Source organism: Catellatospora sp. NPDC049111 (assembly GCF_040648615.1).
GTDB classification, from domain to species: domain Bacteria; phylum Actinomycetota; class Actinomycetes; order Mycobacteriales; family Micromonosporaceae; genus Catellatospora; species Catellatospora aurea.
Window position 1 is genome coordinate 399,559 of sequence record NZ_JBEZEB010000002.1, and the last position, 45,702, is coordinate 445,260.

The 45,702-nt window shown below is 72.1% G+C and carries 37 protein-coding genes, 4 pseudogenes and 1 riboswitch (1 of these 42 only partly in view); of the genes and pseudogenes, 26 read left to right on the forward strand and 15 right to left on the reverse strand.

The features are described 5' to 3' along the window. The 10 genes and pseudogenes from cobM to AB0B66_RS04405 form a co-directional block, all read left to right on the forward strand. On the forward strand, positions 1-307 hold the 3' portion of the coding sequence (gene cobM, locus AB0B66_RS04360) for a precorrin-4 C(11)-methyltransferase (protein WP_360522686.1). It extends 491 nt beyond the left edge of the window; the window shows 307 of its 798 coding nt (coding positions 492-798); the start codon falls outside the window, past its left edge; it ends in the stop codon at positions 305-307. 64 nt (positions 308-371) lie between these two features. Next, on the forward strand, positions 372-1,523 hold the full coding sequence (locus tag AB0B66_RS04365; RefSeq protein ID WP_360522689.1) for a cobalt-precorrin-5B (C(1))-methyltransferase: 1,152 nt from the start codon (positions 372-374) through the stop codon (positions 1,521-1,523). Between the two features lie 88 nt (positions 1,524-1,611). Next, the gene (cbiE, locus tag AB0B66_RS04370) at positions 1,612-2,904 is read left to right on the forward strand and encodes a precorrin-6y C5,15-methyltransferase (decarboxylating) subunit CbiE (RefSeq protein WP_360522692.1); all 1,293 of its coding nucleotides are present in this window, start codon (positions 1,612-1,614) and stop codon (positions 2,902-2,904) included. Beyond that, a complete protein-coding gene (cobJ, locus tag AB0B66_RS04375; RefSeq protein WP_360522695.1) occupies positions 2,901-4,625 on the forward strand; it encodes a precorrin-3B C(17)-methyltransferase in 1,725 nt (574 codons plus the stop codon). Before cbiE ends, cobJ begins: the two co-directional genes overlap by 4 nt. Further along, the gene (locus AB0B66_RS04380) at positions 4,610-4,819 is read left to right on the forward strand and encodes a 4Fe-4S binding protein (protein WP_360522698.1); all 210 of its coding nucleotides are present in this window, start codon (positions 4,610-4,612) and stop codon (positions 4,817-4,819) included. The genes cobJ and AB0B66_RS04380 overlap by 16 nt, the downstream gene beginning before the upstream one ends. Positions 4,820-4,824: 5 nt before the next feature. Then, positions 4,825-5,409, forward strand: a pseudogene (locus AB0B66_RS04385) (precorrin-8X methylmutase); the annotation flags it as partial. A 92-nt stretch (positions 5,410-5,501) separates the two neighbouring features. Then, positions 5,502-6,398, forward strand: a pseudogene (locus AB0B66_RS04390) (sirohydrochlorin chelatase); the annotation flags it as partial. A 67-nt stretch (positions 6,399-6,465) separates the two neighbouring features. Next, a riboswitch (cobalamin riboswitch) is annotated at positions 6,466-6,662 on the forward strand. Positions 6,663-6,692: 30 nt separating this feature from the next. Further along, complete coding sequence (locus AB0B66_RS04395; RefSeq protein WP_144125036.1) at positions 6,693-6,932, forward strand: CbtB-domain containing protein; 240 nt, start codon at positions 6,693-6,695, stop codon at positions 6,930-6,932. 11 nt (positions 6,933-6,943) lie between these two features. Next, positions 6,944-7,669, forward strand: coding sequence for a CbtA family protein (locus AB0B66_RS04400; protein ID WP_360522702.1), 726 nt, complete (start codon positions 6,944-6,946; stop codon positions 7,667-7,669). Then, entirely contained in the window at positions 7,666-8,001 is a 336-nt protein-coding gene (locus AB0B66_RS04405; protein ID WP_360522705.1) for a (2Fe-2S) ferredoxin domain-containing protein, read from the forward strand. Before AB0B66_RS04400 ends, AB0B66_RS04405 begins: the two co-directional genes overlap by 4 nt. 210 nt (positions 8,002-8,211) lie before the next feature. Here the strand turns inward: AB0B66_RS04405 and AB0B66_RS04410 are convergent, their stop codons facing one another. The 4 genes from AB0B66_RS04410 to AB0B66_RS04425 form a co-directional block, all read right to left on the reverse strand. Continuing rightward, positions 8,212-8,742, reverse strand: coding sequence for a DUF6790 family protein (locus tag AB0B66_RS04410; protein ID WP_360522708.1), 531 nt, complete (start codon positions 8,740-8,742; stop codon positions 8,212-8,214). 78 nt (positions 8,743-8,820) lie between these two features. Further along, positions 8,821-9,795 (reverse strand): TAXI family TRAP transporter solute-binding subunit, encoded by a 975-nt coding sequence (locus tag AB0B66_RS04415; RefSeq protein ID WP_360522711.1) that lies wholly within the window; start codon positions 9,793-9,795, stop codon positions 8,821-8,823. Then, a complete protein-coding gene (locus tag AB0B66_RS04420) occupies positions 9,789-10,217 on the reverse strand; it encodes a roadblock/LC7 domain-containing protein (RefSeq protein ID WP_166382903.1) in 429 nt (142 codons plus the stop codon). The genes AB0B66_RS04415 and AB0B66_RS04420 overlap by 7 nt, the downstream gene beginning before the upstream one ends. Then, on the reverse strand, positions 10,214-12,682 hold the full coding sequence (locus AB0B66_RS04425) for a nitrate- and nitrite sensing domain-containing protein (protein WP_360522714.1): 2,469 nt from the start codon (positions 12,680-12,682) through the stop codon (positions 10,214-10,216). The genes AB0B66_RS04420 and AB0B66_RS04425 overlap by 4 nt, the downstream gene beginning before the upstream one ends. A gap of 350 nt (positions 12,683-13,032) precedes the next feature. Here AB0B66_RS04425 and AB0B66_RS04430 point away from each other — a divergent pair, with 350 nt between their 5' ends. Together AB0B66_RS04430 and AB0B66_RS04435 are read left to right on the forward strand one after the other, a co-directional pair. Continuing rightward, positions 13,033-13,521, forward strand: coding sequence for a hypothetical protein (locus tag AB0B66_RS04430; RefSeq protein ID WP_360522717.1), 489 nt, complete (start codon positions 13,033-13,035; stop codon positions 13,519-13,521). 125 nt (positions 13,522-13,646) lie between these two features. Next, complete coding sequence (locus tag AB0B66_RS04435) at positions 13,647-15,314, forward strand: PQQ-dependent sugar dehydrogenase (RefSeq protein ID WP_360522720.1); 1,668 nt, start codon at positions 13,647-13,649, stop codon at positions 15,312-15,314. A 72-nt stretch (positions 15,315-15,386) separates the two neighbouring features. On the opposite strand, the gene AB0B66_RS04440 is transcribed toward AB0B66_RS04435, so the two are convergent. Next, positions 15,387-16,418: an OmpA family protein gene (locus AB0B66_RS04440; RefSeq protein ID WP_360522723.1), complete on the reverse strand. Its 1,032-nt coding sequence runs from the start codon at positions 16,416-16,418 to the stop codon at positions 15,387-15,389. Positions 16,419-16,420: 2 nt separating this feature from the next. Continuing rightward, positions 16,421-17,194: a helix-hairpin-helix domain-containing protein gene (locus AB0B66_RS04445; RefSeq protein WP_360522726.1), complete on the reverse strand. Its 774-nt coding sequence runs from the start codon at positions 17,192-17,194 to the stop codon at positions 16,421-16,423. A gap of 187 nt (positions 17,195-17,381) precedes the next feature. Between AB0B66_RS04445 and AB0B66_RS04450 the strand changes: the two genes are divergently transcribed. Further along, positions 17,382-17,864, forward strand: a complete 483-nt coding sequence (locus tag AB0B66_RS04450; protein ID WP_360522729.1) for a MaoC family dehydratase — start codon at positions 17,382-17,384, stop codon at positions 17,862-17,864. An 8-nt stretch (positions 17,865-17,872) separates the two neighbouring features. Here AB0B66_RS04450 and AB0B66_RS04455 read toward each other — a convergent pair whose 3' ends face one another. Both AB0B66_RS04455 and AB0B66_RS04460 read right to left on the reverse strand, forming a co-directional pair. Then, the gene (locus AB0B66_RS04455; protein ID WP_360522732.1) at positions 17,873-18,076 is read right to left on the reverse strand and encodes a hypothetical protein; all 204 of its coding nucleotides are present in this window, start codon (positions 18,074-18,076) and stop codon (positions 17,873-17,875) included. Positions 18,077-18,184: 108 nt separating this feature from the next. Continuing rightward, positions 18,185-19,231, reverse strand: a complete 1,047-nt coding sequence (locus tag AB0B66_RS04460; RefSeq protein WP_360522735.1) for a hypothetical protein — start codon at positions 19,229-19,231, stop codon at positions 18,185-18,187. Positions 19,232-19,559: 328 nt separating this feature from the next. Between AB0B66_RS04460 and AB0B66_RS04465 the strand changes: the two genes are divergently transcribed. Continuing rightward, positions 19,560-22,568: an EAL domain-containing protein gene (locus AB0B66_RS04465; protein ID WP_360522738.1), complete on the forward strand. Its 3,009-nt coding sequence runs from the start codon at positions 19,560-19,562 to the stop codon at positions 22,566-22,568. A 9-nt stretch (positions 22,569-22,577) separates the two neighbouring features. Beyond that, the gene (locus tag AB0B66_RS04470; protein ID WP_360522741.1) at positions 22,578-23,297 is read left to right on the forward strand and encodes a helical backbone metal receptor; all 720 of its coding nucleotides are present in this window, start codon (positions 22,578-22,580) and stop codon (positions 23,295-23,297) included. Here AB0B66_RS04470 and AB0B66_RS04475 read toward each other — a convergent pair. Both AB0B66_RS04475 and AB0B66_RS04480 read right to left on the reverse strand, forming a co-directional pair. Beyond that, positions 23,294-24,718: a carboxylesterase family protein gene (locus tag AB0B66_RS04475; RefSeq protein ID WP_360522744.1), complete on the reverse strand. Its 1,425-nt coding sequence runs from the start codon at positions 24,716-24,718 to the stop codon at positions 23,294-23,296. The two genes, AB0B66_RS04470 and AB0B66_RS04475, sit on opposite strands and share 4 nt — an antisense overlap. A 228-nt stretch (positions 24,719-24,946) precedes the next feature. Continuing rightward, positions 24,947-26,593, reverse strand: coding sequence for an FAD-binding dehydrogenase (locus AB0B66_RS04480; RefSeq protein ID WP_360522747.1), 1,647 nt, complete (start codon positions 26,591-26,593; stop codon positions 24,947-24,949). Between the two features lie 151 nt (positions 26,594-26,744). Here AB0B66_RS04480 and AB0B66_RS04485 point away from each other — a divergent pair. The 4 genes and pseudogenes from AB0B66_RS04485 to AB0B66_RS04500 form a co-directional block, all read left to right on the forward strand. Then, positions 26,745-27,203, forward strand: a pseudogene (locus AB0B66_RS04485) (SigE family RNA polymerase sigma factor); the annotation flags it as partial. A gap of 1,177 nt (positions 27,204-28,380) precedes the next feature. Next, positions 28,381-28,839: pseudogene (locus AB0B66_RS04490) on the forward strand (SigE family RNA polymerase sigma factor); the annotation flags it as partial. 1,182 nt (positions 28,840-30,021) lie between these two features. Next, positions 30,022-30,987 carry a 2-oxoglutarate and iron-dependent oxygenase domain-containing protein gene (locus AB0B66_RS04495; RefSeq protein ID WP_360522750.1) on the forward strand — a complete coding sequence of 322 codons (966 nt, stop codon included), beginning with the start codon at positions 30,022-30,024 and terminating at the stop codon, positions 30,985-30,987. A 107-nt stretch (positions 30,988-31,094) separates the two neighbouring features. Continuing rightward, entirely contained in the window at positions 31,095-31,442 is a 348-nt protein-coding gene (locus AB0B66_RS04500; RefSeq protein WP_360522753.1) for a hypothetical protein, read from the forward strand. Between the two features lie 2 nt (positions 31,443-31,444). On the opposite strand, the gene arfB is transcribed toward AB0B66_RS04500, so the two are convergent. Next, positions 31,445-31,870: an alternative ribosome rescue aminoacyl-tRNA hydrolase ArfB gene (gene arfB / locus AB0B66_RS04505; RefSeq protein WP_360522756.1), complete on the reverse strand. Its 426-nt coding sequence runs from the start codon at positions 31,868-31,870 to the stop codon at positions 31,445-31,447. A gap of 274 nt (positions 31,871-32,144) precedes the next feature. Here arfB and AB0B66_RS04510 point away from each other — a divergent pair, with 274 nt between their 5' ends. From AB0B66_RS04510 to AB0B66_RS04530, 5 genes are all read left to right on the forward strand, one after another. Continuing rightward, positions 32,145-33,425 carry an extracellular solute-binding protein gene (locus AB0B66_RS04510; RefSeq protein WP_360522758.1) on the forward strand — a complete coding sequence of 427 codons (1,281 nt, stop codon included), beginning with the start codon at positions 32,145-32,147 and terminating at the stop codon, positions 33,423-33,425. A gap of 189 nt (positions 33,426-33,614) precedes the next feature. Then, positions 33,615-34,493: a sugar ABC transporter permease gene (locus AB0B66_RS04515; RefSeq protein ID WP_360522964.1), complete on the forward strand. Its 879-nt coding sequence runs from the start codon at positions 33,615-33,617 to the stop codon at positions 34,491-34,493. 68 nt (positions 34,494-34,561) lie between these two features. Beyond that, on the forward strand, positions 34,562-35,431 hold the full coding sequence (locus tag AB0B66_RS04520; protein WP_360522967.1) for a carbohydrate ABC transporter permease: 870 nt from the start codon (positions 34,562-34,564) through the stop codon (positions 35,429-35,431). Positions 35,432-35,454: 23 nt separating this feature from the next. After that, positions 35,455-37,875 carry a glycoside hydrolase family 2 protein gene (locus AB0B66_RS04525; RefSeq protein WP_360522761.1) on the forward strand — a complete coding sequence of 807 codons (2,421 nt, stop codon included), beginning with the start codon at positions 35,455-35,457 and terminating at the stop codon, positions 37,873-37,875. A 190-nt stretch (positions 37,876-38,065) separates the two neighbouring features. After that, positions 38,066-40,048, forward strand: coding sequence for a cellulase family glycosylhydrolase (locus AB0B66_RS04530; RefSeq protein WP_360522764.1), 1,983 nt, complete (start codon positions 38,066-38,068; stop codon positions 40,046-40,048). Between the two features lie 85 nt (positions 40,049-40,133). Here AB0B66_RS04530 and ribA read toward each other — a convergent pair whose 3' ends face one another. Next, on the reverse strand, positions 40,134-40,754 hold the full coding sequence (ribA, locus tag AB0B66_RS04535) for a GTP cyclohydrolase II (protein WP_360522767.1): 621 nt from the start codon (positions 40,752-40,754) through the stop codon (positions 40,134-40,136). Positions 40,755-40,895: 141 nt separating this feature from the next. Between ribA and AB0B66_RS04540 the strand changes: the two genes are divergently transcribed. Together AB0B66_RS04540 and AB0B66_RS04545 are read left to right on the forward strand one after the other, a co-directional pair. Beyond that, positions 40,896-42,305, forward strand: coding sequence for an MFS transporter (locus AB0B66_RS04540; RefSeq protein ID WP_360522770.1), 1,410 nt, complete (start codon positions 40,896-40,898; stop codon positions 42,303-42,305). Next, positions 42,302-43,768 carry an aminotransferase class V-fold PLP-dependent enzyme gene (locus AB0B66_RS04545; protein ID WP_360522773.1) on the forward strand — a complete coding sequence of 489 codons (1,467 nt, stop codon included), beginning with the start codon at positions 42,302-42,304 and terminating at the stop codon, positions 43,766-43,768. Before AB0B66_RS04540 ends, AB0B66_RS04545 begins: the two co-directional genes overlap by 4 nt. 196 nt (positions 43,769-43,964) lie before the next feature. Here the strand turns inward: AB0B66_RS04545 and AB0B66_RS04550 are convergent, their stop codons facing one another. The 3 genes from AB0B66_RS04550 to AB0B66_RS04560 form a co-directional block, all read right to left on the reverse strand. Then, positions 43,965-44,354 (reverse strand): hotdog fold thioesterase, encoded by a 390-nt coding sequence (locus AB0B66_RS04550; protein WP_360522970.1) that lies wholly within the window; start codon positions 44,352-44,354, stop codon positions 43,965-43,967. A 237-nt stretch (positions 44,355-44,591) separates the two neighbouring features. After that, positions 44,592-45,089 carry a hypothetical protein gene (locus AB0B66_RS04555; RefSeq protein ID WP_360522776.1) on the reverse strand — a complete coding sequence of 166 codons (498 nt, stop codon included), beginning with the start codon at positions 45,087-45,089 and terminating at the stop codon, positions 44,592-44,594. Between the two features lie 109 nt (positions 45,090-45,198). Then, positions 45,199-45,489, reverse strand: coding sequence for a GlsB/YeaQ/YmgE family stress response membrane protein (locus AB0B66_RS04560; protein WP_360522779.1), 291 nt, complete (start codon positions 45,487-45,489; stop codon positions 45,199-45,201). Positions 45,490-45,702: the final 213 nt, after the last annotated feature.

Consider the following 45,702-nt stretch of genomic DNA (forward strand, 5'->3'; position numbering starts at 1 on the left):
CCTGTCCGCGGCCCGGTCCGGGCAGCTCGCGGATGAGCTGCTGGCGGGCGGGTACGCCGCGGAAACGCCCGTGGTGGTGGCCTACCGGGTGACCTGGCCGGAGGAGCTGATCGTGCGTTGCACGGTCGGCACCCTGGAGACGGCGGTCAAGGAGCACAAGCTCTGGAAGCACACGCTGTTCCTGGTCGGGCCGGCGCTCGGCGAGGCGGGCGGCACGCGCAGCCACCTCTACCACCCCGGCCACTTTCACGGCTTCCGCCGGGCCGACCCGGCCGCCCGCGCCGCCCTGCGAGCAAGCCGTGACTGAGACGCCCGCTCCGGGCGAGCCCGACGTTCCGGCCTCCCGTGGCCGGATCCGCCGCGTGGCTGCCGTGACGGGAACGGATGTGCCGGAGCTGCGGGAACCCGATCTCCCACGGACCGCGAAGGATCGCCCGAAGGCGCTGCGGACCGGGTGGACGACGGGGACCTGCGCGTCCGCGGCGGCGAAGGCGGCCACGGAGTTGCTGGTCGGCGGCGTTTCCCCGCGGTGGGTCGAGGTGGCGCTGCCGTCGGGCCGGCGGGTCACTTTCGCCGTCGCGGAGTCGGTGCTGGACGGTGACGCGGCTCGCGCGGTCGTGGTGAAGGACGCCGGTGACGACCCGGACGTGACGCACGGCGCGCGGCTGACGGCGACCGTGCGGTGGCAGGACGGCGCGGGTGTGGCGCTGCGCGGCGGGGACGGCGTCGGCACGGTGACCAGGCCGGGTCTGGGGCTGGACGTGGGCGGGCCGGCGATCAACCCGGTGCCGCGTCAGATGATCACCCAGGCGGTGGCGGAGGCCGCCGGGGGACGCGGGATCGAGGTCGTGATCTCCGTGCCGGACGGCGAGCGCATGGCCCGCAAGACGACCAACCGACGGCTGGGCATCCTCGGCGGCATCTCGATCCTGGGCACGACCGGCATCGTGCGGCCGTTCTCCACCGCCTCGTGGCGGGCCAGCGTGATGCAGGCCGTGCAGGTCGCCGCCGCGCAGGGCGAGCAGACGATCGTGCTGTGCACCGGCGGGCGCACTGAGGCGGGTGCGATGGCGCTGCTGCCGGGCCTGCCCGAGGTGTGCTTCGTCGAGGTCGGCGACTTCACCGGGGCCGCGCTGCGGACGGCGGCGGAACGAGGCATGACCGGGGTGGTCTTCGTCGGCATGGCCGGCAAGCTGACCAAACTCGCCGCCGGGGTGCTGATGACGCACTACACCCGGTCGGCGGTGGACACCGTGCTGCTGGGGCAGGTCACGACGGCGGTGGGCGGGTCGGCGGAGCTGGCCGAACAGGTCGACGGGGCGAACACGGCGCGGCACGCGTACGAGCTGTGGGAGGCGGCGGGGCTGCTGCGCGCGGCGGGCGACGTGCTGTGCGGGCGGGTGCGTGACGTGCTGGTGCGGTTCGGCAAGGGCGCGCTGCGGGCCGACGTCGCGATGGTGGACTTCACGGGCAAGACGGTCGTGGCGGCGACCAGGCCGGAGTGGGTCGCATGCGCTGGATGACGGGTGGGCGGCGTTCGGCCGGGCACGCCGCTCGGGTGGGCGGTGTTCGCCGGCCGGCGGCCGCCGAGCAGATCCCGAGGTCGGCGACATGCGGCGGGTGACGGTCGTGGGTCACGACGGCGGTGGGCTGAGCGCGGCCGCCGGTGCGGCGCTGGCGCGGGCGACGCTGGTCGCCGGGGGCGCGCGGCATCTGTCCGGGCTGGACGTGGCCGCGGAGTGCCTGGTCATGGGACCGGTCGCGCCGGTGGTGGCGCGGGTGGCGGCGCATGACGGCGAGGCGGTGGTGCTGGCCAGTGGCGATCCGGGGTTCTTCGGCATCGTCGCGGCGCTGCGCCGGGCCGGGGTCGAGCCGGTGGTGATCCCGGCGGTGTCCAGCGTCGCGGCCGCGTTCGCCCGTGCGGGCCTGCCCTGGGACGACGCGCTCGTCGTGTCGGCGCATGGCCGCGACGGCGCCGCTGCCGCCTCCGCGCTGCGCGATGATCCGTTTTCGTGGACGCTGGACGCCCCGATAGGGGCAGCGGGCGTCCGCAAAAACGGATCATCATCCGCCGGCGGGCTGCGGCGGGCGGTCAACGTCTGCCGGGCGTACCCGAAGGTGGCGGTGCTGACCGCGCCCGGCAGCGGCCCGGCCGAGCTGGGCGCGGCCCTGGCCGGGTGGCCGCGCACGCTGGTGGTCGCGGAGCGGCTGGGTACGGCGCAGGAGCGGCTGGTCACCGTCGAGGCGGCGGACGCGGCAGCGGGGACCTGGGCCGACCCCAACGTCGTGCTCGTGCTGGACCCGGACCGGCCGCGGCTCGATCCACGGCCCGGTTGGATCGCCGGGGCAGGCCCCGGGCCCGCCGGGTGGGCGCTGCCCGAAGCCGCCTACGCCCACCGCGACTCGATGATCACCAAGGCGGAGGTGCGCGCGTACGTGCTCGCCCGGCTCGGCCCGCGCCTCGGTGACCTGGTCTGGGACGTGGGAGCCGGGTCCGGCTCGGTCGCCGTGGAGTGCGCCCGGTTCGGCGCGGCGGTGCTCGCCGTCGAACGCGACCCGGCGGCCCTGCCCCTGATCGCCGCCAACACGGCCGGTCTCGGCGTACGCCTCGTCGCGGGCGACGCGCCGAACTGCCTGGCCGGGCTGCCCGAGCCCGACGCGGTCTTCGTCGGCGGCGGCGGCCCGCCCGTGCTCGCGGCGTGCGTCGCGCGGCGGCCGGCCCGGATCGTGACCGCGCTGGCCGGGCTCGAACGCGTCGGCCCGGTGCTGGGCGTGCTGGGCGACGCCGGTTACCGGACGGAGGGCGTGCAACTGCAGGCCTCGCGTCTGAGCCCGCTGCCCGGCGGCAGTCACCGGCTCGCCGCGACCAATCCCGTCTTCGTCGTCTCCGGGGAGTTGCCATGACCATCGGCCTGATCTGGGCCACCGCCGCCGGTCGCGAAGCCGCCACGCGGCTGGCCGCCGCGTGGCCGGGCGAGTGCACCGTCCACGCGGGAAGCGTCCGCGACCAGCTCACCCAAGCCTGGTCCGGCTCCGACGCGATCGTCGCCTTCCTCGCCACCGGCGCCACCGTGCGCCTGCTCGCCCCCCTGCTCACCACCGACTCGGCCGGTAAGCACACGCAGCCCGGTGTGGTGTGCGTGGACGAGGCGGGCCGGTGGGCTGTGGCGCTGCTCGGCGGCCACGCCGGTGGGGCGAACGCGCTGGCCGCGCGGGTGTCCGACGTGCTCGGCGCGGCACCGGTGGTGACCACTGGAACGGACGCGGCCGGGCTGCCCGGCCTGGACACACTCGGCTTCGCGGTGGCGAACCCGGCGGCCGTCGCCCCGGTGTCGCGGGCACTGCTGGACGGCGCGCCGGTGCACCTGCGCTCCGACCAGGTATGGCCGCTGCCCGCCCTGCCCGCCAACCTCGGCGACCACCCCGGCGCGGCCCACACCGTGCTGGTCACCGACCGCGTGTCACCCCGCCCGGTGGGAGAGCGGTCGGTGCTGGTGCTGCGTCCGCCGTCGCTGGTACTCGGGATCGGGGCGAGTCGCGGCGTGTCCGCCGACGAGATCGCCGAGCTGGTCGCGCGGGTGCTCGCGGACGCGGGTCTGGCGGCGGAGTCCGTCTGCGCGGTGGCGACCGCGGACGTGAAGGCCGACGAGGCCGGGCTGCTCGCCTACGCTGCGGCGCGTGGCCTGCCGGTGGTGACGTTCCCCGCGGAGCGGCTGGCGCAGGTGACCGTGCCGAACCCGTCCGAGGTGGTCCGGGCCGCTGTGGGCACGCCGAGCGTGGCCGAGGCGGCGGCGCTGCTGGCCGCCGGTGCCCGGGGCCGCGGGGCGGAGCTGGTGGCGGGCAAGACGGCGTCGGCGATGGCGACCGTGGCTGTGGCCCGGCTGGTGCCGATGGGCCGGCTCGCGGTGATCGGCCTCGGTCCCGGCGCGGCGGACCTGCGCACTCCCCGCGCGACGGAGCGGCTGCGCGCGTCCTCGATCGTCGTCGGCCTCGACCAGTACGTGGACCAGGTCCGGCACCTGCTGCGACCCGGCACCCGGATCGTCGACTCGGGACTCGGTGCGGAGGAGGAGCGCGCCCGTTCGGCGGTCGAGCTGGCGCGGCAGGGGCACGCGGTGGCGCTGATCGGTTCCGGCGACGCGGGCGTGTACGCGATGGCGTCTCCGGCGCTGGAGTTCGCCGGGGACGACATCGAGGTGACCGCGGTGCCGGGAGTGACGGCGGCGCTGGCCGCGTCGTCGCTGCTGGGCGCGCCGCTGGGGCATGACCACGTCTACCTGTCGCTGTCGGATCTGCACACCCCCTGGGAGATGATCGAGCGGCGGCTGGAGGCGGCGGCCCATGCGGACCTCGTGGTCTGCCTGTACAACCCGCGCAGCGCGCGGCGTACCCGGCAGCTCCCGGCGGCGCTGGCGATCCTGGGCGCACACCGGCCGCCGGACACGCCGATCGGGCTGGTCCGCGACGCGTCCCGGGCCGGCGAGCGGATCGCGCTGACCACCCTCGACGCGATCGATCCGGCCGAGGTGGACATGAACACGGTGGTGATCGTCGGGGCCAGCACGACCCGTACGGTCGCCGGGCGCATGGTCACCCCGCGGGGGTACGCGTGGATGGCGCGGTGAGCCCGGTGCGCTTCGACGGCTGCCAGGGGTGCGGCGCGTGCCTGCTGACCTGCCCGACGCACGCGATCCGGCCGATCGGCGGGACGGGCCCGGCCCGGCTGTACGCCCGGCCCGACCTGTGCACCGGCTGCGGCGAGTGCGTCGAGGTGTGCCCGGTCGACGCGGTGACCCTGGTCGAGCGGGAGGCGCGATGACGAACGTGGCCAGGACGGTGCATCCGATCGAGGCGGAGTCCTACCGCATCCTGCGGGCGGCCGTGGACACCTCCGGGCTGCCCAGGCACAGCCGGGACGTGGCCGAGCGCATCGTGCACACCACCGCCGACCCAGGTTGGGTCGGCGATCTGGTGCTGGACGAGCCGGCGCTGGCCGCCGGGGCGGCGGCGCTGGCGGCGGGAGCGCCGCTGGTCGTGGACGTGACCATGGTCGGCGCGGGCATCACCCGCTACCCGTCACGCTGCCTGGTCGGCTCGGCACGGGCGGCGGAGCTGGCCGCGGCCGAGGGCGTCACCCGCTCGGCGGCGGCGGTGCGGCTGGCCGCGGCCGAACACCCCACGGGCGCGGTCTGGGCCGTCGGCAACGCCCCGACCGCGCTGTTCGAGCTGCTGCGGCTGGCCGCGGCCGGGCAGGTCGTCCCGGCGCTGGTGGTCGGCCTGCCCGTGGGCTACGTGGGCGCGGCCGAGTCGAAGGCCGCGCTGCGCGCGTCCGGGCTGCCGCAACTGTCCAACGTCAGCGCGCGCGGCGGATCGGCGGTCGCCGCCGCGGCCGTCAACGCCCTGCTCTACGGCGATCCCTTGCCCGCGCGGGAGCACCCCGAGTCCCGCCGGGAGCCGGTCCCGGCATCCGGAGCACCCCGAACATCCTTGGAGGAGAGACTGTGACCACCACCCCGCCCGCGCTGCTCATCGCCGGGCATGGCACGTCCGACGCGGACGGAGCCGAGCAGTTCCGCGCGTTCACCGAACGGGTCGGCAAACACCTCGCCCCGCGCGGCGTGACCGTCGGCGGCGGCTTCATCGAGCTGTCCCCGCCCCCGCTGGGCGAGGCGGTGGCAGAGCTCGTCGCGGGCGGGCACCGCCGGCTGGCCGCCGTACCGCTGATGCTGGTCGCGGCGGGGCACGCGAAGGGCGACATCCCCGCGGCACTGGCCCGCGAGCAGCTGCGGCATCCCGGCCTGGCGGTGGCGTACGGCCGCCCGCTCGGCGCGCACCCCACGGTGCTCGCCCTGCTGCGGGAGCGCTTGAACCAGGCGGGAGCCGATCAGGACAGCACGGTGCTGCTGGTCGGCCGGGGCTCGACGGACCCCGACGCGAACGCCGAGGTCGCGCGGGCGGCCCGGCTGCTGGCCGAGACGACCGGGGTGGCCGGGGTGGAGTACGCCTTCATCTCGCTCGCGGCCCCCGGCGTGCCCACGGGCCTGGACCGCTGCGCGGCGCTGGGCGCGCGCCGGATCGTGGTGCTGCCGTACTTCCTCTTCACCGGGGTGCTGCCGCGCCGGGTGGCGGAGCAGGCCACGGCGTGGGCGATGGGCCGCCCCGACGTGCAGGTGCGGAGCGCGGACGTGCTCGGCGACACCGACGCCCTGGCCGACCTGGTGATCGAACGCTACGGCGAGGCGCTGGCCGGCGACATCCGGATGAACTGCGACTCCTGTGTGTACCGGATCAGCCTGCCGGGCTTCGAGGACCGGGTCGGGCTGCCGCAGACCCCGCACCACCACCCGGGTGACCCGGGGCACAGTCACGGTCACGATCACCCGCACGGCCACGATCACGCACCGCTTCATGCGGATATTCACCGACGTCACCCCTGAGGAGGTTTGACGGCCGGCGAGCGTTGCTGGCATGGTGAGGGCAACAAGTTCACATCAGACGACGGTGCGCAGGAACCCGGTGAGAATCCGGGACGGTCCCGCCACTGTGACCGGGGAGCGCCCCGCACGAGCCACGGCCGCCGCAGCGGCTGGAAGGCGCGGCAAGCGCGACGAAGTTCCATCCACCCGGGAGTCAGGACACTGACCCGTCGTTGTCCAGTTCGGGGCGGTGAACCCCGAGGAGGAGGTTTTGTCATGGGTGCGTTGTCGACGCCCGCGGTGCCGTCGCAGGAGACGGCCGGAATCGCGGGGCGGCTGCGGGATCAGGTCATCGCCGGAGTGCTCGTCGCGGTGGCGCTGTTCATCCTCTACGCGGTGTTCCTGGACCAGGGCGCGCTGCTGTCCCCGGTGTACGGGGAACTCTCCCGTAGCGCCAACTACCTGCACGAGCTGTCCCACGACGGGCGGCACCTGTTCGCCGCCAACTGCCACTGAGCGGGGCGGACATGTCCCTGCTCTCGCTGATGGGGCGGGGCGGGCTGGCCGGTGCGTGCGCCGGGGCCCTCTCCGCCGTGGTGTCCCTGGTGCTCGCCGAGCCGGTCATCGACCGGGCGATCGCCCTCGAACACGCCAACGCCGGTGAAGGCCACGGCGCGGAGCTGTTCAGCCGCGACACGCAGCACATCGGCATGCTGGTCTCGGTGATCCTGGCCGGGATGGCGATCGGTCTGCTGTTCGGCCTGGTGTACGCGGTGCTGCACCGCCGTGACCCGGGGGCCGACCCGTGGGGACGGGCACTGCGCCTGGCCGGGGCCGGCTTCCTGGGCGTGGCGTTCCTGCCGTTCCTGCGCTACCCGACCAACCCGCCAGGGGTGGGCAGCGAGGCGACGCAGCAGGCGCGAACGGTGACCTGGCTGGCCGCGATCGCGATCGGGCTGGCCACGGTCAGCGCGGCAGGTCTGCTGGCGGGCCGGCTCGCCGAGCGCGGGGCGGCGCTGCCGCTGCGCCAGTCGGCTCCGGTGGGGGTGGTGCTGGTGGGGCTCGCCCTGCTGTTCGCGCTGCCGTCGTCGGGTGATCCGATCAGCACGCCGGCCGATCTGCTGTGGTCGTTCCGGTTGCTGTCGCTGCTGGCCTCGGTGGTGCTGTGGGCCGGGATCGGCGTCGGATTCGGGCTGGCCGGGCTGCGGGCCGGTGCGGTCGCGAACACCGCCGCCGTGCGGGCGGCCGCGTGAAGGCCAGGGTGACGGTGTGCCGTGACTGCTGTTGCGGCACCGCCAAGCACCCCGACACCGATCACGATGGTCAGCTGCGGCAACTGGAGAAGGCGGGCGTACGGGTGCGCATCGCGCAGTGCCTGGACGTCTGCGAGCACTCGAACGTGATGGTCGTGCACCCGCGCCCGTCCGGTCGCCGCGACGGCGGCCGTCCGGTGTGGCTGGGCGGCATCCTCGACGAGGCGACGGTGGAGTACGTCGCCTCCTGGGCCGCCGCCGGTGGCCCGGGAGCCGCCGACCTGCCTGTCGCCCTGATCCCGTACGTCATCGAGGCCCCCGGCCAGACCTGACGGCCGTGCGGCGTCCGTTGATCGTCCGACTTGCCAGGCACCTGTGCGTATCTTGAGGCCGCATTCGCCCATGTGCCTGGCAAGTCGAATGACCTTGGTGTGGACCGCGCCCGGCTTGAGCCGCGCGCCGCGCGGGCGGGCGTGCTCGGCGAGCGGCAGGGACGGGCCGTGCTCGGCGGGGTCAGGGACGGGCCGTGATGAGCCGAGCGGTCAGGGGCGGACGGGTCGGGCGGCGGCCTGCTCGAAGGACTGGGCGGGGGCGCCGCGGCGGTACATGACCAGCAGGATGATCGCGAACAGGGGCATCAGGATGTCCGACGGCAGCGCCCAGACGTTGGCGGGCGCGTGGTTGTCGTGGAAGACCCACTGGTTGAAGTGACCCCAGGCGTCGCCCCAGAAGGAGATGGCCAGCGCGGTCACCGCGGCGGTCAGCCAGGTGCCGCGCAGCCGCCGCCAGGCGCAGCCGATCGCCAGTACGGCCACCGCGATGTCGCCCCAGCCGACCTCCCACTGGAACATCGACTGCGTGTAGCCGATCTGCTCGGCGGTGTCGCCGGACGTCGGGCCGATGTGGCTGAGCCCGCCGAGCAGGCCCCAGATCCCGGCGCCGACCACCATGATCCAGAGCAGGGCGAGTTCGACGACCCGGTGTTTGCTGCGGCGGTCGGGATGTTTGTCCACGGCGACGTGGATCAGCCAGCCGACGACGACGGTGAACCAGATGGCAGCGAAGAACGGCATCACACACCTCCGGACGGCTCCGACGTTACGCCGGGGCCGTCCGGAGGTGGTGCGGTCCTGTGAATCCGTCCCGGCGGCTCAGGACACTCCGTAGAATCGCCGCGCGCCGGGGTGCAGCTCCAACGGCGACACCAGCGGTGCGATGTCCCGGCTGAAGTTGCCGCCCTCCGGGTGCACCGCGGCCAGCTCCGACTGGTGGTCGAAGAGCAGCTGGGTGAGCCGGTAGGCGACGTCGTCGGGCATGTCGACCGGCACCACGATCAGGTTCGGCACCGCGATCGTGTCCACCTCGGCGGCCAGGCCGTACATGCCTTTCGGGATGCTGCCGGGGGCGTAGATGTCGGGATGCGCCTTGCTGATGGCCTGGCCCAGCTTGTCGAGCGGGACCAGGGTGAACACGCCCGGGGACTGGTCGAACAGGCCCTGGATGCCGGTGGTGGGCAGGCCCGCCGAGTAGAACATGGCGTCCAGGTCGCCGGACCGCATCGAGGACGTCATCTGCGACAGCGACGCCGACACCTGGGTGATGTCGCGCTTGAGGTCCAGCCCGGCGACGGTCAGCAGCCGGACGGCGACCTCCTCGCTGCCGGAGTTCTGCGGGCCGGTGCCGACCTTCTTGCCGCGCAGGTCGGTGATCGACTTGATGCCCGCGTTGCGGCGCACGACGAGGTGGGTCTGGCCGTTGAAGATCCGGGCCAGCGCCCGGAACTGCACCGGCTTGCCCTCGAACAGGCCTTTGCCCGCGGCGGCGTCCGCGGCCACGTCGGCGAAGGTGAACGCGATCTGCACGTCGTCGATGGCCAGCCGCTGCAGGTTGTCGCCCGCGCCGTTGGTCGGCGGGGCGAGCGCCTCGTAGCCGGGCAGGTGGCGGTTGATCAGATCGGCGTAACCGCCACCCACCTGGTTGAACACCCCGTTGGTGGGGCCGGTGCCGATGGTCAGGGTGCCGCCGTGCCAGGCCGGTGCGGCCTCTTCGGCGTCCGCCGAGCAGGCGGCGAGCGCCGGCCCGAGCAGCACGCAGAGCAGCAGGGCCAGCCGGCGGCGCCTCACCACTGGCCGTCCACCCGCGCCTCCGGCTCCAGGGCGTACGCGACCCGGTGCGCCAGCAGCGCCGTCTCGTAGCCGATCTGGCCGAGGTCGCAGCCGGGCGCGGCCACCACGGCGAGGAACGCGCGGTCGCGGACCGCCATGATCAGGAGCACGCCCTCGTCCATGTCCACCACGGTCTGGCGCACCTGGCCGCTGCTCAGGCAGCGTGCCGCACCGATGGTGAGGCTGGCCATCCCGCTCGTGATGGCAGAGAGCTGGTCCGACAGGTCCTGACGAAGCCCGTCCGAGTGGGCGATCGTCAGGCCGTCCACAGAGACGGCCAGCACGTAGGTGACGTCGGCAATTCGTTGGGCGAAGGAGGTCAGCAGCCAGTCGAGGCCGCCGACCTCGTCGGCGCCGGCGAGCTGCGCGGGGTTCTGAGTCATCGAGTGCTTTCCTTCGTTGCTGGCGGGGCTGACAGGCGCTGCTCACGAGCCAGTTCGCGGTGAGCGGCCGCGATACCGCCGGCCAGACCGGACAGCCGGGCGCGGACCGCTTCGGGGTCCAGCAGTCCGGAGCTGTCGGTCCGGGAGGGGGTGGTGGCTGCGTCGCCTGGCGTCGAGAGGTTGCCGGGGCGGCGCTGGGGCAGGCCGGAGGGCAGGAGTTGGGGACGGTCGGGTGCCTGCCGGACCTCAGGGATCACCTGGGTCGGCGCGTCGGCGGCCACCGCGAAGCCGGCGGGCGCGACGGACGTGGACGGGGTGGGGGACGGGACAGCGGGGGACGGGACGACAGGGGGTTGGACGGTGGACGGCTGGGGGGTGGACGGCTGGACGGGCACCGACGGTGGTGCGGGGATGGGCGGTAGTGCGGACGCCGGTGCGCCGGCCGGGCGGGTGCCGGGCCGCCGGGTGCGCAGGGTCTCGCCGTCGGGCAGGGAGCCGTTGGACGGGACCGTCAGCCTGCTCACCGCGCTGTGCGACGGGGCGAGCAGAGCGGTCGGCAGCAGCACCAGCGCCACGGTACCTCCACCGGGACTGCTGCGCAGTTGCACCGTGATCCCGCGGCGGGCGGCGATCCGGGCTACCACCAGCAGGCCCATGGTGCGGGCCAGCTCGCTGGTCAGCATGGACGGCCGGATCAGCCGCTCGTTGATCTCCTGGAGCTGCCCGGGCGGCATGCCGATGCCGGCGTCGAAGATGTTGATGGTGAGACCGTCCACACCGCGCCGGGTGGTGACCAGCACGCGGCTGTTCGGCGGGGAGAAGTCGGTCGCGTTCTCCAGCAGCTCGGCCAGCAGGTGCACGACGTCGCCGACGGCGTGCGCCACGACGCACAGGTCCGCGATCGAGTTGGTCTCCACCCGGGCGTACTGGTCGATCTCCGCGGCGGCCGCGTGCACGACGTCGACCAGCAGCTCAGCGTTGACGAAGCGGCGGCCAGGCTCGCCACCGGCCAGCACCAGCAGGTTCTCCTCGTTGCGGCGCATGCGGGCGGCGAGGTGGTCCAGCGCGAACAGCTTGGCCAGCGACTGCGGGTCGGTCTCGCTGCGCTCGAACTCGTCGATCAGGTGCAGCTGGCGCTGCACCAGGGTCTGGCCGCGGCGGGACAGGTTCACGAACATCTGCGAGATGTCGTGGCGCAGCATGGCCTGGTCGGCGGCCAGGCGCAGCGCCTGCTGGTGCAGGTTGGCCAGTGCCGCGCCGACCTCGCCGATCTCGTCGTTGGGGCCGGCCAGCGCCTTCTCCGCCTGCTCGTTGGAGGCACGCACCAGGCGGCGCACCGTGTCGACGCCGGGCGCGGAGGAGACCTCGGCGATCGCGGCGGGCAGCTCGCCGCTGGCGATGTCCATCGCGGACCGGCTCAACCGGCGCAGGCCACGGCTGGTGCGTACGGACAGCAGCACCGCCACACCCAGTGAGACCAGGATAACCAGGGCCGACGCGCCGCCGCTGGCCAGTGCGTCCTGCTCGGCCGCGGCGTGCTGCCGGGCTGCCTCGGCCTCCAGCGAGTCGATGACCTCCAGCTCGAACAGGTAGAGCCGGCGTAGTGCGTTGGACTTGGCGATGAACCACGCGTCCGGGTCGACGTCCAGGCCGACGGGAGTGCTGTCGGCGGTGAGCGCTCCCGCGAGCAGCGCGCGGGCTTTGTCCACGTCGGCACCGCGGACGACCTCGCGGTAGCGGGCCGCCAGCTGTGAACCTGCCACCCGCTCGAACTGCGCGATCCGTTCGGTCTCGGCGCCGTGCAGCTCGCCGAGCTCGGCCAGCTCGCCGTGCTCGAACCGGCCCCGGGCGAAGACGGTGCGCAGCAGACCGCGCTGCTCGGCGGAGTGGTGCTCGACCGCGTTCAGCGCCGCGACCGTCTCGGTCAGCGCGCTGAGCCGGGCGTCGGCGGGCGCGGCGGCCAGCGCCTCGCCGACCGCGAACATGCTGTGGGTCAGCTCGTCGTAGACGGCCTCCGGGGAGGTCTTCACCGCCGGCTGGCCCTCGGGCGGGAACTGGGCCAGCTCACGCAGCCGGGGCAGTTCGGCCAGCGCGGCGTCGGCCTGGTCGACCAGCTCGCGGATCTCCGGCGCGACCTGCGTGGCGACGGGCACCGTGGCCCGGTAGCGGGCCACCGCCTCGTCGGTGCGCCGCCGCTGCGCGGTGAGCAGCAGCTCGCCGGCCTTGCCGCCGCGCTGCAGCAGCGCCTCGGTCTCCGACAACTCCTGTTCGAGCTGGTGGTTCAGCTTGACCGTGGCGGTCAGCGCCTGGGCCACCGCGCCGGAGGACTCGGCCTCACGCGCGGCGTCCAGGGCCGACGACGTCTGCACCCAGCCCAGCACGCCGATGCCGATCGTGGCCACGGCGATGGGCAGCAGCAGGCGGAAGCCGATGGAACGACGGGGACGGCGCCGTGCCGTGGCCATCGGAACATCGGCTTCCTGGACGTATTGAGGTGCCCACGGCGGTGCTCCGCCGCCGGTGACTGCCATCGCCTGTGCCTCTCGACTGTTCGGTGGGACTCCCATGAGAGTTACGGGCAACAACCTTCACCACAACCCCCGAAACGTCCACCGGATGGACACATAGGTGTCACACAACGACACGTTCAGCCCTCGACAGGGTTTGTCGGCTGTCGTTGCAGGTTCAACTTAGTTACATCCGAATTGGATTCATATCCTCCGGATGGGCGTGTTCTGGCGCGTTTCGCCAATGGCGAAGTCACCTGGTCATTACGCTTTGTGACAATGTCGGATCCGCTGACGGGGTGGCATCAATGTTCGTACGCCGGTTCGCTCTGCTCGCCGCCGTGATCACCGCGGGCGCTCTCGGGGCCTGTGCCTCCAACGCCACCCCGTCCGCCGGGGACGCGAAGGCCACGGGCGCGGTCGCCGCTCCGGTGGCCGCTTCCCCGTCGGCCGCCCGGGCCGCGGTGCGGATCGCCAACGTGGGCGGCCGCAAGGCTCTGGTCGATCAGGACGGCCGCACGCTCTACGTCTTCCTCCGCGACGCCAAGGGCAAGAGCGCGTGCCTGGACAAGTGCGCGGTGACCTGGCCGCCGATGATCGGCGACGCGGTCAACGGGGAGGGTGTCGACGGCTTCCTGCTGTCCACCCACGTCCGGCCCGACGGGACCATGCAGACCACCTACCGCGACCTGCCGCTCTACCGGTTCGGCACCGACAGGCCGGGTGACGCCAACGGCCAGGGCATGGACGGGGCCTGGTTCATGCTCGACGAGAACGGCGACATGTACCAGTGGTGACCGTCCGGCCGCCGCTGTGAGCTCACTGCCAACCGGCGCGACCCCGGGCGTGTAACACCTGCCGCCCGGCGTCGCGCCGGTACTCTTGCCCGGATTCGCCGACTTGTCCGCGATGTGGGGAAGAGATGAAGAACAGACGCTTTCTGATCACCGCCACCGTGGTGGCCGTCGTGCTGGGCGGCATCGGTTACCTCTCCTTCCAGCAGGCGTACAGCAGTGGCGCTCCCGCGCAGCCCGCCCGGCCGGTGCGCACGCTCGGGGCGGCACTGCCGGGTGCGCCCGCGGTCACCGAGCCGCGCGCCGACGGGCATCTGGTCAGCGGTGCCGACGTGCACATGGAGAGCGCGCCGATGCCGGCCCGCAAGAACGGCAAGAAGGTCAAGCACGTCTGCACCGAGTGGGAGCTCTGGTCCGTCGATCCCGCTGAGCGGGTCTGGCACTCGCCCTGCCTGGACGGCCCACAGTTGGTCCACGCCCACCTCGGCGACGGCGAGTTCGAGAACTCCTTCGCCGCCCGCCGCGACCTCGCCCCCGACCGCGAGTACGACCTGCGGGTGCGCTACCGCGACGACACCAAGGACAAGGAAAAGCGCTGGAGTCCCTGGGGCTACCGCGCGTTCCGGACCCTGCCGCAGCGCGCCCCGCTGGCCGGGGCCGGCACCTGGCACGTACGCCAGGACGGCTACCGGGTCGAGGAGGTGGCCGGCGGCTTCCAGTTGCCCGTGCACCTGGCGATGGTCCCGGGGCACACCGGCGACCCGGCACAGCCGATGTTCTACGTGACCGAGCTGTACGGCCAGATCAAGGTGGTCAAGGGGGACCTGAGCACCGGCGTCTACGCGAAGAACCTGCTCAACTTCGACCCGCGGGGCACCTTCCCCGGCACCGGCGAGAAGGGCGTCACCGGCATCACCGTCGACCCGGCCAACGGCGACGTGCTGGCTTCGGTGCTCTACGAGCGCGGCGGCGTGCACTACCCGAAGGTCGTGCGCTTCTCCAGCAAGGACGGCGGGCTCACGGCGGCGAAGCAGACGACGCTGCTGGACATGCCCGCCGAGCCGCAGTCGGCCGCGCACCAGATCTCGCAGCTCACCATCGGCCCGGACGGCAAGCTCTACGTGCACATGGGCGACGCCATGCTGGCGTACACGGCCAAGGACCTGAACTCGTTCCGCGGGAAGATCCTGCGGGTGAACCTGGACGGCAGCGCGCCGGCCGACAACCCGTTCTACGACGACGAGGACGGCATCACCGCCCGCGACTACGTCTACGCCTCCGGCTTCCGCAATCCGTTCGGCGGGGCGTGGAGTGCCGACGGCAGCTACTACCAGGTAGAGAACGGCACCGCGATCGACCGGCTGTCGCGGGTGGACAAGGGCGTCGACTACGGCTGGGACGGCACTCGCGACAGCATGCTCAAGCCGAAGCTCTACATCTGGTCGCCCTCGACCGCGCCGACCTCGATCGCCTTCATCGACCCCGACGTGCACCACGGCTCGGGCTTCCCGAAGAGCAAGCACGGGCACATGTTCGTCGCGGAGAGCGGCCCGACCTTCGCCAGCGGCCCGCAGGACAACGGCAAGCGCATCGTCGAGTTCACCTTCGACGGCAACAAGGTCGGCAAGCCGAAGACCCTGCTGGAGTACAACGGCACCGGCAAGGCCAGCGTCGTCGGCCTCGCCGCGGGCCCCGACGGCCTCTACTTCACGGCCCTCTACCCCGACGCCGACACCGCGTCGCCCGACACCCCCGCCGCCAAGATCTACCGCCTCCGCTACACCGGCGCCGAATGAGAGAAAGGAAGGGCACCTTCACAACGCTCCGCGTTGTAGAAGGTGCCCTTCCAAACTTCGTACCGGCTGTGATCAGGGCAGGACGATGAACTCCACGCGGCGGTTGACCGCCTGGCCGGCCTCGCTGGTGTTGGGGCGGGCGGGACGGCTCTCGCCGTAGCCCTGGGCGGTCAGCCGGTCGGCCGCGACGCCCTGCTTGACCAGGTAGTCCAGCACCGTCTTGGCGCGGGCCCGGCTCAGCGTCAGGTTGTCCGCGGCCGTGCCGTTGCTGTCGGTGTGACCCTCGATCCGCACCTTGACCTGCGGGTTGGCGGTGAGGATGCGAGCCGCCTGGCCGAGCGCGGCCCGGCCCGCCGCGGTGAGCGTGGTGCTGTTGTCGAGGAAGGTGACCGCGGGCAGCTTGACCAGCTCCTGCTGCACCTTCGCCACCTCGGTGCGATCGACCACGACCGAGCCCGACTGGGCCGCGGCGGTGGCCACGGCGTCCTTGGCCGCCTGCGAGGCCAGCGTGCCCGTCAGCGACAGGTCGCCGCCGCGCAACTCGACCGACACGTCCTTGGCGCCCTGGCCGTAGGCGGAGATCACGTTCGCCACGCCGTCGAGTCCGGCGTCGGTCACGCTCGGGTCGACCTTCAGCTGGTCGTCCACCGGTCCGGCGCCGGCCACGAAGGTCGCCGCCTCGAACAGCCGCTTGCGGGCCGCCTCGGTGGGCACCGTGCCGGTGAGCACGGCCCGCCCGCCGGACAGCGTGAGCATCACGGTTGGCGGAGTCGCCGTCGCGGTCGGCGACGGCGACGGGGCCGGTGCGGCCACCGCGGGCACCTCGGCCACGGCGACGCGTACGCCCTCCAGCTTGCGCACGATCGCCAGCGCCTGATCGGCCTCGGCGGCCGAGGCGGCCTTCAGCGTGCCGTCGCGCCCGATGAAGTCGACCTCCACCGCGGACAGCCCTGCGGCGGCCAGCGCCTGCTCGGAGCGGGTCGTGAGGTCGTCCTGGACGGTCTCGCGGATGGGCAGGTGCTGCGCGGTGACGATGCCGGCCAGGCCGAGCACCGCGACCGCCAGCCCGACCACGGGGTGGAACCTGCGAGCGTTGTCCGCCATGCTCATTCCCGTCCCGTGTCGCGGCCGGCGACGAGGCGGCGCTGCAGGTCGGCCAGACCCTCCTCGTCCCCGTCGGCGAGCAGCTGGGCCTGCTGCGCCCAGGTGAGCAGGGCGGGCGCGAAGCTGAGCCCGCCGTCCTCGATGGCCTTGCGCAGGGCGGCGTTGTCGGCGGCGGCGACCGCGGCGTACGTGCCCATGCCGGCGGCCGTCAGCGCGGCCTCCATCTTGGGCCCGATGCCCTCGATGCGCTGCAGGTTGTCACCCGCGGCGACCAGCATGTTCTCGATCGGGGTGAGCGTCGACGCCTCGACCTTGAACGCCTTGTCCTGGGCGGCCTCGACCGCGGCCTCCACGGCGTCGTCGGGCTCGTCGGCGGCCACGGCGACGGGCTCCGGGGTGGGCTGGACGACCGGCTCGGCGGCGACCGGCTCCGGCTCGGCGGCCGACTCCGGCTTGGCGATCGGGGCGACCAGCGACACGGGCCGCTGCTGCACCTCGATCTCGTCGTCGGCGGGCGCGGCCGGGGCGGGCACGGCCTTCTTCGACGCCTTCTTGGCGGGCTTGGCCTTCTCCGCCTTGGCTTCGGCGGCCACAGGGGCCGCGGCGACCGGCGCGGGAGTCTCCGCGACGACCGGGGTGGACGGAGCGGCGGCCGCGGCCGGCTGCTCCGCCGGGGTGGACTTGCCGCGCCTGCTGAACAGCAGCCAGCCCACCAGCAGGCCGAGCAGGAACGCTGTCAGGATCATGAGGAGCGACTGGCCGATGAACCAGGCCACGAAGACCTCCAAAAAGAACGCGCGAGGGAAACGCGCTGTCGGAAGGATTGCTGCTCGTCTCGCTGACGCGAGCCGGACGAGTTCGAGGCAGCTTCGCACACGTCCCGGACATCCGACTCAGCGCATCGGCCGGTTGTGGCTCCTGCACCGGTCACAAAAGGCGGGATGTCCGCATAGGATCGCGGGCGTGCCGGAGACCGTGACGCATGTGCGCGACCTAGCCGACGTGGTCGGCCGCTTCCTGGGCCACAGCGCCTGGCACGAGATCACCCAGCGCCAGGTGGACCTGTTCGCCGAGGCGACCTGGGACGACCAGTGGATCCACACCGACCCCGAGCGGGCCGCAGCCGGGCCGTACGGCGGCACCATCGCGCACGGCTTCCTTACCATGTCGCTGACGCCGACCCTGCTGGCCGAGATCTGGCGGGTCGAGGGCGTGGACATGACCGTCAACCAGGGCCTGGACAACCTGCGGCTGCGGGCCCCGGTGCCGGTGGGCGCGCTGGTGCGGATGGGGGCCGACCTGCTGTCCACGCGCACCCGGCCGAAGGGCTTCGCCGAGGTGGTGGTGCGGCTGACCTTCGAGCTGGAGCACGCCGGACGGCGGCAGCGCGCGGCCACCGCCGACCTGACCATCCTGCTCCGCGAGGCGGCGGCCGTCCCGCGCTGATCAGCGCCTCAGGAGGGGTCGCCCTGCCAGCGGGCGTCCTCCTCCTCCCACTCCTCGTTACGCTCCTTGACCTTGGCCAGCGCCTGCTCGGCGTCGGCGGGGGAGGCGTACGGACCGAGCAGGAACTTGGCCGCGCACTTGCCGTCGCCGCTCTCGACCCGGTTGTGCTTGATGCACCAGAAGTACTGCGGCGGATCTCCGACGTTCGTCATGCCATCACTGTGCCCGTTCGCCGGCCCGCTACGCCACCGATCCGCGACAAGCCGCCGGAGATACGACAGGGGGCGCTCTTCTTTCGAAGAGCGCCCCCTGTGCGCCGATCACAGCATGGACAGATGCACGTGGTTGGTATGGTCCCCGGCGGGGTTGTCGCCGCAGTTGGAGCCGGCCGAGTCGTAGGTCTTCCAGGCGCCGTTGATCCAGATCTTGCAGTACCAGATCACGTACATGACCCCGAGCCGGCTGGCGTTCTTGATGAAGAACGAGGCCAGGTTGTTGCCGTAGGTGCGGTCGCCGCCGCTGGCGGAGTAGTTGGTGAAGCCGCCGGTGGCCGAGGCGAAGTCGCAGGCCCGGCCCTTGGGGTGCTCGCCGCCGCCGCCGGAGCGGTGGCAGGAGACGTAGCGCTTGAAGCCGTTGGCTTTGGCCTGGTTCATCGCCCACAGGGTGCGCGGGGTGATGCAGCCGCTGGTGGTCGGGTCCTTGATCGTGCAGCCCTCGCTGGGCCAGGATCCGTCGGAGTTGCGCGGGGCGGGCTTGGCCAGGGGGGAGTTGGGGTTGATGTAGCCGCTGGAGCTGCGCCCGTCGACCGCGCGCAGGGCCTGGTCGGCGGCCTTCTTGCGCTTCTCCATCTCCTTGACCGCGTCCTGCTGCAGCTTCAGCTGGATGTCGATCGCGGCCTTCTTCGCGGTGACCTCCTGCTTGCGCGTGCGGAAGTCGCGCATGCGGGCCTCGTCGCGCTGGGTCATCCGGTCCATGGCGTTGGCCTTGGCCAGCAGGGAGCCCGGGTCGGTTCCGTTGACCATGAGGCTGACCATGCCGAGCCGGCCGGTCTTGTAGGCCTCCGACGCGTACTGGCCGACGAACACCCGCAGCCGCTCCAGGTCGGCCTCGGCCGAGAGCAGCTCGGTGGTCAGCGCCTTCTGCGAGGCTTCGGCCGCGTCGAGCGCCGCCTGCGCCTCCAGATAGCCCTTGGCCGCGACCTCCAGGTTCTCGCGCAGCTGCTTGAGCGACTGGGAGCTGCCCTCGTTGGGCTCCGCGAACGCGGGCGCCGCCGGCGACAGCCCGCTCACCACCAGGAACACGGCGGCCAGCAGCAGCGTGAGGTAGGCGGCGCGTCGTCGTCGTGGTCGGGGCGCGGTGGGGGTCACGGAGGTGCTTCCTTCCGTCGTTGCCGCGCGGACGGACCGGCGTGCCGCGGCGCTGCTGGGGGAGCAGCGGGCCGGGCGGCCGTGCCGTCGTCGGGGATGCGCGACGGTGGCTTCGGCAGATCTTTATGTGAGACAGCCTCGGTGCCGTGGGGGCAGGCGGTCAGAGTACCCGGTCTCGCGGGGGCCACTCAAAACGATCGACGATCGTGCGCCGCTTTGCCCGAATCGTTGGTTTTCGCGTTGCCACGTCAGGGAACCAGCTGCGTAATAGTGTTAACCGGAGGGAATTGTGTCGTCTCGCGCCGTTTCAGTGCTCTTCACAGCCTGGATGGTGCTGCTTGGCGTGCTTTATTACGTCATCAGGCCGTGGCAGGTGGGTTTGTGGGCCGCGCTCGGGCTGAGCGGCGCGGCCGCGATCGCCTACGGCGTGCGCCGCAACCGGCCCCGTCGGCCCCGCCCCTGGTGGCTGCTCTGCGGGGCGCTGGTGCTGTTCGTGGTCGGGGACTTGTTCTCCGCCGTGCTCAACAGCGACTACATGGCGCCCTACGACGTGCCCCTCATAGTCGACATGATCTACCTGGCGATGTTCATCGTGATGAGCCTGGGCCTGATGGGCCTGGCCAGGTCCGGCTGGGCGATGCGCGACCGGGCCGGAGTGCTCGACGGGGTGACCCTGATCCTGGGCCTGGGCCTGCTCGCCTGGATGTTCATCATCGAGCCGCGCTTCCGTACGCCCGGATTGACGGCACTGGACCAGATCGCCGCGGTCGCCTACCCGCTGGCCGACCTGCTGCTGCTGGCCATGGTGGTGCGGATCGTGCTGGTCGCGCGCTGGAGCGCGCCGGTGGCGCTGCTGGCCGCGGGCGGCATCGGCATGTTCGTCAGCGACAACCTGCACCTGTTGGCCCGCCTCGACGGCTTCTGGCACATCGGCGGCTCGCTCGACGTCGGCTGGATGCTGCTCTACTGGGGCTGGGGCCTGGCCGCGCTGCTGCCCTCGATGGTCTGGCTGACCGAGCCCCGGCCCGCGCCGACCGCCGAGCTCAGCGGCCGGCGCGTGGTGGTGCTGGGGCTGTCCTCGTTCATCCCGCCGATGGTGCTGCTCTTTCAGGCACTGCGCGGGCCGGTGCGCAACGCCGAGGGCATCGCGCTGCTCTGCATCGCGATGTTCGTGCTGGTGCTGATCCGGCTGCTGGACGCCATGCGCATCCACCGGCAGGCGCTGGCCCGCGAGCGGCTGCTGCGCGAGGCCGGTGTGAGCATGGTGGCGGCCACCGACATCGCCCAGGTCTCCGACGTCGTACGCGACACCGCCACCAACCTGATGCCCAGCCACGCCGAGCACCGGGTGATCCTTGCCGTCGAGGGCAACGAGCAGGCCCCGGTCGCGCAGCCGCCGCGCGACGGCCCCCGGCCCGCGGTGCTGTGCCGCACCGGCGAGCTGCCGGCGGAGCACGCCGACGAGCTGGCTGGCTTCGACACCGTGCTGAGCTGCCCGCTCGCGCCCGCCGACGGCACCTCGGGCGGGCACAGCATCGGCACGCTGCTGATCGCGGCCGAGGAGGACGTGCTGCACACACTGCAGGGCACGATGGAGGTGCTCGCCCTGCAGGCGGCGCTGGCGCTGTCCCGGATCATGCTGAACGACGAGGTCAACCGGCGTGACAGCGAGGCCTACTTCCGGGCGCTGGTGCACAACACCGCCGACGTGATCATGATCGTGGGCGGTGACGACGAGATCCGCTACTGCAGCCCGTCCGCGGCGGCGATGTTCGGCCGGGAGGCCCTCGAAGGCAACCACCTGCTCGACCTCGTCGTCCCGGAGGAGCGCGAGCGCAGCGCGGGCTTCCTCACGCGGGCCCGCCAGGAGCGGCGCGGCGAGACCACGGACTGGACCGTCTGGGGCTTCGGGGATCGGCGGTTGCAGGTCGAGGTCTCCAGCCGGGACCTGCGCGAGGACCCCGCCGTCGCCGGACTGGTGATCACCCTGCGGGACGTCACGCAGCGCCGGCGGCTGGAGCGGGAGCTGACCCACCGGGCGTTCCACGACTCGCTGACCGGGCTGGCCAACCGCGCCCTGTTCATCGACCGGGTGACGCTGGCGGTGGACCGGGCCCGCCGCAACGGGTCCATCGCGGGGGTGCTCTTCATCGACCTCGACGACTTCAAGGACGTCAACGACACCATGGGCCACCCGGTCGGGGACGAGTTGCTGACCGCGGTCGCCGAACGCCTCAAAGCAGTGCTGCGCCCGCACGACACCGCCGCCCGCCTGGGCGGCGACGAGTTCGCGGCGCTGATCGAGGACTCCACCGGCACCGGGGCGATCGAGGCGGTGGCCGAACGGGTGGTACGGGTGCTGTCGGCGCCCGTGCCGGTGGGCGACCAGCGGGTGCCCGCCGGGGCCAGCATCGGCGTGGCCACCACCAAACACGCCCACGACGGCGACGAGCTGCTGCGCCACGCCGATCTGGCGCTGTACTCGGCCAAGGGTGAGGGCAAGGGGCAGTGGCGGCGGTACCAGCCGGCCCTGCACGAGGCGCTTGTCGAACGGCTCCAGCTGAAGGCCGACCTGGACCGGGCCGTCGCCGAGGAGGAGTTCAGCCTGCGCTTCCAGCCGGTCGTCGGGCTGACCGGCGGCGGCACGGTCGGCTTCGAGGCGCTGGTGCGCTGGGAACATCCCAGTCGGGGCACCCTGGCCCCCGGCGAATTCATCGGGCTGGCCGAGGAGTCCGGCCTGATCGTGCCGATCGGCACGCAGGTGGTGCGCCAGGCGCTGGCCACGGCCGCCCGCTGGCCGACCCGGGCCGGGCTGAGCCCGTACGTCAGCATCAACATCTCAGCCCGCCAGTTCCGCACGCCCGGCGTGGTCGCCGACCTGCTGCGCGAGTTGGACGAGGCGGGACTGCCCGCGCACCGGATGATGCTGGAGATCGTCGAGACGCTGCTGCTGCACGAGGACGAGGAGGTCTGGGCCGACCTGGCCGAGCTGCGGGAGGCGGGCGTGCGCGTGGCCATCGACGACTTCGGCACCGGCTACTCGTCGCTGAGCTACCTGCGGCAGATGGCGCTGGACGTGGTGAAGCTGGACAAGTCGTTCGTCGGCGAGATCGCCCTCTCGGCCCAGCAGCGCGCGCTGGTGGAGGGCATCGTGCGACTGGCCAACACGCTGGGACTGGAGGTCATCGCCGAGGGCATCGAGACGCAGGAGCAGCGCGACATCCTCGCCGACATCGGCTGCCCCTACGGCCAGGGTTACCTGTTCAGCAAACCGCTGCCCGGCGGGGAGACGTTCCCGTGGCTGGTCGACGACCTCGAGCACCCGGCCGCGCACTAGGGTCGGCGGATGCGGATCGTCTCCCTGGTGCCGTCGCTGACCGAGGCCGTCGCGGCGACGCTGCCCGGGGCCCTGGTGGGGGCCACGGACTGGTGCACACATCCGGCCGGGCTCGACGTGGCGCGGGTGGGCGGCAGCAAGTACCCCGACCTCGACCGGATCCTCGCGCTGCGCCCGGACGTGGTGCTGGTCAACGTCGAGGAGAACCGCGAGCAGGACGCCGACGCGCTGCGCGCCGCGGGCGTCGAGCTGTACGTCACCTACCCGCGCACCGTCGACGAGGCCCTCGCCGAGCTGGGCCGTTTGCTGGCCGCCCTCGGCGCGCCCGGCGAGCCCGACTGGCTGACCGCGGCCCGCGCCGCCTGGGCGGCCCTGCCCGCCCCGACCGCGCCCCGGCGGGCGGTCGTCCCGGTGTGGCGGCGGCCGTGGATCGTGCTGGGCGGCGGCACCTTCGCCGGTGACGTGCTGCGCCGCGTCGGCGTGGCCAACGTCTACGCCGACGACCCCGAGCGCTACCCCCGGCCGTCTCTCGCCGACCTGCATGCGCAGGCCGCCGACCTGATCGTGCTGCCCGACGAGCCCTATGCCTTCACCGGCGACGACGGCCCCGAGGCCTTCCCCGGCACCCCCTGCGCCCTCGTCTCCGGCCGCCACCTCACCTGGTACGGACCCTCCCTCGCCGAGGCCCCCACCCTGCTCGCCGCCCAGCTGGCCCGGACCTGCCACTAGGACCAGGAACGCAGCTCGTCGTCGTTGGGGGCGCGGACGAGCAGCGGGGCGGGCACGTCGAAGCGCATCACAGGGCGGGAAGGGTCCCAGCGGGACCAGCCCGGGTCACCGGTGGTCGCGAAGTCCACCCAGGCCCGGTGCATGGCGTCGGCCAGCTCCTGCGGCGGGTTCGGGCCGGACAGCGGGAGCCCGTCGGGCGTGCCCAGGGTGTCGAAGACGAAGCCGATCTCCAGGGCGTGGCACGCGCCCAGCCGCTCCACCGGCGACGGCCAGGCGAACTCGTACAGCCAGGTGTCGCCCGGTCGGGCGTCGGCCAGCAGGTTGAGCGGGCGGCGCAGCAGCCGGTCGGTGGCGATGACGCCGAGCAGTTCGCCCGGCGTGGCCTCGGGCCGGGCCGCCCGGTAGGCCCGTGCGGTGCGCGCCCGCACCCGGAACTTGGCCAGGGCCAGCCGCAGCGTGAGCCGGTTGATCCGGTCGACCAGGCCGGTCGGCACGAACCACAGCCGGTACTCCTCGGCGTTGTAGCCCAGCAGCACCGGGATGTCGGCGGCCGCGCCGCCGTGCAGCGCGACCATCGGGTCGCGGGGCAGTACGTCGCCGTCGACGGTCAGGGTGAAGCCGTTGCCGTTGCCGATCGGCGGCCCGCCCCGGGTGATCGAGACCTGCGCGGCGAGCAGCCGGGCCCGGTCGACCTGCGCGAACGCCTCGGCGGTCGCCGGGATCTTCAGCCGCTTGGCGATGAGCCGGGTGGACCGGCCCGCGGCCTCGGGTGGCTGCGCGGCCGGGGCCCCGCTCTGCAGCACCGCCCGCTGGAACAGACCCTGCGCGTGGGGACTGGTCAGCAGCGCCCCGATGGAGATCGAGCCCGCCGACTCGCCGAACACGGTCACGTTGCCGGGGTCGCCGCCGAACGCCGCGATGTTGTCACGCACCCAGGTCAGCGCCGCGATCTGGTCGCGCAGGCCGAGGTTGGCGGGTGCGTCGGGGAACACGCCGAAGCCCTCGATGCCCAGCCGGTAGTTGATCGACACGAGCACCACGCCGTCGCGGGCGAAGTTGCGCCCGTCGTACGCGGGCAGGCTGCTCGACCCGTTGCGCAGCGAGCCGCCGTGGATCCACACCATGACGGGCCGGCCGGCCGCGCCCGCGGGGGCCCACACGTTCAGGTTCAGGCACTCGTCACCGGGGATCGACGGGTCGGCCAGCAGCCGGTCCATCGGCGGCGGGAACGGCGCCTTCGGCGCGGTCGGCCCGTACGCCAGCGCGTCGCGCACCCCCGTCCACGCCGTCACGGGCGCGGGACCTTTGAACCGGTGCTCGCCGAACGGCGCGGCCGCGTACGGGATGCCTAGGAACACCGCGACCCCGTCGTCGACCCGCCCCCGCACCCGCCCGTCCCGGGTCGCCACAACGACCCCCACCGCAGTCTCCGTCACCCCCGCATTCTCCCGCCGTGAGCGAAAGGAAGGGCACCTTCTTAACGCTTTGCGTAGAAGAAGGTGCCCTTCTTAACGCACAACGTGCGCTGCGCTGGGCAGCCGCAGGCGCAGTCGCGCCGGGAACCCGTGCGGCGGCGGAGCCGGCGGGAGGCGGTCGGTGCGCGCTCGAAGGGGAAGGGCCGTGGCCGGGTGTGGTCGGCCACGGCCCGGTCACACGGCCGCGGCGGCGGCGCGGCCCGCCTGGCGGCCGGAGAAGATGCAGCCGCCGAGGAAGGTGCCCTCCAGCGAGCGGTAGCCGTGCACGCCGCCGCCGCCGAACCCGGCCACCTCGCCGGCCGCGTACACCCCGGGCAGGGGCGTGCCGTCGGCCCGCAGCACCCGGCCGGACAGGTCGGTCTCCAGCCCGCCCAGGGTCTTGCGGGTGAGGATGTTGAGCCGGACCGCGATCAGCGGCCCCGCCTTCGGGTCCAGCAGCCGGTGCGGCGTCGCCACCCGGATCAGCTTGTCCCCGCGGTAGTTGCGCGCCCCGCGGATCGCGGTGATCTGCAGGTCCTTGGTGAAGGTGTTGGTCAGCTCGCGGTCGCGCGCCTCGATCTGCCGCCGCACCTCGGCGAGGTCGAGCAGGCCCTGCCCGGTCAGTTTGTTCATGCCCGCGACCAGTTCGTCCAGGGTGCCCGCGACGACGAAGTCGGCCCCGTTGCGCTTGAACGCCTCGACCGGGCCGGGCGCGCCGGGCAGCGCCCGCTTGAGCACCTGCCGCACGCTCTTGCCGGTCAGGTCGGGGTTCTGCTCGGAGCCCGACAGCGCGAACTCCTTCTCGATGATCTTCTGAGTGAGCACGAACCAGGTGTACTCGTGCCCCGTGCCCATGATGTGCTCCAGCGTGCCGAGCGTGTCGAAGCCCGGGAACAGCGGCACCGGCAGCCGCTTGCCGGTCGCGTCCAGCCACAGCGACGACGGGCCGGGCAGGATCCGGATGCCGTGCCGGTCCCAGATCGGGGCCCAGTTCTCGATGCCCTCGGTGTAGTGCCACATCCGGTCACGGTTGATCAGGTTGCCGCCCGCGTCCTCGGTGATGCCGAGCATCCGGCCGTCGACGTGCGCGGGCACGCCGGACAGCAGCCGCTGCGGCGGGGTGCCCAGCCGCTGCGGCCAGTTGCGCCGCACCAGGTCGTGGTTGCCGCCGATGCCGCCGGAGGTCACGACCACCGCCTGCGCGCGGTAGGAGAATTCCCCCACCTCGGTACGCGAGCTGGCCTCGCCCCGGGCGGCCGCGCTGGGCTCCAGCACCGCGCCGCGTACGCCGTCGACCGCACCGGCGGTCATCGTCAGCTCGTCGACCCGGTGCCGGAACGCGAGCGTGACCAGGCCCTTGTCCACCGCGACGCGGACCCGGCGGATGAACGGAGCGAGCACGCCCGGCCCGGTGCCCCAGGTGATGTGGAACCGCGGCACCGAGTTGCCGTGCCCGTCGGCGAGGTACCCGCCCCGCTCCGCCCAGCCGACCACGGGGAAGAAACGCACCCCCTGCCCGTGCAGCCAGGACCGCTTCTCCCCGGCGGCGAAGTCCACGTACGCCTGCGCCCACTTGCGCGGCCAGGCGTCGCACTCGCGGTCGAACCCGGCACTGCCCAGCCAGTCCTGCAAGGCCAGCTCGGGGGAGTCCTTGATGCCCATGCGCCGCTGCTCGGGGGTGTCGACCAGGAACAGGCCGCCGAACGACCAGAACGCCTGCCCACCCAGCGAGGCCTCCGGCTCCTGGTCGAGCAGGATGACGCGCTTGCCGGCGTCGGCCAGCTCGGCGGTGGCCACGAGCCCGGCCAGCCCGGCCCCGACCACGATGACGTCTGCGTCCACGCTGCCACTCCCTGGATTCACGGCGATGTGACCGGCAGCATAGCGAACGCGAAACTCTTTCGCCTCGCTCGGCACCAGGGCGCGCCGCGCTACCGGATGATGACCTCCAACCCCCGGCCACACTGCCGCGTATTGGGGGCGGAGGTGGCGGATGGACAGGTACGACGGGTTCCACGAGTTCGTCGTCGAGCGCGGTGGGGCACTGTCGCGCACGGCGTTCCTGCTGACCGGCGAGCACCACGCGGCGGAGGATCTCGTGCAGTCCGCGCTGGCCAAGGCGGCGACCCGGTGGCGGCAGATCATGGATTACGGGCAGCCGGAGGCGTACATCCGGCGCATCATGGTCAACGAGCAGATCTCGTGGTGGCGCAAGCGGCCCGCGCGGCCGGTCGCGGAGGTGCCCGAGCGGGCCGGCCCCGACGAGCCGGGCCGGGTCGTGGAGCGCGTCGCCCTCGGCCAGGCCCTGGCCACGCTGACCCCGCGGCAGCGTGCCGTGGTGGTGCTGCGCTTCTACGAGGACCTGTCCGAGGCGGACACCGCCGCGCTGATGGGCTGCTCGGTCGGCACCGTGAAGAGCCAGACCCACCTGGCGCTGGGCCGCCTGCGCCGGGCGCTGCCCCACTACGCCGAGCAGGCGGGCGAGTACGCCGACAGCTCGGCGGCCCTGGCCCTGGCCCGCCGCCGCCGGACCGGCCGGACGGTGGCGGCCGCGCTGCTCGTGGTGCCGCTGCTGGCCGGCCTGATGTGGTACGCGGTGCGCGGCCCCGACACCGTGCCGCCCCCGGTGACCAACCCGCCGTCCGGCGTCCCGACCCCGGCCAAGCCGTTGCCGGCGCTGCCGTCCCGGCTCGACCCGAAGGCCGCGACCGAGCCGCTGCCCGCCGACCGCGGCACCGGACCGGCGGTGCTGCAGGTGTACCACGACCAGACGTCGTCGAGCACTTGGACGGTGCTGGTCACGGTCGACGGCCGCCACTACACGGTGCCGGCGCCGGAAGCGGGTTACGTGAGCACGCCCACGCTGTCGCCGGACGGGCGGTGGCTGACCTGGTCGACGACCGCGGCGACGATGGTCCGCGACCTCACCGGGACGCAGGTGCGTGAGCTGTCGCCCACGTCGAGCGCCCCGCTCTGGTCACCCGGCGGTGAATGGTTCCTGCTGCCCGCGTATCTCGGTGGCGAGACGCTCTACCACCTGCCCGACTGGACGGCTCGTGAGGTCCCGCCCGGCTTGCGGGGCAGGGCGGCGCAGGTCGTGCTGGACAGCGGCGAGCTGCTGCGCCCCGCCGGCGATCCTACCGCGACGGCCGCGCCGCTGGAGGTGGTCGATCTCGGGGCGGGGGCGGTGCGCCCGATCACCGTCGAGGTGGCCGACCGGCTCGGGGCCAAGGAATGGATCTACCGGTGGTCGGTCCTCTCGGCACCCGGAAGTTCGGCGGCGGTGGAGGTGGTCGGCGTTGCCCCGCATGGATCTGCCCAGGTGGTGGCGGTGCTGCAGTTCTCCACGGTCGACGGCCGGGTGCTGCGCCGGATCTCGCTGCCGGCGGACCGGATCGCGTTCCCGCTGTGCTTCCGCGGCGCGGAGCTGCTGTGGACGGACTTCGTGAGCATCCGCCGGGCCCAGGTGCCCGAGAGCATGGCGGTGCTGATGGAACTCGACCGCGTCGCGGAGCCCGCGGGCTGCCGCCGTTCCACACAGCTCAGCTCGATGGTGCCGTGACCGCGGCCGGGCGAGATGATCCCAACCTTCCGGCCCGCTGCCACGTAGGGGGAGGTGGAGGTGGCGGATGAGCCGATACGACGGCTTCCACGAGTTCGTCGTCGCGCGGGGCGGGGCGCTGTCGCGTACGGCGTACGTGCTCACCGGCGAGCACCACGCGGCCGAGGACCTGGTGCAGACCGCGCTGGCCAAGGCCGCGACGCGGTGGCGGCAGATCCGGGAGTACGGCCAGCCGGAGGCGTACGTCCGGCGCATCATGGTCAACGAGCAGATCTCGTGGTGGCGCAGGCGGCCCGCGCGGCCGATGGCCGAGCTGCCCGAGCGGGCCGGTCCGGACGAGCCGGGCCGGGTCGTGGAGCGGGTCGCGCTCACCAGGGCACTGGCCACGCTCGCCCCACGCCAGCGGGCCGTGCTGGTGCTGCGTTTCTACGAGGACCTGTCCGAGGCGGACACCGCCGCCGCGATGGGCTGCTCGGTCGGCACCGTGAAGAGCCAGACCAACCTCGCGCTGACCAACCTGCGGCGCTCGCTGCCGCTGGTCGCCGAGGAGGCCGGGCAGTACGCCGACGCACCGGCCGCCCTGGCGACGGCACGCCGCCGGCGGACCCGGCTGGCGGGCGCGGCGACGGCGCTCGTGGCCGTGCCACTGCTGGGCGTGATCTGGTTCGCCCTGCTCGGCCCCGCGCTCGTGCCGCCGCCGGTGACCACCTCACCGAGCCCGTCCGCCCCGGCCCCGTCGCGCTCACCGGCGACGCCGCTGCCGACCCGGGTGCCGCCCGGCGAGGCCCGAGTCGACCTGCCTGCCGACCGAGGTGTCCAGGGCGGCGCGCTGCTGTTGGCGAAGCGGGACTCGGACGACCCGGTGTACGAGCTGCTCGGCGGCGACGGCGTGCGCTACCGGCTGCCGCCGAGGCCGACCGGCGGCTTCACGATGGACCCCGTGCTCTCGCCGGACGGCCGTTGGCTGGTCTGGTCGTCGCCGCAGGGTACCGTCGCGCGTGAGCTGACCTCGACCACCGTGCGCGAGCTGCCGTACCCCGTCGGCCAGGCCCGCTGGTCGCCCTCCGGGAGCTGGCTCCACGTGACGCGCTACAGCGACAGCAGCCAGGTGGTCGTCCGGACCGCCGACTGGACCGTGTACGTGCTGCCCACCTCCGAGCTGACCCGGCCCGTGGCAGCGGTGCTGGACAGCGGGGAGCTGCTGCGGCTGGGTGACCGGATCACCGACACCACGGTCACCCTCGACCGGGTCGATCCGATGACACTGGCCGCCCACCGGTTCACGGTGGACCTGCGCGGGGTGCTCCGGGCGGGCGAGAGCGCCGTCTCCCTTGAGATCACCTATGGCGACACCGGCAGGCGAGACCTGATCGCTGTGGTGCTGGCCGCCCCCGACGGCACGGCGGGCATCGAGATCCTGCGGTCTCCCGCGGGGCCTGACGACACGGTGGCCGCCGTGGTCATGTTCTCGCCCCGGGACGGCCGCGTGCTGCACCGGATCGACCTGCCGGCGGACGGTTACACCCTGCCGCTGTGCTTCCGCGGCACGGATCTGCTGTGGACCGACGGCGCGGCCGTGCTCGGCGACGGCTACCGGCTGCCGCTGGACGCGTTGTACGGCTACCGGCTGCCCGGCTGCGGCCGTACCGCACTCGCGCAGGGCTGAGCAGCGGCGGCGCGGTCCGCGGCGGGCTGCCAGAATGATCGGATGGGTGGTTCTCTGCCGATCATCGACCTGTCCGCCGACCGCGCCGCCGTGGCCGCCGGGATCCGCGCGGCGTGCCGCGACAGCGGGTTCTTCTACCTGGCCGGGCACGGTGTGCCGGACGAGCTGCTGCGGCGGCTCGACGCGGCATCGCGGGAGTTCTTCGCACTGTCCGAGGACGTGAAGGCGGAGATCGCCATGGCCCGGGGCGGCCGGGCCTGGCGGGGCTTCTTCCCCGTCGGCGGCGAGCTGACCTCCGGGCGGCCGGACCTGAAGGAGGGCCTGTACTTCGGCGCGGAGCTGTCCGCCGACGACCCCCGTGTGGTCGCCGGGCTGCCGCTGCACGGGTCCAACCTGTACCCCCGGCAGGTGCCCGGGCTGGCCGAGGTCGTGCCGGTGTATCTGGCGGCGCTGACCGCGGTGGCGCAGGAGGTGATGCGAGGGGTGGCGGTGAGCCTGGACCTGCCCGAGGACTACTTCGCGAGCGGATACACGGCCGACCCGACGATCCTGTTCCGGGTCTTCCACTACCCGCCGTCGCCCGCCGGGGACGACGGCTGGGGCGTCGGCGAGCACACCGACTACGGGCTGCTCACCCTGTTGGCCCAGGACGGCAACGGCGGTCTGCAGGTGCGTACGCCGGCCGGCTGGATCGAGGCACCACCGGTGCCCGGCACGTTCGTCTGCAACATCGGCGACATGCTGGACCGGCTGACCGGCGGCTGGTACCGCTCGACACCGCACCGGGTGCGCAACGTCAGCGGCAACGAGCGGCTGTCGTTCCCGTTCTTCTTCGACCCCGACTTCTCGGCCGAGGTGCCGCCGCTGCCGGGCCGGGCGCGGGCGGGCGCGGACGGCCACCCCCGCTGGGACGGCCAGGACCTGCGCGCTTTCACCGGCACGTACGGCGACTACCTGCTGGGCAAGGTGGGCAAGGTGTTCCCGCAACTGCGCGGCGAGGTCCTGTGACCGTCTCTTCGCCCAGTTGGGGACATGCTGTTCACGGGAAAGTCAGCATCCGTCCATCTTGCCGGGAAAAGGTCGAGTGATCGGCTCACCGACCGCTGGAGATGACGTTGACCGCTCGGTTCGAGTTCTACGAGCGGGCGTGTGCCGGCGTCACCTGGCGGCTGCTGTCCAGCAACAACCGTGACCTCGGCCGGTCGGGTGTGGGTTTCCCCGACGTCGACGCCTGCCTGCGCGCCGTGGACGAGGTCCGCGCGGCCGCGACCGAGGCCGAACCGGTGATCCACCGGGTGAGCCGGCTGGCGTGGGCCTGGCGGCTGGAGGCGGGCCCCGGCTCGGTGGCCGTGGCCAGCCGTGCCTACCAGCGCCGCGTCCAGGCCCAGACGGCCTGCGACCTCTTCCTCCGCCTCGCCGTCGAAGCCCCCGTCAACACCGACGTCCGCCAAACCCGCGCCTGACCTCAGTCGTGGGCGCCGCGGCGGAGTTGTTTGATGGCGGAGCGGTGTTTCTTCGCCTGTAGGCGGCGTTGTTTGGCGCCCTTGCTCATCTTGGTGGGGCGGCGGGGCGGGGGCGGGGGAGCGAGCGCTTCGCGGAGCAGGGCGGCGAGGCGTTCGCGGGCCGCTTCGCGGTTGGCGAGCTGGGCGCGGTGCTCGCTGGCGGCGATGGTGAGCACCCCGCCGGTGAGCCGGTGGCCCAGCCGTTCGAGGACGCGGTCGCGGAGCTCGTCGGGGATGGCGTGGGAGCGCTCCACGTCGTACGACAGCTCCACTCGGCTGTCGCTCGTGTTGACCCCCTGCCCACCGGGGCCGGAGCTGCGCGAGAAGCGTTCGCGCAGTTCGCTGTCGGGAATCACGACCCGATCGGTGATCTTCAAGTCCTCGGCCACGGTGCCGCGCACCCCCTTCCGGCGTCCTCACGCGCCCGCCGATCATGCCGTACGGAGAGCGTGTTCACCGCACGGTTTTCCTCTCCGATCAGTCTAGCCATCGATGTGAGTCAAGATTACTTAAGCGGTTTTCATGGTCCACGTCACAGGATCGTCACGAGGATGACGTCCTATTGACACGTTGGGAGCGCGCCCATACCGTGTGTGCACTTATCCGGTTCAGTAGACGCTTCGCTATTCCTGGAAGCGCTCCAAGTTGTTTCGGAGGACGTACATGCGACTGCACAGGTCCGGCTGGGTGGTGGCCACCGCGCTCGTCGCGGTCGGCGCGCTCACGCTCGCCGGTTGCAAGGGGGGCGGCAGTGACGAGCCGGCGAAGCCCGGCGGCCCGGTCGAGCTGAAGATCGCTTTCTGGGGCGACTTCGGGCTCGACGAGCTCAAGGCCAAGTACGAGGCGGCCAACCCGAACGTCAAGATCGTCCTCAACTCGGGCGAGTACAACGCCCAGCACGAGGACCTGCAGAAGAAGCTGATCGCCGGCTCCGGCGCCCCCGACATCGCGGCGATCGACGAGGGCTTCATCGTCAGCTTCCGCAGCCAGGCCGACAAGTTCGTGAACCTGCTCGACAAGGGCGCGAGCAAGTACCAGGACAAGTACCTGGGCTGGAAGTGGAAGCAGTCCCTGTCGGCCGACGGCAAGACGCAGATCGGCCTCGGCACCGACGTCGGCGGCCTGGCCATGTGCTACCGCACCGACCTGTTCAAGGCCGCGGGCCTGCCGACCGAGCGGGACAAGGTGTCGGCCCTGTGGCCGACCTGGGACGAGTTCATCAAGACCGGCCAGAACTACACCGCCAAGTCGAAGAAGAAGTTCGTCGACAACGCCACCAACCTGTTCAACCCGATCCTGGGCCAGCAGCCGGTGGGCTTCTACGACGAGTCCGAGACGCTGAAGATGGACGGCGGCCCGAAGGCCGCGTTCGACCTCACCCTCAAGGCCATCGACGCGGGCCTGTCGGCCAACCTGCCGGCCTGGTCGCCGGAGTGGAACGCGGCCTTCGTCAAGGGCGACTTCGCCGTGCTGGCCTGCCCGGCGTGGATGCAGGGCCACATCAAGAACACCGCGCCGGACACCGCCGGCAAGTGGGACGTCGCGGCCATCCCCGGTGGCGGCGGCAACTGGGGCGGCTCGTTCCTGACCGTGCCCAAGCAGGGCAAGAACGTCGACGAGGCGTACAAGCTGCTGGAGTGGCTGATCCAGCCGGAGCAGCAGATCGAGATCTTCAAGAAGGTCGGCAACCTGCCCTCGCAGCCGGCCCTCTACAAGGACCCGGCGATCGCCGACTTCAAGAACCCGTTCTTCAGCGACGCCCCGGTCGGCGCGATCTTCAGCAAGACCGCCGAGGGCCTGACCCCGCAGTACCTGGGCAAGAAGAACGGCCCGACCCGGGTCGCGGTCGAGAACGTCATCAACTCCGTCCAGGCCGGCACCACCAAGGCCGCGGACGCCTGGGCACAGGCGGTCAAGGAAGCCGAGAAGGCCTCGAAGGCCTGACCTGACTCGCTGCAGTGGGGATCAGAAGGGGTGGGCGTCTCCCTACGGCGTCCACCCCTTCGCCCGCCGCGACGGAGCCTGGCCCGCCATGGCGCTCGCCACGTTCCGCATCATATCGACCGTCCTCGGTAAACGGAGGTAATCGTGCGCGGGCTATCGCACCGGCTGCACCGATTCGACGTGAAGCAGATGCCTTACGTCCTGATCGCACCGTTCTTCATCCTCTTCGCGATCTTCGGGCTGTTCCCGCTGATCTTCAACGGCGTGGTGGCCCTGCGCACCTGGCGGCTGGACGACCCGGCCCAGGACGGCTGGGCGGGGCTGGCCAACTTCGAGAAGCTGCTGACCGACGAGGACTTCTGGAACGCGCTCTACAACACCTTCGGCATCTTCGTGCTGTCCACGGTGCCGCAGCTGCTCCTCGCCCTGTGCGTGGCGTTCCTGCTCAACCGAAGGCTGCGCGGGCAGACCTGGTTCCGGGTCAGCATGCTGCTGCCGTACATCACCCCGCTGACCGCTTCGACGCTGGTCTTTTTGGTGGTGTTCGGGCGCGACTACGGCGTGGCCAACTGGGTGCTGTCCGTCTTCGGCCTGGACGACCCGATCGACTGGCGCGCGGGCAAGCTGCAGTCCTGGGTCGCCATCGCCACGATGGTCAACTGGAAATGGATCGGCTACAACGCGCTGCTCTACCTGTCGGCGATGCAGACCATCCCGCGCGACATCTACGAGGCGTCCGCCCTCGACGGTGCGACCTCGTGGAAGCAGCTGTGGCGGATCACCGTACCGATGATCCTGCCCGTGGTGATCTTCACGGTCGTGCTGTCCACCATCGGCGGCCTGCAGCTGTTCACCGAGCCGATGCTGCTCGACGCCAACCCGGCCTCGGCCAGCGGCGGCTCCAACGGCGAGTGGCAGACCATCGCCCAGCTCATCTACAAGGTCGGCTGGAAGAACCTCAACCTGGGCTACGCGGCGGCGATGTCCTGGGCCCTGTTCCTGATCATCGTCATCGTCGCGGTCGTCAACACCCTGGTCACCAACCGGCTCGGAGGAGGAAAGCGATGAGCACCACCACCGACACCCGCCCGGCGACCCCGGCCGAGACGCCGCCCGACCAGGCACCGCGCCGCAGGATGAAGCCCGCGCTGCTGGGCCGCGCGCCCCAGGACACCCCGGCCGGCAAGTGGACCTACCTGCTGCTCGGGCTGACGTTCCTGCTGTCCATCTACCCGATCTACTGGATGTTCGTCATCGCGACGAGCACCGACGCGGCGCTGGCCGAGATCCCGCCGAAGTTCCTGCCGGGCGGCGAGTTCATGAAGAACCTGACCGAGGTCTTCTCGCTGCAGGACGTGTACTTCGCCGAGTCACTGGTCAACAGCCTCATCGTGTCCACCGTGGTCACCGTGTCGGTGCTGTTCTTCTGCTCGGTGGCCGGCTTCGCCTTCGCCAAGCTGCGCTTCCGGGGCAGCCGGATCCTGATGGTGATGGTCGTGCTCACCCTCACCGTGCCCAACCAGCTCGGCATCGTCGCCCTCTACATCCTGATGGGCTACCTGCCCGGCGAGGGCGGCTGGAACGGCAGCCTGCTCGCGGTCATCGTGCCCGGCCTGGTCAGCGCGTTCGGCGTGTTCTACATGCGGCAGTTCATCCTCGGCGCGGTGCCCGACGAGCTGATCGAGTCGGGCCGCGTCGACGGCGCGACCACCATGCGCATCTACTGGAGCATCGTGCTGCCCGCGATCCGGCCCGCGCTGGCCGTGCTGGGCCTGCTCACCTTCGTCGGCAGCTGGAACGACTTCCAGTGGCCGCTCATCACGCTGGGCGGCACGGACTACCCGACCTCGATGGTCGCGCTGTTCGACCTGGCCAGCGGTAATTATGTGCTGTACCGGCGAGTGCTCGCCGGTGCGTTCGTGGCCACCGTGCCACTGATCATTCTGTTGTTCGTCGGGGGCAGGCAGATCGTCCGCGGCATCATGGAGGGTGCGGTCAAATCGTGATGATGGCGTCTCGGTCCCGAAGCATGGTCCAGCTCCACCACGGCTGGTCGGTGTCGGCGCGCAACACGCCGGTGCCGGTCGACCGGGTGCCGGCGGCCGTGCCCGGGTGCGTGCACACCGACCTGCTGGCAGCCGGTCTCATTCCCGATCCCTATCTGGACTCCAACGAGAACGAGCTGGGCTGGATCGGGCGCACCCGCTGGACGTACGAGACCAGTTTCGGCTGGTCCGGCCCGGAGGACGACCGGATCGACCTGGTCTGCGCGGGGCTGGACACCGTCGCCGTCATCTCGCTCAACGGCACCGAGGTCGGGCGCACCGCGAACATGCACCGCGGCTACCGCTTCGACCTGCGCTCGGCGCTCACCCCCGGCCGCAACGACCTGCGGATCACCTTCGACTCCGCGTACGACTACACGGCGGCGATGGCGCGGCAGGTCGGCTCGCGGCCGGGGGCCTACGACGAGCCGTACAATCTGATCCGCAAGATGGCCTGCAACTTCGGCTGGGACTGGGGCCCGACGGTGGTCACCGCCGGCATCTGGCAGCCGATCGGCCTGCACAGCTGGTCGACGGCGCGGCTGGCGCAGGTGCGCCCGCAGGTCACCGTGGACGGCACGACCGGTGTGGTGGACGTGCACGTCGACGTGGAGCGGGCGTCCACCGAATCGCTCACCGTCACCGTCGAGGTCGGCGGTGTCGTCGGGGTCGCCTCCATCGGCGCCGGCAGCATCGGCACGACCCTGCGGCTGTCCGTGCCCGACGTGCGGCGCTGGTGGCCGCGCGGCTACGGGGAGCAGCCGCTCTACCCGCTGCGCGTGGTGCTGGCCACCGAGGGCGGGCGCGAGCTGGACCGCTGGGAGCGGCGGGTGGGCTTCCGCATGGTACGGGTGGACACGACGCCGGACGAGCACGGCACGCCGTACACGGTGGTGGTCAACGATGTGCCGGTGTTCGTGAAGGGGGTCAACTGGATCCCCGACGACGCTTTCGTCACCCGGATCACCCGGGAGCGGCTGGCCGAGCGCTTCCGCCAGGCGTGCGACGCGAACATCAACTACCTGCGGGTATGGGGCGGCGGCCGGTACGAGTCGGAGGACTTCTACGAGCTGGCCGACGAGCTGGGGCTGATGGTCGGGCAGGACTTCCTGTTCGCGTGCGCGGCGTACCCGGAGGAGGAGCCGTTCGCGGCCGAGGTGGCCGCCGAGGCGCGTGAGCACGTGGTGCGGCTGGCCTCGCACCCGAGCCTGGTCACCTGGACCGGCAACAACGAGAACATCTGGGGCTTCGCCGACTGGGGCTGGCCGGAGAAGCTCGCCGGGCGCAGCTGGGGTGCGGGCTTCTACCACGAGCTGCTGCCCGCGATCGTGGCCGAGCTGGACCCGACCCGCCCGTACTGGCCGGGCAGCCCCTGGTCGGGCACGCCGGACATTCATCCGAACGACCCGGCGCACGGCACCATGCACATCTGGGACGTGTGGAACCAGATCGACTACACGCACTACCGGGACTACGTGCCCCGGTTCTGCGCCGAGTTCGGGTTCCAGGCCCCGCCGGCGTACGCGACGCTGCGCCGGGCGCTGCACGACGAGCCGCTGGCCAGTGACTCGCCCGGCATGCGCCACCACCAGAAGGCCGCCGACGGCGATCTCAAGCTGCGGCGCGGGCTGGACGCGCACCTGCCCGACCCGCAGGGCTTCGACGACTGGCACTACCTCACGCAGGTCAACCAGGCCCGCGCGATCCGGCTGGCCGTCGAGCACTTCCGGTCTCATCAGCCCGTCTGCATGGGCGCGATCGTCTGGCAGCTCAACGACTGCTGGCCGGTGACGTCCTGGGCGGCGATCGACGGCGACGGCCGGCGCAAACCCCTGTGGCACGCGCTGCGGGAGGCGTACGCCGACCGGCTTCTGACGATCCAGCCGCGCGACGGCGGCCTGGTCCTGGTCGCCTCCAACGACACCGACCGGCCGTGGTCTGCCTCGGCGGACGTGACCAGCCACGATCTCGGCGGCAAGGCGCTGAACGCGACCACGGTGGCGTTCGACGTCGCGCCGCGCTCGGTGACGGTGACGCCGATCCCGGACGGCGTCGCGCTGCCTGAGGAACCCCGGTCCGAACTGCTCCGGGCCGTCGTCGGTGAGCAGCAGGCCTGGTGGTTTTACGCCGAGGACCGCGAGATCGACTACCCGGCCGCGCGGTACGAGACGGCCGTCGCACCGACCGCCGACGGCTACGCCGTCACCGTCACCGCCGCGACCATCCTGCGCGACCTGTCCCTGTTCCCCGACCGCCTCGACCCGGCTGCCACCGTCGACCAGGCCCTGGTCACGCTGCTGCCCGGCGAGTCGGTCACGTTCACCGTGCACACCACCGCCCGCCTCGACGCCACCGCACTGGCCGCCCAGCCAGTGCTCCGCTGCGTCAACGACATCACCGCTTAGCACCACCAGCGGGACCTCGACGGTCCGTGGCCGCTCCCGGGCGACGCGGACCGCCGAGACCCCTGGGTTTCCGGCAAGGCCCATCCCTTCCACGGATGCCGACCGGTCGCCGCTCCTGCCCGATGCCGTCGTCCTGCGCCACCGGCGGTGTTCGGGCGGGCGTCGGACCGGCGGCGAAAGGAGCACGCACATGAACAGACGGATCCTGGCGGTCGCCGCCGGGGCGCTGATCCTGCTGCTCGGCACCGGCAGCGGCACCGCCGCCGCGGCCGGTGGCCACCACGACGCGGGGTTCGTGACCCGCCACGGCAGTGACCTGAAACTGAACGGCAAGCCGTTCCGGTTCGCCGGGACGAACAACTACTACCTGATCTACCAGTCGCCGGTGATGGTCGACGACGTGTTCGCCCGCGCCAAGGGGGCGGGCCTGACCGTGCTACGCAGCTGGGGCTGGCTCGACATCGGCAACCAGGACGACTCCGGTTCCGTGTCGGGCAAGAAGAACGGCGTCTACCTGCAGTACTGGGACGGCACGCGGCCCGCGTACCACGACGGGCCGGACGGCCTGCAGCGGCTGGACTACGTGCTGTGGAAGGCCGGGCAGACCGGGATCAAGCTGGTCATCCCGTTCACCAACAACTGGTCCGACTTCGGCGGCATCGACCAGTACGTGCGCTGGGCCGGCGCGGACAACCACGACGACTTCTACACCGACCCGGTCATCAAGGGCTGGTACAAGGACTGGATCAGTCACCTGCTGAACCGGGTGAACCCGCTGACCGGCCTGGCGTACAAGGACGACCCGGCGGTGATGATGTGGGAGCTGGGCAACGAGCCGCGCTGCAAGGGCTCGGGCCTGTACCCGCCGTCGGCGTCGTGCGGCCCCGCCACGCTGACCGCCTGGGCCGACGAGATGACCCGCCACGTCAAGAGCGTCGACGGCAGGCACCTGGTCGGCGTCGGCGACGAGGGCTTCTACTGCGACGACCCGGCGTCGTCGGACTGGACGACCAACTGCGGCGAGGGCGTCGACTCGGTCGCGCTCGGCAAGCTGCCCGCGGTGGACGTGGTCTCGTTCCACCTCTACCCGGACGGCTGGGGGAACAAGACCGCGCAGTGGGGCGCCGACTGGATCAAGCGGCACAACCGCGACGCCAAGCGGGTCGTCAAGCCGTCGATGCTGGGCGAGTTCGGCTGGCGCGACAAGGCGACCCGCAACCCGGTCTACCAGCAGTGGACCGAAGCCGCCGCGAGTGACGGGGGCGACGGCTTCCTCTACTGGATGATCAACGGCATTCAGGACGACGGCACGATGTACCCCGACTACGACGGGTTCACCGTGGCCTGCCCCGGCACCGTATGCCAGACCATCACCAACGCCGGGACGATCATCAGCAGCGGCCGGCGCACGTTCCCGCCGGTCGCCGACCACGACAGCGCGGTGGTGCCATTCGGCACGAAAGCCACCCTGAGCCCGGCGGCCAACGACATCGCGTACCAGACGCACGTGCGGGTCGACAAGATCGACCTGGACCCGGTGGCCGACGGGCGGCAGACCGGCGCGACCGTGCCCGGCGGCACGTTCACGCTGGCCGCGTCCGGGCAGCTCACGTTCACCCCGAACGAGGGCTTCGCCGGCAAGGCGGCGGTGGACTATACGATCCGCGACACGGCGGCCCGGCTGTCCAACGTGGCCACCGCGACGGTGACCGTGCTGCCCGACCCGACCGCCGCCATCCCGCTGGCCTCCTGGGAGACCGGCGTCGAGGGCTGGGCACCCGGCAGCTGGCAGGCCAACGCGGGCACCCTCAGCGGCCAGACGTCGTTCGCCACCGCCGGCACGGCCGGCCTGCACGCCGACGCCGCCGACGGCGGCTGGTTCGGCGTCAGCTTCCCCGCCCCCGTGGACCTGTCCGGCAAGTCGTACGTCAAATACGACCTGCGCACCGGCTCCGTTGGCACCTCGACCAGCATCGTCCTGCAGACCGGCCCCTCCTGGACCTGGTGCCAGGGCCCCTTCAACTGGGTCAACCAGGACACCGCCCTGACCACCGTGGAGGTGGACCTCAACACGGGCCTGTCCTGCGACCCCGCCTCCCTCACCGAAGTCCACGCCGTCTACCTCTGGATCAGCCCCGGCTCCTTCGACCTCGACAACCTCCGCGCCGAGTGAGCGAAAGGAAGGGCACCTTCACATCGCTATGCGATGTAGAAGGTGCCCTTCTTAACGGTCGATGGGGGCTGAGCAGGGCCGACGGTCAGGCTGCGGCCGGGAGGGCGATGGTGTGGCCGGTATGCGTCACCTTGGCGCGCAGGTAGCGGAGGTTGTCCGGCTTGGCGTGCACGGCGGTGGGGACCACGTGCGCCACCTCGACCCCGTGGTCGCGCAGCTGGCTGGGCTTGTCGGGGTTGTTGGTGAGCAGGTCGATACTGGGCACGCCGAGGGCGGCGAGCATCTGCGCGGCGGCGGTGTAGTCCCGCTCGTCGTCGCCGAAGCCGAGCGCCCGGTTCGCGGCGTACGTGTCCAGGCCCGCGTCCTGCAGGGCGTACGCGTCGAGCTTGGCGTACAGGCCGATGCCCCGGCCCTCCTGGCGCAGGTAGAGCAGGTAGCCGCCCCGCTCGGAGATGCGCTGCACGGCCTCGCGCAGCTGCGGGCCGCAGTCGCAGCGGGCGGAGCCGAAGACGTCGCCGGTCATGCACTCCGAGTGGGCCCGCACCAGGGGCGTGCCGGCCTGCGCGAAGTCGCCGAGGCCGAGCGCGAGGTGCTCCAGGCCGTCGGACAGGCCGGTGAAGGTGAAGACCTCGGCGGTGGTGGCGTACCCGTCGGGGAAACGCAGCGGAACGGTCACCCTCGTGCGTACTGCCGGCTGCTCGGTCATGGCTCACCAGTCTCGTCGTCGGAACGTGCCCGTCCAGGTAACGCGCCCGTTGCTACTTGATTGTTGAAGCATCAAGAACAGTGTGAAATTCCCTCACCTCCCTCTGTGCGCTACGCCACACGGCGCGTAGCATCCGCAGCCATGACCGTGTCGCCCCCCACATCCTCCGAGGTCACCGCCCCTGACCGGGACCAGCCGCTGACCGGCGGCGTACGCGCCGGATACGCGCTGGGCTCGCTGGCCACCGGCGCCTTCGGCACCGTGCCCGGCCTGCTCCTGCTGCCGTACCTCACCGACAACCTCGGCGTCGCCGCGGGCCTGGCCGGCCTGCTGGTGCTCGTGCCGAAGGCGTGGGACGTGCTGATCAACCCGGTCGCGGGCCGGATCTCCGACCGCACCGTCTCGCGCTGGGGCGCACGCCGGCCTTACCTGCTGTTCGGCGGCCTCGCCGTGGCGGTGCTGTTCGCCGCGATGTTCGCGGGGCCGTTCGGGGCGGGTTCGGGGGCGGCGGTATACGTCGCGGTCGCGTTCCTGGCCACCGCCACCGCGTACGCCTTCTTCCAGGTGCCCTACGTGGCGATGCCCGCCGAGATGACCGACGACTACAGCGAGCGCACCCGGCTGATGACCTGGCGGGTCGCCGTGCTCGCGGTGGCGATCCTGGTCTCCGGCGCGGTCGCCCCGATCGTGGTGCAGGCCGGGGGCGGGGGCGTGCCCGGACACCGCTGGATGGGCGTGTTCGTCGCCGCGCTGATCGTGGTCGGGGCGCTGGGCGCGTTCCTGGGCACCCGGCGCGCGCCGGTCGGCCGGGTCACCGAAAGCGAGCCGACGCTGCGCGCGCAGCTCGCCGTCGTACGCCGGAACAGGCCGTTCACCGTGCTGCTGACCGTGTTCGTGGTGCAGTCGATCGGCGTCGCGACGATGCTGGCCGGGGTCAAGTACGTCGCCGACCACGTGCTCCAGCGTCCCGAGGACGGCCCGACGCTGCTGTTCGCCTGCTTCGTCGGCCCCGCGCTGCTGGTCATGCCGCTGTGGAGCCGGGTCGGCGCGCGGGTCGGCAAGACCAAGGCGCTGGTGCTGGCCTCGGTGCTGCTGTCCGGCGGCGCGCTCGCGCTCATCGTCGCGGGCTCCGTGCCGCCGGTGGTCGCGTACGTGATCACCGGTCTGATCGGCGTCGGCTACGCGGGCCAGCAGGTCTTCGCGATGGCGATGCTGCCCGACTGCGTGGCGTACGACGCCGTCCGCACCGGCCGCCGCCAGGCGGGCGTGTTCACCGGCCTGTGGACGGCGGGCGAGACCTTCGGCCTGGCGCTCGGACCCGGCCTCTACGCGCTGGTGCTGCAACTGTCCGGCTACGTCTCCTCGGCGAGCGGTGCGGCGGCACAGTCCGACGGCGCCCGGCTCGGCGTGCTGCTCGGCTTCAGCGTGGTGCCCGCGCTGCTGGTCGGCCCGGTGACGCTGCTGCTGCGCCGCTACGACCTGACCCCGGAGCGGCTCGCATCGGTGCAGGTGGAGACGGGCAGAGCCGCTGAAGATAGTGTGACCCGATGATCGACGCACTTCCGCCCCAGGGCGTGCCCGCCGACCAGGTGCTCGCCGAGCTGCGCGGGATGCGCGCCGCCGACCTGCCGACCCACGGCGGGCGGCTGTTCGCCTACGTGTACGACCCGGCCAAGGCGGGACTCGACGAGCTGGCGATGTCCGCGTACGCCCTGTCCGCCCACGTCAACGGCCTGGACCCGACGGCCTTCCCGTCCCTGCTCGCCACCGAGAACGCGCTGGTCGCCGCCGCGGCCCGGGTGCTCGGGGCGGGCCCCGGCACCGCCGCGCCCGACGTGGTCGGCTCGGTCACCAGCGGCGGCACCGAGTCGCTGATCCTGGCCGTGAAGACGGCCCGCGACGCGCACCCGGAGATCACCTCGCCGCGCCTGGTCGCCCCGTCGACCGCGCACGCGGCGTTCGCCAAGGCCGCGCACTATCTGGGTGTCGAGCTGGACCTGGTGCCGGTGGACCCGGAGACGTTCACGCCCGACCCGGCCGCGGTCGCCGCCGCGATCACCGTGGACACGGTGCTGGTGGCGTGCTCCGCGCCGTCGTACGCGCAGGGGGTCGTCGATCCGGTCGAGCAGATCGCCGCGATCGCCGCCGAGCGGGGCGTGCGCTGCCACGTCGACGCGTGCTTCGGCGGCTGGGCGCTGCCGTTCCTGCGCCGGGTCGGGGTCGCGGTGCCCGCGTTCGACTTCGGCGTGCCGGGGGTCACGAGCATGTCGGTGGACCTGCACAAGTACGCGTACACCCCCAAGGGCGTGTCGGTGCTGCTGCACCGCGACGCGGGGCTGCGCCGACCGCAGTACTTCGCGTTCGCCGACTGGCCCGGGTACACGATGGTCAATCCGGTGATCTCGTCGACACGGTCCGGTGGGCCGATCGCGGCGGCGTTCGCGACGCTGCGGCACGTCGGCGACGAGGGATACCTGGAGCTGGCCCGGCAGACCCGCGACGCCGTCGCCGGGCTGGCCAAGGCCGTGTCCGAGGTGGACGGGCTGCGCCTGCTCGCCCCGGCCGACTTCACCGTCGTGTGCCTGACCTCGGACGACCCGGGGCTGGACCTGTTCGTGCTGGCCGACGAGCTGGCCGCGCGGGGCTGGCACACCCAGCCGCAGCTGCCGTACCAGGGCATCCCGGCCAGCATCCACCTCACGGTCACCGCGTCCGTGCTCCCGCAGGTGCCCCAGTTCGGCCCGGCCCTGGCCGAGTCGGCCGTCGCCGCCCGCGCCCACGGCCCCGTCGAGCTGCCCGCGGAACTGCTCGCGATGGCCGCCCACCTGCCCCCGGACCAGCTCACCGCCGAGATGGTCGCCGGCCTGGCCGACACCTTCGGCCTCACCGGCGGCGAACCCGGCGCGGCCCCCCGCATGGCCGTCGTCAACGCCGTCCTGGCCGCCGCCCCACCCCGCCTGCGTGAACGCCTCCTCGTCGAGTTCGTCAGCCTCCTCCAACGCCCCTCCTGGTGAAAGGAAGGGCACCTTCTTATCGCTATGGGTAGAGGAAGGGCACCTTCTTAACCTCCCGTGCCGTTGACCGGCACTGACCCGCCCGGGTGCCCGGCCCGGCGTCGCCGCGCCAGGTCAAGCCCGGCGGAGGGTTAAGAAGGTGCCCTTCCTCTACGTATCGGGTTGGGAAGGTGCCCTTCCTTCGCAAGAGGTGGGGTTACTTGCGCAGGAGGCAGGTGAGGCGGGCGGTGCAGATGCGCTGGTCGTCCTCGTCGGTGATGACGATCTCGTAGGTGACGATGCTGCCGCCGCGGTGCAGGGGAGTGGCGACGCCGGTGACCAGGCCGGAGCGGGCGGCCCGGTGGTGGGTGGCGCTGATGTCCACGCCCACCGCGTACGGGCGGCCGATGGTCGAGCCGTGCAGCGTCGCGCCGATCGAGCCGAGGGTCTCGGCCAGCACACAGGACGCGCCGCCGTGCAGCAGGCCGAAGGGCTGGGTGTTGCCGTCCACCGGCATCGTCGCGACGAGCCGCTCTGGGGTCGCCTCCAGCAGCTTGATGCCCATGCGCTCGGCCAGCGCGCCCTGCATGGTCGTGTCGTAAGTCATCTCCACCCGCCGCACGTTACCCGCCGGTCACCACGCCAGACAGGGCCCGAACGCCTCCGGTGCCCGGCACCGGCCGCAAGATCGCCCGACTTGCCGGGCATCCGTGCGTATCTTGAGCCTGCATTCGCCCACCTGCCTGGCAAGTCGGGCGATCTTTCCCCGGACGGTTCCGGGGAACCCGCGGCCTCCGGGGGAGCGGAGGGGGCGGATTCCCCAGAAACAACTGGGCCGCAGGGCTCAGGGGGTGGAGCCGCGGTAGTGGCCCAGCGTGGCGATGCCGACGATCCAGCCCACGAACAGGCCGTAGATGGCGCCGGAACCGGCCGCCTGGAAGGCCCCCAGCAGGGAGGCGTCCGAGCGGATGAAGGCGGTCAGCAGACCCGCCACCGCACCCGCGAAGATGTACCCGGACCAGCCGGCCATCAGCTGGCTGAACGTGCCGCGGGCACGGCCCAGCTGGGCGTTGGTCGACAGGGCCAGGAACACCGCCGTGAAGATGATGAGCAGGATCGCCTTGAGGTCGGCGGCGAGCACGTCCTGCACCGAGCTGTCCGCGTCGAAGCTCCAGGCAGGCCACGTCAGCAGCTTGAGGAACCAGCCACCGGCGGTGTTGGTGTCGGCGTTGTCGTTGGCCCAGTCGACGTAGACGGGGCTGCCGAACACCAGCACGAGGATGAGTGCGGCGATGACGCCCGCACCGGTCGCGGTGCGGTATCGCGATGCGGTCAGTACCATGGCGCTGCGATTGCCAAGGGCCACGGCCAGTAAACATCTGTGTCCGGTGTGTACTGATTAATCCTGCGTACCCGGGCGCACAGCGGACGTGCGCCCGGCTCTCGGGAGATCAGCGGGTGTGCGGCTGCATCGCCTGCGTATGGCGTTTGGCGGACATCCGCGCGGCCAGCCATACGAAGAACATGGCCAGCGCGAGCTGGATGATGTGCCTGATCCAGTCGATTCCTCGGGTCTCGCCGACGCCGAGCCAGGTGGCGATGATGCCGCCCAGCGTCGCGGCCAGGATGCCCGCGATCACCGTCATCAGCGCGGAGATGTTCTGCCGCCCGGGCAGCAGCAGCCGGCCCAGGTAACCGACGATCGCGCCGCCGATGATGCCCCAGAGGATCGCCCCGATCATGTACGCCTCCCGTGATCATGACTGCTACGTGGCCAGTATCAGCCGGTCCCGGGAGGGTTTGGAGTTCTTTGGGGATATTCGTCGGCGTTCTACACCTCGGAGAGGATCCTGCGTCCACCGGACCGTGGACGCGAACCCCACCCCGCCCGTCATCAGCGGGGCTGGTCTGCTGCGAGCTGACGTCGATGAGCCCGGCGGCGGCGGTCTCCGTCT

Coding starts and splice junctions, on each gene's coding strand:
- AB0B66_RS04515 (WP_360522964.1), top strand. CDS start 33,615: ATGCCTTACGTCCTGATCGCACCGTTCTTCATCCTCTTCGCGATCTTC.
- AB0B66_RS04540 (WP_360522770.1), top strand. CDS start 40,896: ATGACCGTGTCGCCCCCCACATCCTCCGAGGTCACCGCCCCTGACCGG.
- AB0B66_RS04520 (WP_360522967.1), top strand. CDS start 34,562: ATGAAGCCCGCGCTGCTGGGCCGCGCGCCCCAGGACACCCCGGCCGGC.
- AB0B66_RS04545 (WP_360522773.1), top strand. CDS start 42,302: ATGATCGACGCACTTCCGCCCCAGGGCGTGCCCGCCGACCAGGTGCTC.
- AB0B66_RS04455 (WP_360522732.1), bottom strand. CDS start 18,076: ATGACGAACGTCGGAGATCCGCCGCAGTACTTCTGGTGCATCAAGCAC.
- cbiE (WP_360522692.1), top strand. CDS start 1,612: ATGCGGCGGGTGACGGTCGTGGGTCACGACGGCGGTGGGCTGAGCGCG.
- AB0B66_RS04410 (WP_360522708.1), bottom strand. CDS start 8,742: ATGCCGTTCTTCGCTGCCATCTGGTTCACCGTCGTCGTCGGCTGGCTG.
- AB0B66_RS04395 (WP_144125036.1), top strand. CDS start 6,693: ATGGGTGCGTTGTCGACGCCCGCGGTGCCGTCGCAGGAGACGGCCGGA.
- AB0B66_RS04435 (WP_360522720.1), top strand. CDS start 13,647: ATGAAGAACAGACGCTTTCTGATCACCGCCACCGTGGTGGCCGTCGTG.
- AB0B66_RS04525 (WP_360522761.1), top strand. CDS start 35,455: ATGGTCCAGCTCCACCACGGCTGGTCGGTGTCGGCGCGCAACACGCCG.
- AB0B66_RS04510 (WP_360522758.1), top strand. CDS start 32,145: ATGCGACTGCACAGGTCCGGCTGGGTGGTGGCCACCGCGCTCGTCGCG.
- AB0B66_RS04430 (WP_360522717.1), top strand. CDS start 13,033: ATGTTCGTACGCCGGTTCGCTCTGCTCGCCGCCGTGATCACCGCGGGC.
- AB0B66_RS04555 (WP_360522776.1), bottom strand. CDS start 45,089: ATGGTACTGACCGCATCGCGATACCGCACCGCGACCGGTGCGGGCGTC.
- AB0B66_RS04440 (WP_360522723.1), bottom strand. CDS start 16,418: ATGGCGGACAACGCTCGCAGGTTCCACCCCGTGGTCGGGCTGGCGGTC.
- AB0B66_RS04425 (WP_360522714.1), bottom strand. CDS start 12,682: ATGGCCACGGCACGGCGCCGTCCCCGTCGTTCCATCGGCTTCCGCCTG.
- AB0B66_RS04400 (WP_360522702.1), top strand. CDS start 6,944: ATGTCCCTGCTCTCGCTGATGGGGCGGGGCGGGCTGGCCGGTGCGTGC.
- ribA (WP_360522767.1), bottom strand. CDS start 40,754: ATGACCGAGCAGCCGGCAGTACGCACGAGGGTGACCGTTCCGCTGCGT.
- cobJ (WP_360522695.1), top strand. CDS start 2,901: ATGACCATCGGCCTGATCTGGGCCACCGCCGCCGGTCGCGAAGCCGCC.
- AB0B66_RS04470 (WP_360522741.1), top strand. CDS start 22,578: ATGCGGATCGTCTCCCTGGTGCCGTCGCTGACCGAGGCCGTCGCGGCG.
- AB0B66_RS04465 (WP_360522738.1), top strand. CDS start 19,560: ATGGTGCTGCTTGGCGTGCTTTATTACGTCATCAGGCCGTGGCAGGTG.
- AB0B66_RS04560 (WP_360522779.1), bottom strand. CDS start 45,489: ATGATCGGGGCGATCCTCTGGGGCATCATCGGCGGCGCGATCGTCGGT.
- AB0B66_RS04530 (WP_360522764.1), top strand. CDS start 38,066: ATGAACAGACGGATCCTGGCGGTCGCCGCCGGGGCGCTGATCCTGCTG.
- AB0B66_RS04550 (WP_360522970.1), bottom strand. CDS start 44,354: ATGACTTACGACACGACCATGCAGGGCGCGCTGGCCGAGCGCATGGGC.
- AB0B66_RS04420 (WP_166382903.1), bottom strand. CDS start 10,217: ATGACTCAGAACCCCGCGCAGCTCGCCGGCGCCGACGAGGTCGGCGGC.
- AB0B66_RS04495 (WP_360522750.1), top strand. CDS start 30,022: ATGGGTGGTTCTCTGCCGATCATCGACCTGTCCGCCGACCGCGCCGCC.